This window comes from Roseobacter sp., from assembly GCF_045106495.1.
Lineage (GTDB): Bacteria > Pseudomonadota > Alphaproteobacteria > Rhodobacterales > Rhodobacteraceae > Roseobacter.
In genome coordinates this window covers 1-53,905 of the sequence record NZ_JBGCEQ010000018.1, presented here as the reverse complement: position 1 = coordinate 53,905, position 53,905 = coordinate 1, and the positions used below count along the sequence as shown (strand labels likewise).

54 protein-coding genes are annotated in these 53,905 nt (G+C 53.7%); 26 read left to right on the top strand and 28 right to left on the bottom strand.

The genetic code is table 11. The features are described 5' to 3' along the window. A partial coding sequence (locus AB8B75_RS12955; protein WP_405362815.1) for a hypothetical protein occupies window positions 1–516 on the top strand: 516 nt, incomplete at its 5' end. Between the two features lie 311 nt (window positions 517–827). Here the strand turns inward: AB8B75_RS12955 and AB8B75_RS12950 are convergent. The 3 genes from AB8B75_RS12950 to AB8B75_RS12940 all read right to left on the bottom strand — a co-directional run bounded on the left by AB8B75_RS12950 (window position 828) and on the right by AB8B75_RS12940 (window position 3,697). Further along, window positions 828–2,273, bottom strand: coding sequence for an IS1182 family transposase (locus tag AB8B75_RS12950; RefSeq protein WP_405362813.1), 1,446 nt, complete (start codon window positions 2,271–2,273; stop codon window positions 828–830). 338 nt (window positions 2,274–2,611) lie between these two features. Continuing rightward, window positions 2,612–3,259 (bottom strand): SH3 domain-containing protein, encoded by a 648-nt coding sequence (locus tag AB8B75_RS12945; RefSeq protein WP_405362819.1) that lies wholly within the window; start codon window positions 3,257–3,259, stop codon window positions 2,612–2,614. A gap of 114 nt (window positions 3,260–3,373) precedes the next feature. Beyond that, window positions 3,374–3,697: a thermonuclease family protein gene (locus tag AB8B75_RS12940; protein WP_405362812.1), complete on the bottom strand. Its 324-nt coding sequence runs from the start codon at window positions 3,695–3,697 to the stop codon at window positions 3,374–3,376. Between the two features lie 637 nt (window positions 3,698–4,334). On the opposite strand from AB8B75_RS12940, the gene AB8B75_RS12935 reads away from it, so the two are divergent. Next, on the top strand, window positions 4,335–5,408 hold the full coding sequence (locus AB8B75_RS12935; protein ID WP_405362811.1) for a methyltransferase domain-containing protein: 1,074 nt from the start codon (window positions 4,335–4,337) through the stop codon (window positions 5,406–5,408). A 229-nt stretch (window positions 5,409–5,637) separates the two neighbouring features. Here the strand turns inward: AB8B75_RS12935 and AB8B75_RS12930 are convergent, their stop codons facing one another. Further along, window positions 5,638–6,645 carry a helix-turn-helix domain-containing protein gene (locus tag AB8B75_RS12930; protein WP_405362809.1) on the bottom strand — a complete coding sequence of 336 codons (1,008 nt, stop codon included), beginning with the start codon at window positions 6,643–6,645 and terminating at the stop codon, window positions 5,638–5,640. A gap of 187 nt (window positions 6,646–6,832) precedes the next feature. On the opposite strand from AB8B75_RS12930, the gene AB8B75_RS12925 reads away from it, so the two are divergent. The 6 genes from AB8B75_RS12925 to AB8B75_RS12900 all read left to right on the top strand — a co-directional run bounded on the left by AB8B75_RS12925 (window position 6,833) and on the right by AB8B75_RS12900 (window position 13,393). Beyond that, window positions 6,833–8,227: an amidohydrolase family protein gene (locus AB8B75_RS12925; protein ID WP_405362807.1), complete on the top strand. Its 1,395-nt coding sequence runs from the start codon at window positions 6,833–6,835 to the stop codon at window positions 8,225–8,227. Between the two features lie 82 nt (window positions 8,228–8,309). Further along, the gene (locus AB8B75_RS12920; protein ID WP_405362805.1) at window positions 8,310–9,077 is read left to right on the top strand and encodes a DUF3299 domain-containing protein; all 768 of its coding nucleotides are present in this window, start codon (window positions 8,310–8,312) and stop codon (window positions 9,075–9,077) included. A gap of 89 nt (window positions 9,078–9,166) precedes the next feature. Continuing rightward, on the top strand, window positions 9,167–9,967 hold the full coding sequence (locus tag AB8B75_RS12915; protein WP_405362803.1) for a hypothetical protein: 801 nt from the start codon (window positions 9,167–9,169) through the stop codon (window positions 9,965–9,967). A gap of 6 nt (window positions 9,968–9,973) precedes the next feature. Beyond that, window positions 9,974–11,158: a carbohydrate porin gene (locus AB8B75_RS12910; protein ID WP_405362802.1), complete on the top strand. Its 1,185-nt coding sequence runs from the start codon at window positions 9,974–9,976 to the stop codon at window positions 11,156–11,158. 127 nt (window positions 11,159–11,285) lie between these two features. Continuing rightward, the gene (locus AB8B75_RS12905) at window positions 11,286–11,648 is read left to right on the top strand and encodes a hypothetical protein (RefSeq protein ID WP_405362801.1); all 363 of its coding nucleotides are present in this window, start codon (window positions 11,286–11,288) and stop codon (window positions 11,646–11,648) included. A 422-nt stretch (window positions 11,649–12,070) separates the two neighbouring features. Beyond that, entirely contained in the window at window positions 12,071–13,393 is a 1,323-nt protein-coding gene (locus AB8B75_RS12900) for a mechanosensitive ion channel family protein (protein ID WP_405362800.1), read from the top strand. Window positions 13,394–13,519: 126 nt separating this feature from the next. On the opposite strand, the gene AB8B75_RS12895 is transcribed toward AB8B75_RS12900, so the two are convergent. From AB8B75_RS12895 to AB8B75_RS12885, 3 genes are read right to left on the bottom strand one after another with little or no spacing between them, the layout of a single operon-like run. After that, window positions 13,520–14,533, bottom strand: a complete 1,014-nt coding sequence (locus AB8B75_RS12895; protein WP_405362798.1) for a cytochrome d ubiquinol oxidase subunit II — start codon at window positions 14,531–14,533, stop codon at window positions 13,520–13,522. Between the two features lie 6 nt (window positions 14,534–14,539). Next, window positions 14,540–15,976, bottom strand: a complete 1,437-nt coding sequence (locus AB8B75_RS12890) for a cytochrome ubiquinol oxidase subunit I (protein WP_405362796.1) — start codon at window positions 15,974–15,976, stop codon at window positions 14,540–14,542. 14 nt (window positions 15,977–15,990) lie between these two features. Further along, window positions 15,991–16,542 carry a GbsR/MarR family transcriptional regulator gene (locus AB8B75_RS12885; RefSeq protein ID WP_405362794.1) on the bottom strand — a complete coding sequence of 184 codons (552 nt, stop codon included), beginning with the start codon at window positions 16,540–16,542 and terminating at the stop codon, window positions 15,991–15,993. Window positions 16,543–16,994: 452 nt separating this feature from the next. Between AB8B75_RS12885 and AB8B75_RS12880 the strand changes: the two genes are divergently transcribed. After that, window positions 16,995–17,489, top strand: a complete 495-nt coding sequence (locus AB8B75_RS12880; RefSeq protein ID WP_405362792.1) for a DUF4262 domain-containing protein — start codon at window positions 16,995–16,997, stop codon at window positions 17,487–17,489. 436 nt (window positions 17,490–17,925) lie between these two features. Next, window positions 17,926–18,882 (top strand): LLM class oxidoreductase, encoded by a 957-nt coding sequence (locus AB8B75_RS12875; protein WP_405362790.1) that lies wholly within the window; start codon window positions 17,926–17,928, stop codon window positions 18,880–18,882. Window positions 18,883–19,496: 614 nt separating this feature from the next. On the opposite strand, the gene AB8B75_RS12870 is transcribed toward AB8B75_RS12875, so the two are convergent. Next, on the bottom strand, window positions 19,497–20,984 hold the full coding sequence (locus AB8B75_RS12870) for a flavin-containing monooxygenase (RefSeq protein WP_405362788.1): 1,488 nt from the start codon (window positions 20,982–20,984) through the stop codon (window positions 19,497–19,499). Continuing rightward, complete coding sequence (locus AB8B75_RS12865; RefSeq protein WP_405362786.1) at window positions 20,977–21,426, bottom strand: cupin domain-containing protein; 450 nt, start codon at window positions 21,424–21,426, stop codon at window positions 20,977–20,979. Before AB8B75_RS12865 ends, AB8B75_RS12870 begins: the two co-directional genes overlap by 8 nt. Before the next feature lie 272 nt (window positions 21,427–21,698). On the opposite strand from AB8B75_RS12865, the gene AB8B75_RS12860 reads away from it, so the two are divergent. Together AB8B75_RS12860 and AB8B75_RS12855 are read left to right on the top strand one after the other, a co-directional pair. After that, window positions 21,699–22,118 (top strand): hypothetical protein, encoded by a 420-nt coding sequence (locus AB8B75_RS12860; RefSeq protein WP_405362785.1) that lies wholly within the window; start codon window positions 21,699–21,701, stop codon window positions 22,116–22,118. A 32-nt stretch (window positions 22,119–22,150) separates the two neighbouring features. Further along, entirely contained in the window at window positions 22,151–22,543 is a 393-nt protein-coding gene (locus AB8B75_RS12855; protein ID WP_405362783.1) for a helix-turn-helix transcriptional regulator, read from the top strand. An 864-nt stretch (window positions 22,544–23,407) separates the two neighbouring features. Here the strand turns inward: AB8B75_RS12855 and AB8B75_RS12850 are convergent. From AB8B75_RS12850 to ugpB, 6 genes are all read right to left on the bottom strand, one after another. Beyond that, window positions 23,408–24,010, bottom strand: coding sequence for a pyridoxamine 5'-phosphate oxidase family protein (locus AB8B75_RS12850; RefSeq protein WP_405362782.1), 603 nt, complete (start codon window positions 24,008–24,010; stop codon window positions 23,408–23,410). A gap of 649 nt (window positions 24,011–24,659) precedes the next feature. Beyond that, window positions 24,660–25,121, bottom strand: coding sequence for a preQ(1) synthase (gene queF, locus AB8B75_RS12845; RefSeq protein WP_405362780.1), 462 nt, complete (start codon window positions 25,119–25,121; stop codon window positions 24,660–24,662). A 210-nt stretch (window positions 25,122–25,331) separates the two neighbouring features. Next, window positions 25,332–26,342 carry a sn-glycerol-3-phosphate ABC transporter ATP-binding protein UgpC gene (gene ugpC, locus AB8B75_RS12840; protein WP_405362778.1) on the bottom strand — a complete coding sequence of 337 codons (1,011 nt, stop codon included), beginning with the start codon at window positions 26,340–26,342 and terminating at the stop codon, window positions 25,332–25,334. A gap of 2 nt (window positions 26,343–26,344) precedes the next feature. Next, window positions 26,345–27,181, bottom strand: coding sequence for a sn-glycerol-3-phosphate ABC transporter permease UgpE (gene ugpE, locus AB8B75_RS12835; protein ID WP_405362818.1), 837 nt, complete (start codon window positions 27,179–27,181; stop codon window positions 26,345–26,347). Between the two features lie 29 nt (window positions 27,182–27,210). Then, on the bottom strand, window positions 27,211–28,092 hold the full coding sequence (gene ugpA, locus AB8B75_RS12830) for a sn-glycerol-3-phosphate ABC transporter permease UgpA (RefSeq protein ID WP_405362777.1): 882 nt from the start codon (window positions 28,090–28,092) through the stop codon (window positions 27,211–27,213). Window positions 28,093–28,140: 48 nt separating this feature from the next. Next, window positions 28,141–29,445, bottom strand: coding sequence for a sn-glycerol-3-phosphate ABC transporter substrate-binding protein UgpB (gene ugpB, locus AB8B75_RS12825; RefSeq protein WP_405362776.1), 1,305 nt, complete (start codon window positions 29,443–29,445; stop codon window positions 28,141–28,143). A 707-nt stretch (window positions 29,446–30,152) separates the two neighbouring features. Between ugpB and AB8B75_RS12820 the strand changes: the two genes are divergently transcribed. Then, window positions 30,153–31,154 carry a D-cysteine desulfhydrase family protein gene (locus AB8B75_RS12820; RefSeq protein ID WP_405362774.1) on the top strand — a complete coding sequence of 334 codons (1,002 nt, stop codon included), beginning with the start codon at window positions 30,153–30,155 and terminating at the stop codon, window positions 31,152–31,154. A 5-nt stretch (window positions 31,155–31,159) separates the two neighbouring features. Here the strand turns inward: AB8B75_RS12820 and AB8B75_RS12815 are convergent, their stop codons facing one another. Continuing rightward, a complete protein-coding gene (locus AB8B75_RS12815) occupies window positions 31,160–31,660 on the bottom strand; it encodes a DUF1772 domain-containing protein (protein ID WP_405362772.1) in 501 nt (166 codons plus the stop codon). Window positions 31,661–31,676: 16 nt separating this feature from the next. Then, a complete protein-coding gene (locus tag AB8B75_RS12810) occupies window positions 31,677–32,306 on the bottom strand; it encodes an NAD(P)-dependent oxidoreductase (RefSeq protein ID WP_405362770.1) in 630 nt (209 codons plus the stop codon). Between the two features lie 224 nt (window positions 32,307–32,530). Between AB8B75_RS12810 and AB8B75_RS12805 the strand changes: the two genes are divergently transcribed. Further along, window positions 32,531–32,917, top strand: coding sequence for a nuclear transport factor 2 family protein (locus AB8B75_RS12805; RefSeq protein ID WP_405362769.1), 387 nt, complete (start codon window positions 32,531–32,533; stop codon window positions 32,915–32,917). Between the two features lie 31 nt (window positions 32,918–32,948). On the opposite strand, the gene AB8B75_RS12800 is transcribed toward AB8B75_RS12805, so the two are convergent. Continuing rightward, complete coding sequence (locus AB8B75_RS12800; RefSeq protein ID WP_405362767.1) at window positions 32,949–33,233, bottom strand: DUF2312 domain-containing protein; 285 nt, start codon at window positions 33,231–33,233, stop codon at window positions 32,949–32,951. 293 nt (window positions 33,234–33,526) lie between these two features. On the opposite strand from AB8B75_RS12800, the gene AB8B75_RS12795 reads away from it, so the two are divergent. The 3 genes from AB8B75_RS12795 (at window position 33,527) to AB8B75_RS12785 (ending at window position 35,398) form a co-directional block, all read left to right on the top strand. Continuing rightward, window positions 33,527–33,769, top strand: coding sequence for a hypothetical protein (locus tag AB8B75_RS12795; RefSeq protein ID WP_405362765.1), 243 nt, complete (start codon window positions 33,527–33,529; stop codon window positions 33,767–33,769). Window positions 33,770–33,832: 63 nt separating this feature from the next. After that, window positions 33,833–34,696, top strand: a complete 864-nt coding sequence (locus tag AB8B75_RS12790; RefSeq protein ID WP_405362763.1) for an MBL fold metallo-hydrolase — start codon at window positions 33,833–33,835, stop codon at window positions 34,694–34,696. 270 nt (window positions 34,697–34,966) lie between these two features. Further along, the gene (locus tag AB8B75_RS12785) at window positions 34,967–35,398 is read left to right on the top strand and encodes a TIGR01244 family sulfur transferase (RefSeq protein ID WP_405362762.1); all 432 of its coding nucleotides are present in this window, start codon (window positions 34,967–34,969) and stop codon (window positions 35,396–35,398) included. A gap of 4 nt (window positions 35,399–35,402) precedes the next feature. Here the strand turns inward: AB8B75_RS12785 and AB8B75_RS12780 are convergent, their stop codons facing one another. The 5 genes from AB8B75_RS12780 to AB8B75_RS12760 form a co-directional block, all read right to left on the bottom strand. Next, window positions 35,403–36,602, bottom strand: coding sequence for a FliM/FliN family flagellar motor switch protein (locus AB8B75_RS12780; RefSeq protein ID WP_405362761.1), 1,200 nt, complete (start codon window positions 36,600–36,602; stop codon window positions 35,403–35,405). Window positions 36,603–36,725: 123 nt separating this feature from the next. After that, entirely contained in the window at window positions 36,726–39,419 is a 2,694-nt protein-coding gene (locus tag AB8B75_RS12775) for an ATP-binding protein (protein WP_405362759.1), read from the bottom strand. Then, entirely contained in the window at window positions 39,419–39,697 is a 279-nt protein-coding gene (locus AB8B75_RS12770) for a hypothetical protein (protein WP_405362757.1), read from the bottom strand. Before AB8B75_RS12770 ends, AB8B75_RS12775 begins: the two co-directional genes overlap by 1 nt. 3 nt (window positions 39,698–39,700) lie before the next feature. Continuing rightward, on the bottom strand, window positions 39,701–40,084 hold the full coding sequence (locus tag AB8B75_RS12765; protein ID WP_405362755.1) for a response regulator transcription factor: 384 nt from the start codon (window positions 40,082–40,084) through the stop codon (window positions 39,701–39,703). A 130-nt stretch (window positions 40,085–40,214) separates the two neighbouring features. Beyond that, window positions 40,215–41,504 (bottom strand): short-chain fatty acyl-CoA regulator family protein, encoded by a 1,290-nt coding sequence (locus tag AB8B75_RS12760; protein ID WP_405362753.1) that lies wholly within the window; start codon window positions 41,502–41,504, stop codon window positions 40,215–40,217. A gap of 237 nt (window positions 41,505–41,741) precedes the next feature. On the opposite strand from AB8B75_RS12760, the gene AB8B75_RS12755 reads away from it, so the two are divergent. The 9 genes from AB8B75_RS12755 (at window position 41,742) to aat (ending at window position 50,831) form a co-directional block, all read left to right on the top strand. After that, window positions 41,742–43,091 carry a substrate-binding protein gene (locus tag AB8B75_RS12755; RefSeq protein ID WP_405362751.1) on the top strand — a complete coding sequence of 450 codons (1,350 nt, stop codon included), beginning with the start codon at window positions 41,742–41,744 and terminating at the stop codon, window positions 43,089–43,091. A gap of 82 nt (window positions 43,092–43,173) precedes the next feature. Then, window positions 43,174–44,205 (top strand): branched-chain amino acid ABC transporter permease, encoded by a 1,032-nt coding sequence (locus AB8B75_RS12750; RefSeq protein ID WP_405362749.1) that lies wholly within the window; start codon window positions 43,174–43,176, stop codon window positions 44,203–44,205. Next, complete coding sequence (locus AB8B75_RS12745) at window positions 44,205–45,404, top strand: branched-chain amino acid ABC transporter permease (protein ID WP_405362816.1); 1,200 nt, start codon at window positions 44,205–44,207, stop codon at window positions 45,402–45,404. Before AB8B75_RS12750 ends, AB8B75_RS12745 begins: the two co-directional genes overlap by 1 nt. Window positions 45,405–45,415: 11 nt before the next feature. Beyond that, window positions 45,416–46,180 (top strand): ABC transporter ATP-binding protein, encoded by a 765-nt coding sequence (locus AB8B75_RS12740; RefSeq protein WP_405362747.1) that lies wholly within the window; start codon window positions 45,416–45,418, stop codon window positions 46,178–46,180. A gap of 65 nt (window positions 46,181–46,245) precedes the next feature. Next, window positions 46,246–47,001, top strand: coding sequence for an ABC transporter ATP-binding protein (locus tag AB8B75_RS12735; protein ID WP_405362745.1), 756 nt, complete (start codon window positions 46,246–46,248; stop codon window positions 46,999–47,001). 299 nt (window positions 47,002–47,300) lie between these two features. Next, window positions 47,301–47,876, top strand: coding sequence for a biliverdin-producing heme oxygenase (locus AB8B75_RS12730; protein ID WP_405362743.1), 576 nt, complete (start codon window positions 47,301–47,303; stop codon window positions 47,874–47,876). Window positions 47,877–48,332: 456 nt separating this feature from the next. Next, window positions 48,333–48,821 carry an acetyl-CoA carboxylase biotin carboxyl carrier protein gene (accB, locus tag AB8B75_RS12725; RefSeq protein WP_405362741.1) on the top strand — a complete coding sequence of 163 codons (489 nt, stop codon included), beginning with the start codon at window positions 48,333–48,335 and terminating at the stop codon, window positions 48,819–48,821. Between the two features lie 12 nt (window positions 48,822–48,833). Beyond that, entirely contained in the window at window positions 48,834–50,186 is a 1,353-nt protein-coding gene (gene accC / locus AB8B75_RS12720; RefSeq protein WP_405362739.1) for an acetyl-CoA carboxylase biotin carboxylase subunit, read from the top strand. A 12-nt stretch (window positions 50,187–50,198) separates the two neighbouring features. After that, a complete protein-coding gene (gene aat / locus AB8B75_RS12715) occupies window positions 50,199–50,831 on the top strand; it encodes a leucyl/phenylalanyl-tRNA--protein transferase (RefSeq protein ID WP_405362737.1) in 633 nt (210 codons plus the stop codon). On the opposite strand, the gene AB8B75_RS12710 is transcribed toward aat, so the two are convergent. From AB8B75_RS12710 to clpX, 5 genes are all read right to left on the bottom strand, one after another. Continuing rightward, window positions 50,795–51,151, bottom strand: coding sequence for a DUF2155 domain-containing protein (locus AB8B75_RS12710; RefSeq protein WP_405362735.1), 357 nt, complete (start codon window positions 51,149–51,151; stop codon window positions 50,795–50,797). The two genes, aat and AB8B75_RS12710, sit on opposite strands and share 37 nt — an antisense overlap. Further along, on the bottom strand, window positions 51,148–51,594 hold the full coding sequence (mlaD, locus tag AB8B75_RS12705; protein ID WP_405362734.1) for an outer membrane lipid asymmetry maintenance protein MlaD: 447 nt from the start codon (window positions 51,592–51,594) through the stop codon (window positions 51,148–51,150). Before mlaD ends, AB8B75_RS12710 begins: the two co-directional genes overlap by 4 nt. Window positions 51,595–51,602: 8 nt before the next feature. Then, window positions 51,603–51,986 (bottom strand): NADH:ubiquinone oxidoreductase subunit NDUFA12, encoded by a 384-nt coding sequence (locus tag AB8B75_RS12700; RefSeq protein WP_405362733.1) that lies wholly within the window; start codon window positions 51,984–51,986, stop codon window positions 51,603–51,605. 92 nt (window positions 51,987–52,078) lie between these two features. After that, window positions 52,079–52,441 carry a RidA family protein gene (locus AB8B75_RS12695; RefSeq protein ID WP_405362731.1) on the bottom strand — a complete coding sequence of 121 codons (363 nt, stop codon included), beginning with the start codon at window positions 52,439–52,441 and terminating at the stop codon, window positions 52,079–52,081. Window positions 52,442–52,578: 137 nt separating this feature from the next. Continuing rightward, entirely contained in the window at window positions 52,579–53,844 is a 1,266-nt protein-coding gene (clpX, locus tag AB8B75_RS12690; protein ID WP_405362729.1) for an ATP-dependent Clp protease ATP-binding subunit ClpX, read from the bottom strand. Between the last annotated feature and the right edge of the window lie 61 nt (window positions 53,845–53,905).

Sequence of the window (53,905 nt, the reverse complement as noted above, 5' to 3'; positions counted from 1 at the left end):
CCTGACAGAGTAGTCAGAGAAAAACGCTTAAATGCGTTACCCACTCGGGACTTCTTTGAAAAAAGAGGACTCCTTTCTCCATCGGAAATTGTGGGTGTTTCCTCACTTGCCATGAACGTCAAAGAAGCGGAAGTTTTAGGAATAGTTGAAGGTCAAAATCTCGGTAGGCGCGTCGTTTCATATTGTTTTGTAAAGTTCCGCCACGGTGATATTGAAGAATTCGCGTCGCACATGCGTTACGAGACACTGGAGTTAATGATGATTGATGTTTCAGAAGTTGACCGCCTGCTGCGAAACGACGACGAAGTGCGCAGACTAGTTGATGTTGTTATGGCCGAACTGGCTGATTTGTTCAGCCTAACCTTCAAAACCGGGATTGATGACGAAGATGCATCACAATTATGCCAAGAGCCTGCTGGTCAAAATGTTATAAAATTTCCAGCAAGTTTCGATAGGATTTCGTCAATGATTACGGCTTCTAGAGTATTTTCTTCGCTTATTACTGAAATTGATTGAAGATAGGCTTCCTGACATTCTTTGCGGGGAGCCTACTTCATAAATTCATGACCTTAGGCAACCATCCCGACAGCTCCTGATCCTCAGGATGACGTTGGCGGTCCAAAAGCTGCCGTTAAGCTTCTGGCAGCTTAGTCCGGAGGTTGTGTGGAAACTCGGCTGATTGCGATGCCCGTCTGTCTTTTCCGGCGGTTCTACCCGTTTGGCATTAAATCGTCATGTCGGATAGCTGGATGGAATGTGAGGGCGGAGGTGGCCCTTTGACGCGGATTGGGCAATTTGGGTGCATTTTGCGGGGCAAGCGAGGCCTGTTACGTCTTCATGGCCGCGATCATTGCTGGAATGCCCATGATGTTCATCACGCGGGTCATGTTGTAAGCCAGCACGTGCAGCGACATCTCGGTGGCGACGTTTTTCAGCCGTCTCATCTTGAAGTGAGTAGCCCCCATCCAGGATTTGATCGTGCCGTATGGATGCTCGACGGTCATGCTGCGGACCGCCAATTGGGCTGGATCTTTGTCCAAGCGTTCTTGCACCCGATCGAGGACATCCTCTTTCTCCCACCGACGTACTCGGCGGTCTTTGCTCGTCGTACATTTGACTTTGATCGCGCAACCAGCGCACGCGCCTGACGCATACGATTTGATCTCTTTGCCGTCTTGTTGGCTCGTAAATCTTTTCGTCAGTTTCTCACCTGCTGGGCAAATATAGACATCCTCGACGCTGTCATATGCAAAGTCAGCTTTATCGAACTGACCACGCGCGCCGGCGTTTGATGTCATCGGTTTAGGAACGACGACTGAGACACCAGCCTCTTCGCTAGCGACAATTTCCTCGCCCTTGTAATAGCCCTTATCGGCGATTGCTGTGAGCTGTTCAGTCGTCATGACGTCGTTCGCGGCCGCAGCCATCATCGACAAAGCGTCGCGATCAAAACCAAGCATTGTAACTTCGTGTGCAACGATCAGATGGTTGTTCGCCTCGACAGCCGTTTGGACATTATAGCCAATAATACGCGGCATGCGCGCTGTAGTCGCCATTGATCTGGCGTCGGGATCGCTGAATGAGACTTGTGTTTCTCCAGTCTCATCCATCCGCTTTTCAATTGTTCTGTAACGCATCGCCTCTTTTTGCAGATGCTCCAGCTTTCTCAAAGTGCGTTCCATGCGTGCCTCTGGCAGCACCGTACCGGTCTGCTCAAAGACCTCATCGGCACGATCCAACTCTCCCAAATAGCGCTCGATTGCTTTATCGATCTCGCCCAACTTTTGGCGCAGCTTACCGCGTGTGTAATTCTTGGCTTTGGAGTTCAGCGCCTTAAATCGACTGCCATCAATGGCGACCACATCTGCGTCGAGTAAGCCCATGTTGCGGCATAGCGCCACGAATTGCTGACACACCTTGCGGATCGCCGGACCGTTGTCCTTCCTAAAATCCGCAATTGTCTTGAAGTCAGGCTTCAGCCGACCTGTCAGCCAAATGAGTTCCAGATTACGCCCGCATTCACGTTCCAACCGCCGCGATGACTGGATCTGGTTCAAATATCCGTACAGATAAATCCGCAGCATCAGTCCAGGATGATAACCGGGCCGACCTGTAGACGCAGGTTGCACGTTGAAGCCAAGTGCCGCGAGATCAAGCATGTCGCCAAACGCATCGATGGCACGAACCGGGCTGTTCCCATCAACGTAATCATCCAGATATTCCGGCAGCAACATCGTTTGCTGACGATCCAAACCTTCGATAAATTGCGCCATGAACAACCTCCGTACCGAATACAGAAATCATACCATCATCTGGGCAAAGCGGGGGAGTTTTCACACAGCCTCTCCGCATTGCAGTAATTCCTAAGTGCTAAAAATTCTATTCTTTTGGCCTAGTCGGCAAGTGCGCCGGTGCTTCCACGTCATGCTGCTGAAGCCAATCTCGCATGGCACTCCATAGGTCGGAGTTTGCTGGCGTCGCTCGCCACCGATCAAGCTCATCGAGTGCTTTGTCCAAGTCGTACGGGATAGCGTGAGGCCATTTGTTCATGATATGTTCTCGCTCAGCAAGGGAAAATCAGCAAGCCTGAATTTGCAAAGTTGACGAGAATTCAATTCCCAACCCCACGTCTGCGAGCAAAGTAGGTGTTTAACCGCGCCTCGCTAACGTCGCTATCATAGCAAATCGGGCTGTATCCACCCGGCCTTGACCAAGCGCTTCTACCGCCGCACTGCCTGCCCGCTCTGTCCCTATTGTATGGACAAGGGCAGGAGCCAGAGTAAGCCCTGATGCTTTGCTGAATAATTTCATTGCGGGCAGCTTGGATCTCGCGGCTTGTCGGTACCGCGACTTGTCGTTTGCGCGGTTCCGGCGGCTCAATCGTTTTCGGTTTTGGCATAGAGGTCGCCAAATAGTTAGATGACATCCAACCTATGCCGAAGCGGGTTTCGATTTGCTTCCATCCACCCGAGACGGAGACTTGCATGACTTTGTCACCAAGGTTTAATTGCCCCATCACACCATGGCTGACGCCAGGGCCGCTTCGGACATTGACCCGCGAACCGGAAACAAACAGAGCGGCTTTCTCATTCGTTGAATCGCTTGGCAAAACAGCCGGGTTTTGTGCTGCTGGTTTGTCAAATGCATGATTGTTCTTACTTGCCTCGCTGGTCAGCGCTTGCCTTGTGGCGGGGTCAGCGTCAGGCAGTTCTTGCCCAACAAGCCAGACAAACAGGCCTATCCCGCCGAAAATCCACATCCAACGCATTATGAAATCACCCAAATGTAATTTGGCGAGCCTACTCGAAGTATTGTGGAAAAGCTATTTTGTTAACGAACAGGTTCCGCAAGAAATCAGTTCGCAGTACATTTATCAGCAATAGGGTGGCAGTGAATAGTCGATTGAAAGGTTATGGCCGTTTTTCTTGGCTTGATCCTCTGCGGCGGAGTATCTGCCCAGTGAGTACGCAGGACAATCTCTAGCGGCCCCTATTTCGACCATCACGCGGCCAAGGTCTTGCCCGTCCAGCACACAGACGCCGACCGGACGTCGGTTTGCCCGTGTCCCGTCAAGATAGCAGATAATCTCTCTGCCTAGCGCAAGGTCCTCCAGCGCTTTGGTTGAAGCTTTCCCATGTGGATCAACTCGCCCCCGCACGTTTTCGGGTGCCGCAGGACGCCCCCAGATAAAAAACACTTTCCGAGCATGTATTACCAACCCTGAAGGTGCGTGCGCAATATTAGCTGCCGGAGGCAGGGGTGTGTTGGAATCAATCCCCCTCTAAACGACCGGCCAATAGCCGTGCTAGTCGAGACGGCAGCGAACAGAGCGCAACGCAGTGTGAATTCCATAACTTTAACGAGCGATGGAAACGGCTTATGCGCTGCGAATAACCAGTTTGGTATTGCCACACGTTGAACACACGTCCTTGCAGCGTTTGAATCCTTTCATGGCAGACAGTTCGCGCGTTTTGTGGTTGGCATGTTGCCTTGCCACATGGCGATTCACCCGCCGCCGATCAAGTTGACAAAATCCATTGAAGATATGTTAGCTGCGCATAAAGAAACGAAGAGTTGAGTTGGCCATCAAAAAACGCTGATCACTAGAAGAATTTTAGACGACAGGGACTTTGTGCAATACTACAGGATGTCGGTTTCCCAAACTTAACTGCGGAACGGACGTCGCAACGCGTGTGACTACGATGGTCAACTATCCACCTGTAGGAGACAAGCCACTGGTTTGTAGCCGGTTCTCTTCAGTGTGAACCCTGATGTGATATCCACCTGATTTTGGTTCGCCCAGAGACAAGGTCAAAAATTGGAAGGTTTGAAGATTGTTCAAAGGACTAAATCGAAAGCTCATCAAACTGGGAAAATTAGGAAGCCCACGTACGACAGATGTTGAAACAAAAATCTCCAACCAACTCGGAGAAGATGAATTTTATAATAAATTCAACGCATTGATTTCGAAAGGCAATACCGAGAAAACTCTAACCTATCTGATTGAAGCGCTACCAGTAATACTTAGTGGTCCTACCAATCGCAAGGAAAAGCTAAAGCATCTGACTTTTGCTGGGCGACGTTTGCAAAATGCTAATCTTGGCAAGTACGGCGTTGAAAAACTAAGGCGAAAGTCAAAAAAACTCCGAACCATTGCTGAGCAGTACGGTCTTCCGAGCAGAAATTTATACTTGGATTTCGGTTGCGGCGCACATGAACCTCTCGCGCTCTCAACTTATTGGTTTGCCAATGGTTTTTCTCGCTTCATTTCATACGATTTTCTGCCAATTAGATCACCCGAATATGCGGCTTTGTCGATGTATGACATAATTACGTATCTCAATAGCTTTCCAGGAGATTTTTTAGCTTTGGACCAAGACGTTGAAGCTTTTCGTGACCGAATTTCCCGGTTTGATCTAATCGCTCTGCTAGCAGGTGATTTTGAAAAAGGAACTAGTGGGTTAGCCGGAAAAGTCGACTTTGTATCTTCAGATATCTTGCACGCAGGAATTGAGAGTGAAAGTGTCTCTTATTTGACCTCCTTCGCTGTATTTGAACACGTGACAGAAATTGAAAGAGTGTGGCAACATCTGTTTGATATAACTGAACCAGGAGGCCTCCATTTTCACTTTGTCGATTTAGCCGATCACCGCGCTTACCGGCTCGACGGCAAGTTTAATCAGTTTTCTTTTTTGACCGAGGAACAGGCTCCGCCGGGCATAAACAGATTGAGAGCCTCTGAGCAAATTGGGGCGATTAAGTTAGCAGGCTTTCAAATCCTCGATGTGAAGCAGACTAGAGTAAAAATACCTGAAAAAACACGTGACGGAATGTTGCCGAAATGGAGAGCCATGTCTGAAGAGGATCAAGAAACCACCAAACTACGCGTTGTGCTACGCAAACCATAGACGGCGGCATCATTTGAGCCAACGATACGCGGCATGTTTGCTGTCATTGCATGGTTATCCGGCCTCTCGGTGCAGCGTGCGTTGATGAGCCCATTTTAGATTTTGCTTTTCGCTACTCCAGAGCCAAACGTCAAATTTCTCGTCAAGAGCCGACTGATAAGCCGCCAAAGCTATCGCCTTTCAAGGCCAAACCCAAACCTTCTTCCCGAGCGATCACGCCCCGTGCCCATCAGTACTCATCCGGTTTCTTCCGTCGTTGCGTTCGAAATTCTGACGGCGTCGCATTGACTAGCTTGGCAAATGCGCGGGTGAAATTCGAAGGGTCGGAATAACCTAGCGAAGTGGCAACGTCTTCTATTGAACGATCAGACCTAAGAAGCGTTTCTTTTGCATGCTCCATCTTTGCGTTTAACAACTCCTTAGAGATACTGGTTCCCAATTTAGACAATTGCCTTGCGAGCTTGCGTGGACTCAGATGCAGCAATTCTGCGGCCTTATTGGCGCTTAACCCTCCGTTTCCGATCTGCTGTTTCAACTGCTGCCTGATACTGGTCAAAAACGCGTCTTGATGTGTGTGCCTCTCGGTTCCCAAAAAGGCTGTTTCAACGCGATTTTCCGAAGCGGGCAATGACAACCATTCAGAGGGGAACTGAATGCGACAACCCATATTGTTGCCTCGCAACGCCTGAAACCGAGTCAGCGATTTGGGCAGGACTGTTGGATCAGATAAGACCAGTAGCACGCGCTCTGGTTCCTTGATCTCACCCAGCACTCTTTCGAGGATGGCCATCTTCAGCCCGATCATAAAGCCGTCGTTTTGTGCCGGTTCGATCAGCGGCTCGAATCTGCGTGTTTCTCCGAACCTTGCCAGTCCTCCACGTACTTCGACATACGATGTCGTGGAGGATGCGTATTTATAAGCTTGTGCCACGTAGATGTTCAGGAAATCACCAAGGGTTGTGGCTCGTTCAAAAGCGTCTCGCACCATAGGCCATCCGGTAGGGTCCAGCTGGGAACCTATCGTCGCACAAAAAGTCGGATCGTTGGCAGCATCCGCACAGTTTTGGAGGAAGTGGTGCATTACCATAACATGGACGGATGAACCCTCCTGATCAACGGCGCTCTGGGTTAAGCCAACACTCTCCAAAACCGGTTCGGGATCCACACCACTTGCTCTCAGTCCTGCAATAAGCGGGCGGAGAAGTTGCAGATGAACTAAAGGCAAAGGCTTCGACATACGGATCCAAAAACAGTCATTCAGAAACCGCATTCAGACTGAATTGGATCAATCGGTCAATTAGATCTGTCATTATTTGCCAAAATACGACCCGGCAAGGTGTAGAATGACCAGTGCTCTGGTTGAGTTAATCAGCGCTACCGGGATAAGTTAATCACAGGAAATTGATACAACTTGAAGGTCTACCATGAAAATCGCCAATTTATTGACTGCAACTGCAATGAGCGGGATGCTTGCCTTTGGAGCCGGTCCGGGTTTGGCTCAAGACGACACGCCAGCAATGACGCTGTTCACAAACGTCCATGTCTTCGATGGAACTAGCGATGCACTGCTCGAGAACGCGAGCGTTTTGGTCGAGGGCAACCTAATTAAAACGGTTTCGACAGAGGCGATAGAGGTGGATGATGCTACCGTGATCGACGGCGGTGGGCGGACGTTGACACCCGGCTTCATAGACAACCACGTCCATCTGCAATTGCCCGGACCGACGATTCCATTGATGGAGACGAACAGCACCTGGGAAGACCTAGCGATTTCGGGTGTCGTTCAAGCGGAAATGTACTTGATGCAGGGGTTTACGACGGTCCGGGATGCCGGCGGAGCGAACGCCGGTCTTCAGCGCGCCATCAACTCCGGAACGATCATTGGGCCGCGTGTCTACCCATCAGCGGCCTTTCTCGGTAGCCGGGGTGGGCATGCTGACTTTGCAACCTTCACTGCACCAGTTGGTGCAACCTCCAATTTCAACCGTTTAAACATGGCCCAAGAAGTCGACAATGTTGGTGATGTTCAAAAGTTCGGACGCAACAACTTCCGTATGGGGGCGAGCCAGCTGAAATTCATGCAATCGGGTGGCGCCGTTTCAGCTTTTGATCCGTGGCAATTGGTTGCTGGGTCTAAGGCGGAAATTGAGGCGGCTGTTCAGGTCGCCAACGAATATGGCAGCTATGTGATGTCACACTCCTATCGCAAAGAGGCAATCATGAACGCCTTGAACGCCGGTGTCCGTTCAATCGAGCATGGATTTATGTATGATTGTGAAGTCGGTGAACTCATGAAAGAAAAAGAGGCGTACATCACGACGAACCTGACGGCTTTTGATCCAGGTCTTCTCGACATCCCGGCGGTCAAAGACGTTCCGGCCAGCCTGGCCAAAGCAACGTCAGCAAGTGCTGCATTCGTTGATTATATCGACAACATGCTCGAATGCCCCGTCAAGCGTGGCCATCACACCGATTGTGTCGGAACAGCCGATGCCTGCAACATACAGATCGCCTATGAGAAGAAACTGGCAAATGATTTCTTCGGGGCGCACACGTCACTCGTTGCGATGACTTCGGTTGGTGGCGAAATCGCGGCTTTGACCGGGGACTTCATGAACCCTTATCCTGACGGCAAGCTCGGTGTCATCGAAGAAGGCGCCTACGCTGATATCCTAATCCTCGACGGCAACCCGCTGGAAGATTTTTCAGTTGTTGGCACGGGTGACCAATGGTTTGGAGCAGACCCACGCCCTGATAGCCCCGAAACCATCCGTATCATCATGAAAGATGGCGTAATCTACAAGAATACACTGAACTGAGTAGATTTGCAGGGCGGTTCCTACCTCGGCCGTCCTGCATAGTTATCTGTATCGTCGCAATCCCTAGAGAAGTTTAACTCCAATGAAGCATTTGATCGTAATTGCCGTTTTGGCAGCACTCGGAAGTGCAGCTCATTCATCCGAAACAGTCGAGTGGTCAGATCTCATAGATCCTTCGGCGCAAGAGTTCGACGATCCGTATCGGGATTTGTCTCTTTCGGAAATCGAGGCGTTGAGGACAATTGCATTGGCGCGGCAGTCGCTTGTATCGGGTGATTTGTCAGAAGGTCAACAAACAGAACTTGAAGAGAAAATCCATCAAGCAAACCAACAGTTGTTGGAAAATGACATAGATGCCGATTGGCTGATCGAACAGAGATGGGTCGTTGCGGACCGGCGGGAAAAAGCTGCAACAGCCGGCAATCCGGCGGTTGATGGTCAAGTGATAACTGTCGGCGGTTTTGCGATCCCTGCCCCACCGGACCCGGACGGAACGCCGGTGGCATACCTTGTTCCCGAACGCGGGATGTGCAGCCACATGCCTCCGCCGAATGCCAATCAGATGATAAGAGTTCGATTGACCGATGCGTGGCAACCAAGCATTGCACACGAGCCCGTGCGCCTGACCGGCAAAATTTCTATCGCTCCGACAAAAGAGGTTTTTCGCATTGTAGATGGCCCGGTTAAAATGAACGCTACTTTTCAAATGGAAGTTGAGCAGGCCGAGACGGTTGCTGATATTAAGGCTCAGCTGGACACCCCGATCGCCAACGACTGGGCCAATGAAATTACACAGAAATTGCGCGCTTCTGGAGCGTTGCCTTCAACGCTGCAAAGTGTAAAGCAATGAATCCGCGTCGTATTTTCCGGAGTGCATTTGTCTTTGGGTTATTGTCCCACACTGCGTTGGCTCAAGGTGTCGGGCCCAGCGTTGACGAATTGGCCAAGGAGTTGGCGAACCCGGGCGCCGCAAATGCAACGCTGAACTTCAAGTTCGAGTATCGGACATTTGATGGTGATTTGCCAAACGCCGGTGATCAGGACAGTTTTACTTCAACCTTTCAGCCCGTATTTCCGTTTGTGTTATCCAATGGGAAAAACCTGATCTTCAGACCGGCTTTCGCGTACACATTCGGCCAACCTTCTTTTGACGCTGGGCGCGGAGATTTCGGCACTGAGGACGCTCTAGGAGATATCGCCTTTGACCTGCTGTATGCCGGCTCGAATAACGGCTGGACACTCGGTGGCGGCGTCGTTGGCGCAGTACCTTCTGGGAGCGATATTTCATCAGAAAATTGGCTGCTGGGTCCAAGCGCATTGGCAGTCAAAACTGAGGACTGGGGTGTTTGGGGGGTCTTTCCGTTTCACAATGAAAAAGTTGGCGGCAGCGGGCCGGACGTTTCCATCACTTCGCTACAGTACTTTTTGTTCTACAGTTTGGGAAAGGGCTGGCAGGTCGGCACCGGGCCGACAATCACGTATGATTGGGAAGCAGACAGCGATAACGCCTGGACAGTTCCCTTTGGGGTTCAAGTTGCCAAAACAACTGCCTTTGGTAAGCAACTTGTAAAGCTGAACGCCGGAATTGAGAAAAATGCCATTGCGCCGGATGCTTTTGCTTCAGACTGGAAGTTCACTTTCACATTTAGCCCAGTTATTAAAAATCCTTTCCAGGCCAATCCGCCGACGCCCTTGGTGGACGAAGCCACTCGTGCGGCAGTTCTTGCGCCCTTAAGGTAATTGCCCATGATAAAACGAGCACTTTTCATAGCGCTGCTAACCGCCCTTCTATCCGGACCCGCGACGGCCCAAGGGCTTGGTGGACCTTCTTCCGTTGAAGCTGACCTGACGCCTGGTGACGGATTAACAGACCCTCAGTTTCGATTTGATTTCCCACAAAACATTGCACCGGGATGGTTCGCAAGCAAAGCAAGATTGGCAGAGCGTGGATTCGCGTTCAATTTCGACTACCTGTCGCTGGCGCAAAGTTCCAACTCGGATATCGGCACAGGCAAAGCGAGCAGCGGCATCGCGCGTTTTTATGGCTCCTGGCAAGCGACAGCGCAAGGGTCGCTGACATTCAAGATCGAAAACAGGCACGCATATGGCGCGGTGGCGCCGCAATTTCTGGGTCTGGATGGCGGCGCAGTTTCGATCACGGGGACGGCTTTCAATGACAACGGGACCCTGCTGACGAACCTTTACTGGACGCAACGCGCAACGGATGGATCGTGGAGCATTCAGGCCGGCCAAATCGATGTGACAGATTTCCTGGATATTTACGGTTTGGTCAGTCCCTATACTGCCTTCCAAAACCTGGCGTTCAACACCAACCCTACCATTAATGCACCAAACCCGGGACTTGGTGTCGCTGGCAGCACGAAGTTGGGGTCAAACCTCTATGTCATTGGCAGTATCGCTGACGCAAATGCAGACCCGTCGTCACCCGATTTGGACGTTTTCAGTGATGGCGATCTCTTCAAGAGCGTTGAGATTGGATACACAAGTGGCTTTGATCGCGTTTATTTTGATAACGTTCATGTGACCCTCTGGCACGCAGATGCCGCTGACGATGGCAGTAGAGCAGAGGATTACGGAGCCACGTTTTCCGCCGCTTGGTTCGTCGACAATAAATGGATGCCTTTCGTTCGGGCTGGAACGTCAAAGGGTACGGCGGCGCTCTATGAAAACTCCGTGTCTGCCGGGATTGGTTACTTCGCGCGCAATACCGACTTGGCAGGCTTGGGGGTAAACTGGGCCGAGGCCAACGGCGTTCCGGGCAACCAAACAACGTTGGAAGCCTTTTATCGTTTCTCAGTATCGCCGGGACTGCAGATCACGCCCTCTATTCAATACATTAACAATCCGCTTCTCAACTTGGGACAATCCAGCACAACTGTTTTGGGCCTCCGGGCACGCGTTGTGTTTTGACGCTTTAAAAACAAAAGCCTAGAAAGGACTTCAAAACATCAAACGGCGCATACCAAAACCGGGCAATTAGACTTTCGATATCGGGGGCTGCTTCGAAGTGTCGGCGGCATGTAACTTCGTTGACCAAATGACCATTTTCTCCAACAAGAAATACACTTTTGACGACCAGATCTTTGTTGTTCCAAAATCCAATATCTCGGGCAATGTCATCACCAACATCAGTGCGTCACTTGAACGTCGTGAGGATCTTTTTGTTCGCATTGCGGGTTTTGACAAGACCAGTCACGCGATCGGCGTTTTGAACGAACTGGGAGACAGTTCAGTGAATTATTTCTGTCGCCCTCGGTGCAGATCAGAAAACTGCTGGACTTTCTATCGGGATCTTACCAGCCAAGCGAAAGAGCGTTTGGATGCAAAAGGAATTTCTATTCGGTCTCCTAAACGCGATGTCCACTTTATTCCTGCGTTGGCCATGAGCGTTCCCCAATGACAACTGTTGCGCGATTATTCCAAGCTCTGCCCGGTGCAACCACTGAAAACAATTTAGGAAATACTATGACGAAACAATTCGCAGATAGACTTCCCAGGTCGTCGCTTTCGGTTGTGTTTATCTTGTTGACAGGGCTGTCGGTGCTTTTTTTTGCCGCTGACCGATCTTCGGCGCAGGATCAAGAAATTGTTTCACCGGATGAGCAGATCGAAGAGTTATCGCAGGGCACCTATTCAGCTCCGGTAATTGTAGACGGAGAGACTTTGTTTGTTGTGCGCGGATCAAGCGCTCTGCCCGCGACAGTCCGTGCGGAGACCATCGCCCAACGCATCCTGGCGCTCGCGGAGCAACCAGATACCAAGCCGATTACTTTCTCCATAGAAACCAATGAGTTTGGGCGCGAGATTCTTGCAAATGGAGCGATGGTCACCATCACAACTTTTGCAGATGCAGAGATGGAGGCCTTCGAAATAGACGTAATGGCAACTTTGCATTCGGAAGCCATTCAAAAAGCCATTGAGAAATACCGCTTTGATCGATCAGATTCCGCCCGTGTCGAAAGTGCGATGGTCGCGGTTGGCTGGACAGTAGGCTTTCTCTTCATCACATTCCTGTTCGTTGGAAAACGAAAAAGAGCCGGTTCGGGACTGGCTGCTATCGCTGAAAGTTATTTTTCCAAGTTTGAGAAAGCGACCGGCTCAGTTGTGCGTAGCAGAGCAATCGCAAAGCTGACAAACTTCTTCGTTCAGGGCGTTTTGTGGATTGGATACTTGTTCCTGCTTTACTACTACCTTTCTTTCGTTTTGCTCTCATTTGCAGAAACGCGCCCAATCGCGCAAATTCTACTAACCTACGTTTCTGAACCACTTATCGAGGTTGTGCTTGGTTTCGTGGCCTACCTTCCGAACTTGGTCACACTTGCTATTATTGCCTTTGTCGCCAGATTTATCATTAACGGCTTCCGGGTATTTATGGAGAATGTTGAAGCCGGAACGATTAAACTTGAGAACTTTGAACGTCACTGGATCACACCGACATTCAATATCGTCAGAGTTGCCATCATCGCCGTCGCGGTGGTTTTTGCTTATCCCCATTTGCCGGGCGCTGAATCGAAGGCGTTTCAGGGGCTAACGATCCTTGCGGGTATCATGGTGTCACTTGGCTCAAATACTGTCGTCAGCAACATGATGGCAGGTCTGTTTGTGCTCTATCGCCGGAGCACCAATATTGGGGATCGGATCAAAGTGGGCGAGCAGATTGGCGACGTCGTAGAAATCAGATTGATGGAGACGCTTATCAAATCGATAAAAAACGAGATGATCAGCATCCCCAATGCCCAGCTGCTAAATTCCGAGGTGGTCAACTACTCCAGGAAAATCGATGGTCGCGGGTTGATACTGCATACAACAGTTGGCATCGGCTACGAAGAACCTCAAGCGAAAATCGAAGCCATGCTCGTTGAAGCTGCCAATCGGACAAGAGACTTAAAAAAATCACCCGAGCCATTTGTTCTGGTGGCTGCGCTCGCTGATTACGCGATCAATTACCAAGTTAATGCCTTCACCACCCGCGGGACCAGTCTGCCCAGGATTCTCTCCGATCTGCACGGCAACATCATTACCGTCTTCAATGAAAACAATGTGCAGATCATGACCCCCTCTTATGAAGCTGACACCGAAGTGCCGAAAATTCCGGCTGAGAATTGGGATGGCAAACTTGCTCATATGGCAGCTGACGTTAACTAGCGCGTTAATGTCACACGAAAAGGCGCAAAAACCACGGAGGGCCAGGGACGGACATTAAACGCGCCAATGCGTTTAGGCACTCTTGGGTCAAAAGCCTTGATGCAAAACTGTCGATGCCTTGTAATTTCAGTCGTAGCGCAACTCAGTCGCCTTACCGCGAAAGATTGTATAGGCTAGAATGGAGTATCCCATGATGACTGGCAATACGAAGAGCGCCCCGATGAGAATGATGAACAAGCTTTCTGGCGCGGCCGCGGCGTCATAGATCGTAAGCTTTTCTGGCACAACATAAGGGTAGAAGCTGTAAGCCATTCCAACATAGGCCAGCGCGAAAAGGCTGGTTGCAGCGGCGAAGGGCAGCCAAGAAAGTTCGTCTTCTGCAAAGGGCATTTGTCGCAGCATCCGCCAGAGCCAAAGGATCAGCAAACCCGAAAGTATTGGCAGCGGTGCAAGATAGAGAAATTCCGGAAAGCTGAGCCACTTTTCGAGAATGCGCGATGAAACCAGCGGTGTGGCCGCAGAGACAAGGCAAATGCCGAGGATCACGCCCCAAAGACTTTCGCGTGCCCAACGGATCGATTTGACCTGCAGAGTGCCCTCAGTTTTATGAATCAACCACGTCGACCCAATGAAGCTGTAGCCCACGGTCAAGAAGACCGCAGTGATCGCGGCAAAAGCATAGGTCACCGAGTTTTTTTCCAAACCCATAACGTAGATGCCAAGCATGAAACCTTGTGCCAGTGCCGTCATGAGCGATCCCGCAAAGAAGGCACGGTTCCATAGTTTTTTGTGATGGTCGCGCGCTTTCGCTCGAAATTCAAATGCCACGCCGCGCAGGATCAGCCCTACCAGCATGACGAACACCGGTAGGTAAAGCGCCGTCAAAATGGTGCCGTGAGCGGTTGGGAAAGCGACCAGCAACAGCCCAACTGCCAACACCAGCCATGTTTCATTTGCGTCCCAAAACGGCCCTATGGATCCGATCATCTTGTCTTGTTCTTGCGGTTCGGCCAGAGGAAACAAGATGCCAACACCAAGATCGAAACCGTCGAGCACAACGTAAATCAAGATCGAAAGCCCCATGAGCGAAGCAAAAGCCCAAGGCAGCCAGTCTGCGGGGTTATTGAAATCAGGTAGCATCGCGCGTCACTCCGCCGGTGAAAGCAGGGCGACTTGCGCCTTGCCGGAATGAGTCATGTCATTGGCGCGCCCGTCGTCTCCCCTCGCGGCTTTGCGCGCGAGGTAGACGATTACGCTGATGTACGCGAGCAGAAGCGCTGCATAGATCGCGAGGTATACAAACAGCGTACCGGCCACCATGGGCGCAGGCACTTCTGCCACGGCCTCATGCGTGGCGACAACACCTTGCACCAGCCATGGCTGGCGACCGATTTCGGTGGTGTACCAGCCCGCGAGTGTCGCGACCCATCCCGAAAACGCCATGGGCACCAAGGCATAGATCATGACTTTGGGTAAACCTTCCACAGCCAGCCAGTGACGGCGTTCAGGGCTGGGGTGCATGCGCCGTCGCGACCACATGAAAAAGATGGCACTCCAACTCATCAGCAGCATTGCCATCCCAGTGCCGACCATCACGCGGAAAGACCAGAAGACAGGCGCAACCGGCGGGTGCAGGGGCGTTCCGTCCTCAGCCACGAATTCGTTCAAACCCTTCACCTCTCCGTCCCAAGCGTGGGTCAAGATCAACGAAGCAAGTCCTGGAATGCGGATTTCTGCATGGTTTTCCCGCGCTTCATCGTCCGGGATCGCAAATAGCAACAACGGCACATTGGTATCGGTTTCCCAGAGTCCTTCCATCGCGGCCACTTTTGCGGGCTGGTATTCCTTGGTGTTCAAGCCGTGCATGTCGCCCATAAAAATTTGCACAGGGATCAGCAAAGCGCCAAGTGTCACGCCGACTTTGAGCGTCGTGCGAACATCGCGAGATCTGTCGCTCAGTAGCCAGCGAAATGCAGACAAACCGGCAAGCAGAAACGCTACCGTCAGGCCTGAGGCAATCCACATGTGGGCGAAGCGGTAGGGCATGGAGGGATTGAAAATGATTGCCCACCAGTCGGTTGCATGGGCCACGCCATCAATCATCTCAAAACCTTGCGGCGTGTGCATCCAGCTGTTCAAAACAATGATCCAGAATGCTGACACCGTTGTGCCAAACGCCACCAGCCCTGTGGCCAGCAAATGCAACCATCCGGGCACACGAGAGAAGCCAAATAGCATAATACCAATAAATACGGCCTCAAGGAAGAACGCCGTCAGCACTTCATAGGCCAGCAACGGCCCCGCGATGTTACCTACGGTTTCCATGAACCCGGGCCAATTGGTGCCAAACTGAAAAGACATGGTAATGCCCGATACGACGCCCAGGGCGAACGAGAGGGCAAAGACCTTTACCCAGAATCGGTAGGCGTTCATCCACTTTTCGTCGGTCGTCTGTGCAAATCGAACGCGGAAAAAGAACAAGACCCATCCCAGAGCAATCGTAATCGTCGGGAACAGGATGTGGAATGAAATATTCGCCGCGAATTGAATGCGGCTCAGGATGAGGGTGTCGAGAGCTTCCATTTAAACTAACCCTTTTACTTGCGTTTCGTCAGTGCGGGAATGGCTCCCCCCGCCTTGTCAATCAATCCCACGATGCGACTGCCGAACGTCATCAATTTGACCAACCGTTCGGTCTCCAATTTTTCCATTTCATCGTAAAAGCCGGTCATCATTTCAATCAACTCGCGCAGTTCTGCGATCCGCGCCTCGGCATAGTCGTCGCCTGACCGGCCTTGCATCTCCAGCTCCCGCAACTTTGTCAGCGTCGGGTCGATTTCTCGTTTCTTTCGCTCAGCCACCAGGATTCGCACAATCTCCCATAGGTCGTTCGGCGTGGTGAAATAGTCCCGCCGGTCGCCTTGAAAATGCTTCAGATGCACAAGGCTCCAGGACTGCAGCTCCTTCAAACCCATTGAAGTATTCGAGCGACTGATCGAAAGAGCCTCCGTGATCTCATCGGCGTTCAAGGGGCGCTTTGACAGGAACAGTAACGCATAGATCTGCCCTACAGTGCGGTTAATGCCCCACCGACTGCCCATCTCTCCGAAATGCAGGACAAACTCATTCTGAACAGGTGTCATTGTCATGCCTTGGTTCTTTGCTCCAGTCGCTGTTTAGTAATTTCAGTAATTTCTGAAACTCATATAAACTGTCTCATCGCGAAGGAAAGAGCAAAGTGATGCGTCATTTCGACCGACCTGAGTGGTCCGACGGTGTTTCCTGCTACTGCCACCAAAATACCGGAGCGCCATGTCGCTGCAACTTGGCTGCGTGTTCTTTGGGTACCGCTTGGCTCAATTTGCGCGGGATCCCAATTTGAAGCAAGGTCGCCCCATCGAAATCCAATGCTGCTTCTGATTTAATTGGCAATGGAGAAATGCGGCCACGCTTACAAAATACTCCGGCGAATTTTGGTCCGCTTTCACAATTACTGCGCCTAACTGGCGTTTACCATGAGTCCACGGAAGTATTGCCACCGACCCTTCAGCACGAGATGTTAACGATGTGTTAACGAATGCTCCGCCTGAAGGGAGAAGTTGTGCAAATTAAGGCTCACGTTGAAGACGACCTAGAAGTGGAAACATGGGTCGAACAGATGATTGCCGAGAACGGGTATGCTCAGATCTCGATGCATAATCCGTCTTCCGGGCTGCCGGGCTTTGCGTTCACGATCGGCATGGAGCAGTCGCGACAAGTCCCGGAGCTCATTTGTATGGGGGTCGCACCGGATATCGCCGCGCAGCTGTTCGCAATCTGCATCGAGGGCCATGACAGTGGGGTCTACGACCTTGCAGAAGGGAACCAGAGCGTCAAAGGTCTGGTACAAGGCTATGTGTTGCGTTTTCGCCGCGTCGCGCCGGCAATGGTGCTCAAGGCAAATACAGTAAGGCCGTACCGCCGCGAAGACATCTCAAAAATGGTGCAGCTGCTACTGCCAGACAATAGTGGCTTTTTTCCTGGCGATCTTGAATGTGATCCCGGAGTTGCAACTGCGCAAGACCCTGACAGGCTTTTGGCGCCAGCAACGAACTGATTTCAGAAATCTTAGATCCAATGTCTGATACAGAGTTCATTGTCGCGCATCTCAAATTTTCGCCATAGCCCAGGCAGGCCAATCTGATACGTGCAGCGCGGAGACATGCGTTTAAGCCTGCTGTCCCATTGGCAATCGAGCTTAGATGCCACTCTAAAATGCCTTCGGAGAAACCTGTGAGCACACTGGCTTTCGAGGCAATGACCCAGTCAATTTACAAGCGCTCACTGTGACGCCCGAAAGCTGCGCGTTCATTTACTAGCTGTTTCGAGAAAATTGAACTGCGGCGCCGATGAATCTAACGGATTATTGGTTTGCACCGGCAAGCCCAAATTTACAGATGTTGCGATCGCGGAAACCGGGCCTAGCCTTTTGGGTTTTCTCGGCCTGATATTTGTGTCCATCTACATTCGTATCAGGTTTGAAGAGAATTAGTATGCGCGACAATAGCCACATGAAGTCCTTCCCGCAGTTTAATCGGGCTTACGCCGGTGCGTTCCAGCTAGGGCGACTAACCGTAGGACTGGTTTCGCCACTGGAAGCCTACTTGAACGAAGAATTCCCCACTCTTGAGCGGCACTTGGAGCGGGCCAAGATGGCCGAGGAATTGGGGTTTACGGCGCTCTGGCTTCGTGACGTGCCGTTCCATGTGCCGTCTTTCGGCGACGTCGGCCAGATGTTGGATCCGTTTGTCTATCTCGGAACATTGGCGGCTGTGACCAATTCAATCGGGCTGGGTATTGCGAGCGTAATCTTGCCGCTGCGCCACCCGGCGCATGTGGCCAAGGGCGCTGCGTCTGTTGATCAGCTTTCGAATGGTCGCATGCTGTTGGGGGTGGCCTCTGGTGACAGGCCAGAAGAGTATCCCGCTTTGGCCGCGGATTACGATAGCCGCGGTACTCGCTTTCGCGAAAGCGTTAATTATATTCGAGCGACTTTTGACAGATTTCCAAAATTTGAAGGTGCGCAGGGCCGACTTAACGGACACATGGATTTGCTGCCCAAACCAATCTCGGGGCGCATCCCGATGCTCATTACGGGGGGCGCCCAGCAGTCTCCAGAATGGGGTGCCGAGAATGGTGATGGCTGGATCACTTATCCGCGCAGTTTGAAAGTGCAAGAACGCACCGTGGCCGAGTATCGCGGGCGCCTCAAAAATGTAAGCAAGCCCGTGGTTCAGTCGCTCTACGTTGACGTGATGGCGAAATCCACAATGCCTGCACGCCCAATTGCACTTGGGTACGCCGCGGGCACTGACTTTCTATGCAAACACCTGAAAGAACTGGAAGCAATTGGCGTGAACCATGTGGCGTTGAACCTGCGCTACAACAACGCCAATATCGAACAGACATTGGAAGGGATTGCCAAGGATATCCTACCCGAATTTGCGTAGAGTGTTGGACTGACAAAGCAGGTATTTGACTGGCATATATAAAAGCCCGCTTTGCGCATCAGAAAGTGCGGCGCCCGAGTAGGACTGCCTGGTTGGTTAAATTATCGGTGTTTCAACGTCGGCAATGGGTCCGTTCTGCGCATGCCGTACAACGAAAAAATAGGTGCTTCTTTGATCGTCGCTGACACGTTTTTTACCGCGTCGGAAATTCGAGTAATCCGTGGAAGCATTGCCTCAAGTCAAACAGGCTGAACCCGGCATGGTGGCGCTGAAGACGATGACAAAATTGAATGAATCTCTAAGCAAGGCAGTTTCTGAATAGGGCCTCCCATTTGTCGTGGCAACGGCGGGTGACGCAAATGGAGTCTCCTTTACCGGTACCAGCGGTCAGGCTTCCCGTCGGCGAGCTTGATGTTTCCGCGTGTGACCGATCCGGACACGCGATGTGCCATCACAACTCCTAGTTTGCCTAAACCTGTTTCGTTTACGCGCCACCGGCCGACCTGGTCTGGCCGCACCGTGTAGTTCTAGTTTCGGTTCAGCGCAGCTCTATCGTAGAGGACACATTCAGATCACCGAGCAATGAGCGCCAATGCCAGCTCTATGCGCGTCTGTCACTCAGCCCGGTATTGTGGGGTCGAAGCAAGAAAAGACCCATATGATGCCGCGTTTGGGTAGGAAAACCGCTCGGCGAACGGATTGCCGCGTTTCGTCTGCGCTGCGCCCATATCTGCCAGCAACTCGTCAAAATGTTTGAAATGGAACGGTGCGGAACATAGGCCGCCATAGACCTTGGCAGCCGGGCGTTCGTTGCGTTTCCACTTAAGCATCATGTCGATATTCTCGTTCATCTCTGCCGCTGTTGGCTGGTTTTTTAACTGGCCATCAGCATAGCGCACCAACCAGTTGGCAATCATTTCCGCAGACAGCACAGTGCAAAAGCTGGAGTTGAACCCTACAAAGCCCATGTCTGGTAAATCCGGGTTCACGGCCAGACGATAGACCCGGTATTGCCCATCATCGTCGATCAACTTGTCGCGATAATTCTGCGGCAGATAGGGAACGCCCAGTTTCCAGCCAACAGCGAGGATGGCGACCTCACAGGGCACTGTCTCGTCCGTGGACAACTTCAAACCCGCATCCGTAAAGCAGTCAAATGTACCCAACACAGGCTTGATCAGCCCTTTGTCGAGGCATTCGATCAGGCCAGGCGTCACAATAGGTACTGAGCAGGACACCTCTTTTTCAATGGGCGTCTCTGGGACCATGTTGTGCTTTTTCAACTTGAGTTGTGTTTTCAGCATGGTCTCAAGACAACGAAAATTCACCCAAACCAATGGCTTGAAGATGGCCGCAATGACGCGTTGAAAGAGGCTCTTGCCCCATTGATTGAACTGCTGTTCCTGCGCGCGCATGAAGAGCAAACGCTTGAAATTGATCCCACCTACGAAATACGGCACCCGCCAAACATTTTTCAAATAAACAAGCCGCACTGAATTCGCACCATTCTGCACCGAATTAACAGCGATATCCGTGGCAGACTTAGACCCACCCAAAACCACAACGTCTTTGCCCGCACAGACGCCGGGATCGGTAAATTCGGATGAGTGCATCACCTTTCCCCCGTGTTCAACAAAGGCGTCTTGCCCAGGATGCGTGATGACGTTCTTTTCAGAGAACTGACCCGTGCAGATAGACACGAAGTCGAAGTTTTCGGTCCAGGTGTGGTTGCCCGCCTCCAGCGTCAGGGTCCACCCCGGCCGCTCATCTGCGCGGCGCTCCATGAATATGACATTGGTGTTCAAACGAAACAGGCGCGCAGTGTCGTGCTTTGCTGCATAGCTATGCAGATAGGCATGGACCTGCGGGCCCTTTGGCCATTCTGGAAAGTCATCCGGCATAAGATGGTCCGTGTAACAATAGAGGTCTTTTGGCGATTGGGTTTGAACATCCGGGTAAGACCGCGATGGTTCCCACACCCCGCCAAAGTCATGGCTGCGCTCAAAGCCACATACACGGTGCCCTCTCTCGTCAAAGGCTTTGGCTGCCGCCAAGCCGCTGACACCGCCACCGATAATGGCGATTTGCTTTCGATCAACCATGTGAGACTCCGTCAGGCGGTGGCAAGAAATCGACCTCATGTAAGGCAGACAAACGCACCAGCTCTTCGGGGTCCGTCACACCATCAAGTTGTTTGAACAGATCAAACAACTTGCGCGCCGGAGCGACACCAAAGACGCAAGTCGCCTCGGCGCCTGAACGGTTAAAGATCCCATGCGCCTCGCCCATTGGCATCCGCACCACGTCACCCGGACCCGCTTTGTGCACGTCGCCCAAAAACTCAACTTCCAAATTGCCGGATAAAACATTGATCCATTCATCCTGTGTTGGGTGAACATGCGGCGGTACAAATGTGTCCGCGGGAATTGTTGCGTGCCAAATGAAGGTATTGGGACTTAGTAGCTTGGGGACATAAGTTTGTCCCACGACATTCCATGATAAATTCTCGATTCCGCCAGATGCAGGTGTGATCCCCTTATCCATTACGTTTTCTCCCTGTTGTTTGTCCGATATCCTGCAGCAGTCAACGCAGGATCACTATCCAAAAAACGAACCCAATTGGTATCGGCTTGAAAGAAAGCAGCAGATCGACCAGTGTTTCGACAGGAGACACGATATGTACGAGCTGCGCGGCGAATTTTTAACCGCCTACCCGCTGTTGCGGACAGATGATTTGGACGAGGCGCGTTACCGGGTTCACCGAAAAGTTTTGCGACCATAAACTCGACAAGTCATCCCGCTTAGACAATCTGGCCGTGCGCCATAATCACGTCGCCGGTGAACATGTATCGATCAACTACCTGCATTACGGCACCGACGTGGAAATCGACCCAGGGATGTTAGAAGATTTCTATCTTTTGCAAGTTCCTTTAAGCGGTGCCGCCATAGTCCACCATCGCGGTTTCGAGATCTTTGCGGACCAGCAGACCGCAACGTTGCTGAACCCAGACCGCGATACCCGGATGCATTGGAGTGGTGACTGCCGGAAGCTACTGCTGCAGATCGACAAGAGTTTCCTGGATCAGATCGCGCAAGACCTGCTCGGGCACCCTGCTCCGGGTCCCGTTCGGTTTATTCCGGTCGTCGATTTGCAAACCAAGAGCGGTCAACACGTCGTCCGCATTCTGACACAGGCTGCGTATATGGCTGGAGCAGGTTCACTTTCGGACGTGTAGGACGAGCGCAGGATTTATGGGTTGAAACCGAATTGGTCTCGACCCTTCTGAACAATCAAAACAGCAACATCTCGCATGTAATAGATGCCGCAGATCACCACGCTCTGCCCGCCGACATCAAACGGGCAGTGGCTTTCATTCTCGACAACCTGTCGGAGACGATTACGCTGGCCGATATTGCGAAAGCCACAAGACTTAACGCCAGGCCCCTGCAAAAAGGGTTCAAGCGCTCATTTGGGAAATCACCAATGCAGGTGCTACGCGATGTCCGTCTCGATACAGCACGATATTTCTTGTCCGTGAAACGAAGTCCGCCGAGCGTGACCGATGCGGCATATCAGGCAGGATTTTCCCACCTTGGACGGTTTTCGCAGGCCTACAAGATGCGATTTGGCCGCTTTCCCAGTGAAGACGTTCTCAACTAGACAGCGCTGTAGGCTGCAAAAATTGAGACCAGAGTGTTGGCACAGGCAACCACGCCCGTTTACATAAGACATCGTCAAAAACAGCTTCTCCAAATTTTTTTGACAAGGATGGAGTGAACTTGAGTACGAAGGGTTTGCTTTCTTACTTTTTGAAAGCGAACCGGGGTTTCTGGTCAATCGGCGACATTCGCGAAAAACTAAGCATTCACTACGGAAACCTCCGCGCTTCAACGCGCATTTGCAATCCATCCCATCTTCGAGACTTGCCATTTTTTTACGGCGAAAAGTCAACTCGTTTGCAAAATGAGCAATCCACCTGGCCGTTCAAACAAAGGCTACAGGATGATCCCACGGTTGGCGTCCATTTGTTGTGTCGCATTTCCAAATCACATCGGCGTTGGCGAACGTAGGGCTCCAAGCCGGGAAATTTGCATGTACCGAGACAAGTTCTCTTGCAATTTTCCTGAAAATTGGGATACGCGCGACAACGCTTTTAGCACGTTTTGGCTATAGGCAACGAAACCATTCTTCGATAGGAAGCCTCACGCGTCATGAAGCACTTTCGACGTATTCAAAACGCAACTTCCAGCAAAAGCGCTGAAATCTGGTGGTTCTTTGTCGCGCTGAGTCGACCAGTCGCATCAAAACGCGCGTTACATTGCGACAGCTGAACCACATCCTACCGCATTCACCAGATTCCCATTTCCGGAATCGCGTATTTGGAGAGTAATTTACTCGGGTGATTTCCTAAATATTGCAAAGCATTGCACTGCAGGTGCGCGATCAGCTCAGCCTGGGCTCCAGAGTTAGCCAACCTGGCTGGCGTGTACTTGACGCGGATGACGCCAATACCGATACGATCAATCACCACATCCTTGGTTTGGCATATTCGGCGTATCCGACATCGTAGGCATGACCATCGAAATCGGACTTGACCTCACTAACGAAATCACCTGCGGTAGGCACCAAACCACTTTGATCTATGCCACTCCACAATTGGGACCGCATTATCGCTTTTGCACACTGAAAATACATTTCTTGAATGCTCACGATAATTACTGATCTTGGCGTTTTTCCTTTTTTCGAGAAAGAACTGGTGAGTTCCGGATCTATGCTCAGAATTGCCGATCCGTTGATCCGCACAACGTTGTTGCATCCGGGAACCATGAACATCAGGCTTACCCGGCCATCGCGTACGATATTTCGCAAAGAATCCAACCGGTTGTTTCCACGCCAATCCGGCAGGTGAAGAGTAACATCGTCGACGATGCTCAAAACCGGCCCATCATCGCCTCGCGGGCTAGCGTCTGTGCCTTCTGGTCCAACCGTCGAAAGCACAACAAATTTCGACATATCGATCCACTGACGATACATCGGTGTCATCCTCTTGGCGACTTTGGTTAGCGCGGCAGGTACGGCGTCGTCGTAAAGCGCTTCCAATGCGTCAATGGTGGTGATCTGAGCCATGCGTTCTCCTTTTGGGGCACATCTTCGGTTACCAGTCCTTGCAGTCAGAATCTGTTGCCCACGCATTGACCAAATCGTCAGTACGCCAAATCAACATCGTCGCCGACCAACAACTTGCAACTAATGTCCCGCCTCTTGGTAAGCTATCGGAAAAAATTCGACAATAGGTGCGACCGGCGGTGGCGGGTTCTTACAAATCGCCGACTGATTTGGTGACTTTTTGGGCTGACGACGACAAATGGAACCGGGTTCGGTCAGCCGTTCAATCAGGTTTTCAAATTGGTCGTTTTGGCAATTGCAGTATTTCGACCGCGAAGACTGCGAACTTGCAATCCAAACACCGATTTCCCTTTATCCTTTCGCAACTGAGAATACGCACAACGCAAGTCCAGCCTCGGATGAGCCACCAATGCCTATCCAACGGTCTCCAAAACAAATGAAGTGACGCAACGGTTTCGAAGTTCTTCAACGTATGCGCATCTTTTTGAAAATCCGCCATTTCACGCGCCAACTGAGACTAGTAAATTTCGCGTTCACTGATCACACAATGGCGATTGAAGTCGTCAGCGCCTTGCTGAACAAGCGTTAGACCGCGCCCAAAAATGCCATGTGGCCTCACCTCGCAGCCCAATGTCAAATAGAAGTTCCTTCAGCCCCTGCCACGGTATGGCGGGACGCCCTGATCGGGAATCCAGACTTGGTCGGGAATGCCTCCGGTTTGCCAGAAAACATCGATGGGAATACCGCCACGTGGATACCAGTACCCCCCGATACGCAGCCATTTTGGCTCCAGAAAATCGACCAACCGGCGCGCGATGGAAATTGTGCAGTCTTCATGAAATGCACCGTGGTTACGGAACGCACCAAGGAATAACTTAAGCGATTTGGATTCAACCAGATATGCGTCGGGTACATAGTCGATCACCAGATGGGCAAAATCAGGTTGCCCGGTCATGGGGCAAAGAGAGGTGAATTCAGGCGCCGTGAAACGCACACAATAAGCAATACCTTCTTGTGGATTAGACACCCGCTCCAGGGTCGCCTCTTCCGGGGAACCGGGCAATTCAGTCTTGCCGCCCAGCTGTGTTAAGTCGCTATAGATCGTTTTCACTTTGATCTCCTTGAAACAGCTTATGTCTCGCGGGGTTATACCAGTCGCACGCTGCAATAATGAGAAAATGCAGTTGGCCAGCGACAAGAGTTGATGTTGCGAAACACTGTCCAGACTTGCGACGGCTATTTCAGCCCGAACGCCGCCTCGATTTGCCGCACGCCAATCCGGAAATTGCACCAGACGTTACAGTCAAAAACACTGCGTCGATCAGGTGCATCTACGACCCGACGCGTCAAAAATCATTTCGTCCGGATCGGACCAGTTTAAACCCACCGATGCGCCTTCAAGCGGCATTTCTGCTGATGCGGGCTGGCGCACGGTGACCACTGCGCCGTTGGGCAATTTCACATGCACCAGTGTCTCGGCGCCCAAAGCCTCGTTGTATAGCACGACACCAGTCACGCGTGGGTTGATGGTCGCGATATTCATATGCTCTGGGCGTACGCCGAGAGTTGCCGCGTTCGGATTGGCAATCTGCGCCAAATCCGCAGCCATGAAATTCGTCGGCGGCGAGCCAATGAAACCTGCGACAAATTCTGTGGCCGGGTTCGCGTAAACCTCCAATGGCGCGCCGATCTGATCCGCCACGCCGCCATTCATCACGATCATCCGGTCCGCCAACGTCATGGCCTCAACCTGATCGTGTGTCACGTAAAGCGACGTAACCCCCAAGCGGCGCTGCAACTGCTTGATTTCCAACCGCATCTGGACACGAAGCTTGGCATCCAGGTTCGAGAGCGGCTCATCAAAGAGAAATACCGAGGGTTTGCGCACGATAGCTCGCCCCATGGCCACCCGCTGCCGCTGCCCGCCGGATAACTCACGCGGCCGACGATCAAGGTAGGGCTCGAGCTGCAAGAGTGTCGCGGCTGTTTCCACTCTCTGGGCGATTTCGGCCTTGGACGTACCGGCAATTTTGAGACCGTAGGCCATGTTGTCAAAGACTGACATATGCGGGTAAAGCGCGTAATTTTGAAACACCATGGCGATGTCGCGGTCCATGGGTTCCAGATCATTCACCCTGGCGCTATCGATTTGCACCTCGCCCGTGGTGACTGTTTCCAGGCCTGCGACCATGCGCAACAAGGTGGATTTGCCGCATCCCGAAGGACCCACAATAACGATAAATTCCCCATCTTCTATGTCGATGTTGATGCCATGAATAACATCGGTTTTACCGAAGGACTTTTTGACGTCCTTGAGTGCTACAGTTGCCATGATTATTTCTCGCTATCGACAAGGCCACGGACGAAGAGCCGCTGCATGGATATCACGACGATCACCGGTGGTATCATCGCCAGAATCGAGGTCGCCATGATCACCGGCCAATCGGCAATGTCATCACCGGAAGGGAACATCTGTTTGATGCCCATCACGATGGTGTTCATCGACGGATCCGTGGTAATCAGCAAAGGCCAGAGGTATTGGTTCCAGCCGTATATAAAAAGTATCACAAAAAGTGCTGCTATGTTCGTGCGGCTCATCGGCAGCAAGATATCCCAGAAAAACCGCATCGGTTTTGCGCCATCCACACGCGCGGCTTCGGCCAGTTCATCCGGCACGGTCATAAAGAATTGCCGAAAAAGGAACGTCGCAGTGGCCGATGCAATCAGCGGAAAGATCAAGCCCGAGTAGCTATTGAGCATGCCAAATCCAGCCACGACCTCGTAGGTGGGCACGATCCGAACCTCAACTGGAAGCATTAGCGTCAGAAAAATCAGCCAAAAGAACACCTTGCGGCCCGGAAACTTGAAATAGACGATGGCAAATGCAGACAGCAAAGAGATGATGATCTTGCCGAATGCAATGCCCAACGCCATGAAAAGCGAATTGACCATCATCCAAGCCACCGGCGCATTAACCCCTGAGAACAGGGCACGTGTGTAGTTTTCTACAAATTTGTCACCGGGCCAAAGCGGCATAGGCGGGCGCACGATGTCCAATTGATCCACAGTGGACGCGACAAACGCCAACCAAATGGGGAAAAACACGAAGAACAAACCAATGATCAGGCCCAGGTGCGTCAGCCAAAGCCCTGCCCCGCGTTTTTCGACCATCCCTGTGCGTAAATTCTTCTTTTCTGCCATCAGTAGTGCACCCTGCGTTCGATGAATTTGAACTGCACAATGGTCAAAAAGCCCACGATCACGAGCAACACGACCGATTGCGCCGCGGATGAGCCAAGGTCCTGCCCGACAAAGCCGTCTGAGTAGACCTTGTAGACCAGGATTGTGGTCGATTGTTGCGGCCCCCCCGAGGTGATCGTGTGGATCACACCAAAGGTTTCAAAAAAGGCGTAGACGATATTTACGACAAGCAGGAAGAACGTGGTTGGCGACAGCAGTGGAAAGACGATGGTTCGAAACCGCGTCCAGAAACGCGCGCCATCAATGGCTGCCGCCTCGATCACGGACTTAGGGATGGCTTGCAACCCTGCCAGGAAGAACAGGAAATTGTAGCTGATCCGCCCCCAGGCGGAGGCGACCACAACCAGCCCCATGGCTTCTTCGCCGTTCAGAACATGGTTCCAGTCGTAGCCTAAAAGGCCCAGATACCAGGTCACCACGCCGACCCGTGTGTTGAACATGAAAAGCCACAGCACACCGGCGACAGCGGGTGCAACCGCATAGGGCCAAATCAGCAAGGTGCGATAAACACCGGATCCTTTGATCAGACGATCTGCCAATACGGCAAGGTAGAGCGCGATCCCCATGGAAACGACGGTCACCAGGATGGAAAACACGGCAGTTGTAAGAAAGGAGGCGCGATAAAACGGATCCCCGAAGAGATATTCAAAATTGCCCAAACCGACGTATTGCATCGACAGGCCAAATGGGTCCGGTATGAACAGCGACTGCCAGATCGCCTGGCCTGCAGGATAAAAGAAAAAGACGGCCGTAATGACGATCTGCGGCAGCACCAGCAGAAGCGGCAACCATAAGCCTTTGAATGTGACACGCTTTTCCATGAGCTTTACAGCGCACGCCCCATTTTCAACCGGGCGTGCGCCAATGCCTTAGCGGTTGGCTTGCTCAAAGCGGCGCAAAAGTGCGTTGCCGCGCTCGGCAGCACTGTCCAGTGCTGTTTGCGCGTCTTTATCACCGGACCAGACGGCTTCGAGCTCCTCGTCGATGATACCGCGGATCTGATCGAAGGATCCCAGACGCAGGCCCTTGGAATTTTCCGTCGGCGCTTTGGCTGTCATCTGGATCACGGCGACATCAGTGCCCGGATTTGCGTCATAAAAGCCCTGATCGCGCGTCAGTTTGGCCGCGTCATTGGTGATTGGCAAATAACCGGTATCCTGATGCCACTTGGCCTGGATTTCGGACGAGCTCAGGAAAGTCAGGAATTCAGCAACGCCTTTGTATTCCTCATCCGTCTGGCCTTCCATCACCCAGAGCGATGCACCACCGATGATGGTGTTTTGCGGCTCGGCGGCCACAGCAGCCCAATACGGCAAGGGGCGCACTTCGAAGTCAAACGCAGCCTCTGCCTTGATACCGGCATAGCCCGCGGAGCTTTCAGTAAAGAGCGCGCACTCGCCGGCCCGGAAATTTGCACCGCCTTCATTGCGGCGTCCAGCATAGATGAACTTGCCGTCCTGCGCCCATTCACCCATCGCACCAATATGCGCGACCTGCGCGGGACCATTCAGCGCCAATTCCGTATCAACACCACCAAAGCCGTTTGCTTTGGTTGCAAAGGGCGCATCGTGGTAAGCAGAGAAGTTTTCAAGATGAATCCAGCTCTGCCATGCAGTGGTCATGGGGCAAGAGCTGCCTGCGTCTTTGAGCTGGGTCAGAATATCGCCGACCTGCTCCCATGTCGAGAGATCCACATCGGGATCAATGCCTGCGCCAGAAAGCGCGTCTCGGTTGACCCAAAGCACAGGTGTGGAAGAGTTGAAAGGCAGTGACAGCATCTTGCCGTCTGTAGATGTGTAGTAGCCTTTGACTGATCCAATATAAGCGTCGCCGTCAAACGCAGTGCCCGCATCCGCCATCACCTGATAGACCGGTTTCACCGCACCGCCTGCCGCCATCATTGTGGCCGTGCCAACTTCGAATACCATCAAAATATCTGGCTGCTCACCGGCCCGGAAGGCCGCGATCCCAGCATTCAGTGTTTCGGAATAATTACCCTTATGGGTTGCAGTCACAACATAGTCGGACTGTGCGGCGTTGAACGTGCTCACCTGTTCCGCAACCAGTTCGCCCAAACGACCGGTAAAGGCGTGCCAGAACTCTATTTCCGTCTGCGCCATTGCCGGGGCTGCGACCACCATGGCAAGGGTTGAAGCGAGTAATGTTTGTTTCATGTTTTTTTATCCTCCCTGAGTGTCGAACATTGCCTTAGGGCAGCATTCTACAAATTTGTGACACTTCGCCGATCATGACTGAAGATTTCAGTGGAGCCCAGAAAAAAATGAAGTTTATGGAATTTCAAAGACATGTCTCTTACTGACAGCGACCAGGACCAAGGGAAACAGAACAGGGATAGCCACCTGTGCAAAGCCAAGATCGCCTTCAATGCCATCTTGTTTCTGCCTTCGTTGGGTTTGCCGACAACGTTGCACCCGTCATGAAATCTCCGCCCGGCAACTTGGCAAAATCCAACCGATGGCCGCAAGACCATTCCTTCCTTAAGCCGCCAGCGTTCCAAAGCCACCGCTACGTTCCGCGCCGTTGCGAACCCTTTCAAACTGACACCGCCATCAAACTTTGAATTGTTCAAAGCAGCGGTCTCAGGACCTTATGTCTTGCTGGCCATGTCTCAAAGGATCGATATTGACGCTTAAGACCCAATGGCCGCGCCTGCAGTCGCCACTTCCACCACGGCGCGATTTGAGACCGCAAGGTTGTTGCACCTTTTGGCGAACTTTTCCCTAAAGAAGGTGCCAGTAACAAGAATTCTTGTGATCTGCATTCTGCCGGTAGGACAGAGCCCTTTGTCGAAAGATCAACATTGTGCGACAATCTCATTCGAAAGCTGGACGCAGCGCACATAGAAGAGGACATTGCGACCATGAAATTCGCGCGCGCGGAGCTTGTCAGTGCGGTCACCCCGATTGAGTCGTTGCCGAATATATCCAAGGTGTTGGGCGTCGATCTGCATATCAAACGCGATGATCTGGCGGGAACCACCATGGGCGGCAACAAATCACGCCAATTGGAATACTACCTGGGAGCAGCCCAGCAGGCTGCGGCAGACACGGTACTTATCACGGGCGCCGTGCAGTCGAACTTTGTCCGTACGGCCGCGGCGTCGGCTGCAAAACTGGGCATGAAGACCATCGTCCAGTTGGAAGCCCGTGTACCCGATGTCGATGCTCTTTATGGCACCAACGGCAATGTGCTGTTGTCCAGACTTTTGGGCGTTGAAATCATGCACTATCCGGAAGGCGAGGACGAAGCCGGCGCTGATGCCGCCCTTCGTGCGCGTGCCGATCAGGAGCGACAAGCCGGGCGCACGCCTTACGTCATTCCGCTGGCCCTTGCGAATCCGCCGCTGGGTGCTTTGGGATATATGCGTGCGGCTCGGGAAATCCTAAAACAGGACGCCGCATTTGACGTTGTGGTCATCGCTTCGGGCAGCGGCCTGACCCATGCCGGATTGCTGGCAGGTCTCCGCCAAGCAGGTCATACCGCGCAGGTCATCGGCAGTTGCGTGCGGCGAGACATGGTGCAACAACGCAACCGCATCCGAACAGTGCTTGATGCCCTGGTGGCCTTGGATCCGGACACGCCACAGGTGCAAGACGCCGATATCATGATCTGGGATGGTGCGCTGATGCCGGGCTATGGTCAGTTGGGCGCGCCCGCAGCAGAGGCGTTGGCAATGATGGCCCGCACCGAAGGCATTGTGCTTGATCCTGTCTATACCGCAAAGGTTTTTGCCGCTATTCCCGCGCTGATCACCTCGGGCGAAATTGCAGCGGGAAGCCGGGTTCTTTTTGTTCACACAGGCGGATTGGCATCGCTCTTTGCCTACCAATCCGCCTTGGAGAACGCTTTTCCCCATATGTGAGTGAACTAGCCTGTTTGCGCCGCGACGTGGACGGCTGCCACCATGTAACAGGTCGATACGGCAAGGGCCGTCACCCACCGAACGTGGTTCCATCGCACCCAGCCCAGCACGTATTCAGGCCAGTATACGCCCGCTTCTGCGCTGCCATGAGCCAAGGCATCAAGCCGGTGGTTCATAGGAACATTTCTAATGGCGGTAACGCCAAAGACACCCACACAGTAAAGCACGCCAGCGGTTATCAGAATCCACTGAAGATTGCCCGTTAGAAAGACTGCACTGTATACAGAAACAAGCGTCGATACCGGAACCAACCCCATCAACAGAATCATAAAGAGCGACTTGTAAACCTTACGATTGATACTCTGCATCGCCTGCGTGCCGGTAGTGGGTGCACAGGCGATCAGGGACTTCATCACAAAGTCCGAAAAGGTCAGGAAAACACCGGCGACAAGTCCACTGGCCAGGGCCAATGCGATTAAGCCAAAAACGGCAGGTGAAACCGACATGGCGCGTTCCTTTCGATCAGTTGGACAGGCTTACGGCGCGCTGTAGATAGGTCAATCCGCTCAATTGCTCCGCCAGAAACGCGGCCAAATCAGCGCGCGTGATCTTAAGCGACAGATTGCGCTCTTCGGGACCGAACGCTTCTTTGTAGGTACCGGTCGCAGGGCCATCGATGAATGCGCTCGGACGCACGATTGTCCAATCGAGACCACTGGCCTGCACCAGCTTTTCCTGCAACTCGTGATCTTTGAAAACGGGACGAAGCAATACGCCGAACATGATCCGCTTCCATAAGAAATTCAGGTTGCCCCAGCTCTCATGTGCACCCAGCGTCGACTGGCATACCAACCGCCGTACCCCCTGCGTTTGCATCCCGCGAATGACATTCAAAGTGCCTTGCGACCGGATTAAACTGCGGCGCGACTTGCCGGCACCCAACAGGACATAAACTGCGTCGTGCCCGGCAATAGCTTTGCTAACTGTTTCCGCGTCCATTGCATCGCCGGAAACACGAAGCAGGCTGGTAGACTGGTTCTTCAGATTATCCGGGTTGCGCGCAAATGCGGTCACGGTATGGCCGTTGGACAGAAGGTTATCAATCGCGAGACGACCGACGGTTCCTGTTGCTCCAAAAACGATGACTTTCACTAGTTTTCTCCGATATTTCGAATTTTGACATTGCGTAAACTTTACACAGTGTAAATACAAATTACTTTACACTGTGTCAATACAGTGATTTGAGTTTTTTGGGGGTTGAAGTCACATTCGCTTACGTTTTACGGATCTGGGCTTAAAATACTGCACCTACCGGATTATCTTGAAGTCCAAGTCGCGCTAAACACTCTTCCATTAGCATCGGACAGGCCTTTTCCATGCCTTCACAGTTACCGCAAGACACTGCATTGCTCACCGTTTTACTAAGAGCCGAAACCAACGTATGGGAGGCTTTGAAAAAAGGGGATGCGGCGCGTGACGCGGCCGCTTTAGATCACGCGTTTCTCGGTGTTTATCCCGATGGATTTGCCAACAAATCAGACCACGTCGGGCAATTGGCGAACGGCCCCACAATCGCCTCATATTCTCTGCATGACGCGCGGGTTTTACCATTGGGCGACAGGGTCGCGGTATTGTCTTACCGCGCCGTCCTCACACGCGATTCAAATGCCACGAGCGAAGTAATGTACGTGAGTTCTATCTGGGAACAACAGGGCAACAATTGGTTCAACGTCTTTAGCCAGGACACCCCTGCTGCGGTCTGAACGCTCCAGCTAAAAAGAATGCGCAGTGACGTCACATGCCCAATGCTTCTTTGTACATTTCAAGAACAGCTTCTTCTTCTGCGATGTCGTCTGCATCCCGCTTGCGCAACGCAATCACTTTACGCATCACTTTGGTGTCGTAACCTCGCGCCTTTGCTTCAGCCATAACTTCCTTTTGCTGCTCGGCAAGATCTTTCTTTTCTGCATCCAGACGTTCGATCCGCTCCACGAACTGGCGTAACTCGTTCGCCGTTACACGGTAGGTGGCATCGGCTTGCGCTTCGACATCAGATGGATTGGTTGCAGTTTCACTCATCGGAGCTTCCTCTAAAAGGGTGATCGGAATAGGCCCTGCCTAGCTGTCCGTCTCGAGCGCTGCAAGCCGCTTTCATCCCAGCTTGCAAAGACAGGTAAAATAGTCCAACCACCACAGAATAGGCTTACCAATTGCCATCCATGCTCATCCCGGCAAACGCGGGAGGAAACCACCCGGCGATAGATACAAAACGCCGCACCGGTTCTAAAGCCCCGACCCTCAAGCGCTTCAGATTTGACCACGCTAGCGGCGGCATGCTTGCACTCGGACGCCTCATTGTTTAGCTCACGTTTATGGTCAGCGCAGCACCCTCTCCTATTCTTGACTACCTCATTTGGGGGGGCGCTTTTTTGTCTCTGATTGGTCTGTTGGGTTTGATGTGGTGCATCATTTACGTTGCCCGCGCCCGGCGTGCCAAACTTTCAGATGATGCCATGCGCGCTAAACTGCAAAAAGCGCTTCCGATGAACCTTGGCGCACTCTTTCTATCTGTCATTGGATTGATGTTGGTCATTCTGGGGATTTTTCTCTCCTGACGGTTTCCCTTGCCAGCTGGAAACGCCTGCCCCTATACTTCGCGAAAATCAGGGAGGTCCTGCATGTCACCAGATGTCAAAGCATTCTTTGATACGGCAACCAATACCGTCAGCTATGTCCTGCGCGACCCGCAGGGAACGGCATGCGCCATCGTGGATTCCGTGTTGGATTTTGACCAAGCCTCCGGCAGGACCGACACCCGCTCTGCGGATGAGATCATCTCATATATTCAATCCGAAAACCTGACATTGCAGTGGGTTCTGGAAACGCACGTACATGCGGACCATTTATCAGCAGCCCCTTATCTGCAGGAAAAACTGGGTGGTAAAATTGGCATTGGCGCACAGATAACAACCGTTCAGGATACCTTTGGAAAAGTGTTCAATGAAGGAACAGAATTCCAACGTGACGGCAGCCAATTTGATCAATTATTCCGAGACGGCGAGAGTTTTCATATCGGACAAATGCGTGCAGATGTCATGCATACGCCTGGGCATACCCCTGCTTGCATGACCTACGTGGTCGGGGATGCCGCTTTCGTTGGTGACACGCTCTTCATGCCGGACTTTGGGACGGCGCGGTGTGATTTTCCAGGCGGTTCCGCGCACGATCTCTACCAATCCATCCAACGTATACTCAATCTACCGGACGCGACGCGGATTTTCGTAGGTCATGACTACAAAGCGCCGGGGCGCGAGGAGTTCGCCTGGGAAACGACGGTGGGCGCCCAGAAAGCACGCAATGTTCACATTGGCCAGGATTGCGCGGAACAACAGTTTGTGGAAATGCGCGAGGCCCGCGACGCCACGCTCGGTATGCCCAAACTGATTTTGCCGTCTTTGCAGGTAAATATGCGCGCAGGACACATGCCTGAACCCGACGTACACGGCGACATCATGCTCAAGATCCCCATCAATAAGATCTGACCTCGGCGACTTTTGCACAGTCAACTGGTTTCTGGTTTTTTCGATGCCCAACCACAATCCTAAGTGGTTTGGACTGAGAGTAAAAAAACTCATCAAGACGTCTTGGGTCTTGCGCGCGACAAAGCTCAACGGAACGCGGACAGGCCCTTTCGCAGACCAATTCGCTTTCGCTATTTGTTGATTTTGAGATCCAAATCATAATCGGCTTTGTCTGATCGCATTCCGAGACATGGGCTGGACAGTTCGCATGCGCTTTCGTAGCTTTCGCGCATGGATATGCGCCAGATCACCCCCGGCTTTTTCGCCGCACCACAAATTTCTCCTGACGATTTACCCGACATTGCCGCCGCTGGGATCAAACTGGTGTTGTGCAATCGACCTGACACTGAAATCCCGCCCAGTCACCAGAGCGACGCGATCTCACAAGCCGCGGCCGCCGCCGGCTTGGAATTTGCGGTCCGACCTTTGACCCATCAAACTATGACGCCCGACGTTATCGCAGATAACCGGGCTTTGATCGACGGCTGTGACGGGCCGGTATTGGCCTATTGCGCTTCCGGCACGCGATCTACGATTGCATGGGCATTGTCTGCAGCGGGGGATTTGACTGCGGATGAGATTATCGAAGCCGCTCGAAATGGCGGCTATGATCTCGAGAACCTGCGACAAACCTTCAATGCTATTGCATCTGCCAAGGGTTGAGCAGTTAGGCAATTTTGAAATCAGGAACGTCGCCAAGCGAGGGCAATTCGTCTGTGCCGTCCAAGTCAGGTAAATCGGGCAAGTCAGGCAAATCAGGCAGGTCGGGTAGCTCCGGCAAACCATGGCCTTCGGACATTTCCGGCAACTCAGGCAGATCCGGCAGGCCTTCCATGCCGTCAACGGCTGGCAGATCCGGCAGATCAATTGCGCTGTGATCAATTATGTCCAGTCCGATGTCAGGCGCTTCATCCATGGGACCACCAGGAGAGAAACTGCCCAACGCCTCTAGCTGCGGAGCATCGAATGGATCGTCGCCATCGAACAATCGATTACTTGAGCCTTCGTTCGCCGCACCGTTGTTCAACTGAATCGCACGTTGCCCTTCGACTTGACCCATGGCACCCTGGCTGATCACACGGCGATCGCGGGTCACCAGTTCCACTGAATCGAAAGCATCAGGGTTCAGGGAGAGAATATCACCAGGCGCCAGACGACCCAACTCAGACAAAGGAATTGTGACGCGAGTCAGGATTGCAGTCAAATCTGCCGGGATGTTCATGACCGTTTTTTCTAGCGTACGAGGTGCCTTTGGGTTTTCCTCCTCGAAGGCGATGTCATAGTCGCTGCCCTTTTCAATCACTGGCAAGATGAGCGTAAGAATCGATTGGTAAGAACCTGCCGCAACATCGATCGTCAGTTTGACGATATGGTATTCGTTTGCCTCGAGAGCCAGTGCGAAAAGCCGGGCATTTTCTACCCGTGCTCCGAATTTGTATGGAGAAAGAATTTCCCGATCGGCATCGGTTTCCAACAAACCGTAAGCGCGCTGAAACAGGGCATCCAGAAGCGGCGCACAAAGGGCCGCGTCCGTCGAGGTCAACGGACGGTTCGACGTTTCGGTCTTTAAGACTTTTCCAGTCGTCTGCTGCTGAATGAGCGCGGCAACAAGTTCGGGGCCAATGACAGCGCCTCCGGCAAAACTTCGCGGCCCGTCCAGCAATGCAAGCAAGGATACATCGTCCATTTTGTCCGCGAGGTCGTCGCCGCCACACCGCTCCTGGGTGGCACCGATCACGGCCAGCGCCATGTCAAACATTTCATCGGCAATCTTGGCGACACTCACGCGCAGCGCTTTGGGCACGGACATTGCCCGCGCCTGATGCTCCTGCTTTCCTGCCTGCGCTTTGCGCTGCAAAATCGACATCTATGACCCTTGTCAAAACGACACACGCTTCGCCCGTCGCGCGTCTTGTCTTCTGAAGGGATAATCGCCAATGGTTACCATTGCCTTTATCACACTCTTTTTTCGGTTAAAAAGTGAGGAAAATCATTGTGCAGCAAGCGCCTGCGCGTGCGGCAGTGTCACGCGAAAGGCCGTGCCTCCCGTGCCGTCCAAATAGTCAACATGGCCCCCAAGACGGGCCATGATTTCGCGGCAAATCGCCAAGCCAAGACCAGCACCTTTGCCATCTTCTGCGCCGATACGACTGAACTTTTCGAACAGAAGTTCACGCGATGCCGGGCGAACGCCGTCCCCATTGTCGATAAAGTCGACAGTAACATTTTCGGCGCTTTGGTTGACTTCTATGCGTAATTCAGGCTCCGGAGCCGCGCAGTATTTTTGGGCATTTGTAATCAGATTGATGAAAACCTGGCTCAGCCGATCAAGATCTGTATGCAGCCTTACTGTTTCATCCAGATGCCTGCGTTTGATACGGATCGTCCCTTCCGCGCTTGCTTGTGTCATCGCAATCGCCTGATCCAGAACATCCACCAAACTGCCGCTTTGCCTGTTCAACGTGACCTGTCCGTTTTCCAAAACACTCAGGTCGAGCAAATCGTCCAGCAACCTTGTCAGGCGGATGGCTTCCACGTGGATAATATTGGCATATTTGGTCTTTTCCAGCGGTCCCAAACCATCGGTATCTCGCAAAATTTCGGAAAACGCGCGTATGGAGGTCATCGGCGTGCGCAACTCATGGCTGATCTGGCTGAGAAACACATCCTTTTGGTCGCTCAATTGAAGCAGTTTGGCGTTTGCGTCGCGCAACTGCGCCGCTGTTCGACTGAGTTCGCGCGATTTGGCCTCCAGTTGGTTGGAATATTCCAGCAATTGTGCGGATTCGTCCGCTACCGCCAATAAATCCTGAACCGAGACCGCGCTACCACCGACAATCTGGCTAATCATCGCATGCGCCGTGGCACCGCCAACAGATCCGGCCAGTTCGCGTTCCAGATGCTGCAGAAAATCGGCGGTGGGTTCGGGCAGAAAATCGCCTCGACCCTGCGCTTCAGCTTCCGATTGGAACAACCGCTGCGCCTCATCCGCACCCAAAATCCGTTGGGCCATGATCATCAGATCTTCGCTTTCCGCCACGGACGCCTGCCAGCCGCGGGTCTGACCAGAATGGTCAAACACATTTACGAATTGCGCGCCTTGCAACCGTTCCAGAGGGCGCGGAAAACTGACCAGCGATACCAATACGAAGCTCGCAAAATTCAGCAACAAGCTCCAGAAGATCGCGTGCACCGTGGGATCCAAGCCCGAAATCCCGAAAAGCGCTTGCGGCCGCAGCCAGGACATCCCCCAAAGCCCGTTTTCAAAAGTGTTTGTGCTCAGCGCAGCACCGGCCCCGAAACTGGGCAAGAGCATCGTAAAAATCCATAGCGAAAACCCGACGCCGAGCCCTACCAGCGCGCCCGACCGCGTGGCGCCCCGCCAAAAAATCCCACCCAACATTGCGGGTAAAAACTGGGCGACCGCGGCAAAGGATATCAGACCGATCGCGGCCAAGGTACCAGAGCCACCCGAAACGCGAAAATAAACGTAGCCCAACCCGATGATCACAAGGATGGACAGGCGACGAGAGAGAATAACAACGTTTCGGACATCGCCCGACTGGGTGGCACTGCCCTGCCGCGAATACAAAAAGACAGGCATCACCAGATGGTTGGACACCATGGTCGACAAAGCCAAGGTGGCAACAATCACCATGGAGGTCGCAGAGGAAAACCCACCGAGAAAGCTGAGCATGGCCAAACCTTCACGGCCTTGACTGAGAGGCAGGCTCAACACAAAGAAATCCGGGTTGGACGTGGCAGGCAAGAGATCAAGCCCGATCACCGCAATGGGCACCACAAAGAGGCTCATCAACATCAGGTAAAGTGGAAAAGCCCAGCTGGCAATTTGCAGATGCCGTTCATCGTCGTTTTCTACCACCATGACCTGAAACATCCGCGGCAGGCATAGGAATGCGGCAGCAGAGACAAAGGTCAGACTGGCCCAGCGACTGCCGTCCATCTCCCAACGCCCAAGCGATGAGGCATCGATCCGGGCAAGAGTTTCTGACAGTCCACCGGCAATCCCCCAGACCACAAAAATACCCACCGCCAGAAGAGCGATCAGTTTCACAACGGCTTCGACGGCCACGGCGATCACAACACCGTGCTGGCGTTCGTTCACATTCAGGTTCCGGGTGCCGAAAAGTACGGTGAAAAGCGCCAGACCGACAGCGACCCAGAACCCTGTGGCCCGAACCCCGGTGCCGTGGGCATCCACTCCCTCGCCAGCTGCTGCAAAAATCGCAAAAGATGCGGTGACCGATTGCAATTGAAGCGCAATGTAAGGGGTCACACCGACAACCGCCATCACGGTAACAACAATGGCAAGCCCATTTGATTTGCCGTAGCGCGAAGAGATCAGATCCGCGATGGATGTGACCTTGTGACTACGCCCAATGCGCACCAATCGGCGCAGAATCCACCACCACCCTACCATCACCAGACTGGGGCCCAGGTATATGGTCAGGTATTCCAGACCGGAGCGGGCCGCATAGCCGACAGCGCCATAAAACGTCCAGGCCGTGCAGTAGATGGACAAAGACAGCGTGTATACCAGCGGAGAGCGCAAGAGCTTTCCGGCCCGCCCCTTGCTGCCAACGCGCTCGGCGGCGAAAGCCACACAGAATAAGAGACATACATAGGCCAGCGATACAGCGATAAGGACATTCAGAGACGCCATCACATTGCCTCGGTGGCATCCGATTGCTCAGGCATTCGGCGTAGCTGGCGTGCCAGACCATAAGTGGCAAGGATCAATACCCACCACACCCCAAAAATATAAAGTAACGCCCGTGACATCGGCATTGCATCCGTCTCTGTGGTGGCCTCGACGGGCCACAAAAGCGGCACCATCCACAACCCGGCCCCCAAAAACACCAGCAGGCGTACCGCATCCATCATCCGCCGTTGTCGGTAGCTGCCGCGCTCCAAAAACAAGGGTGTGCCGGGCTTGGCCATTCTTCAAGTCCTTTGATCGTGCACGTAAAGCAGATCGCGCACAGCGGTCAGGACCTCCGTATTGGAAAATGGTTTGGTCATGAAGCGGCTCACACCAGCCTTTTCGGCCATTTCGCGATCCCGGCTTTGCCCGCGTGCGGTGAGCATGAGCACTGGCAAATCCGCTGTTTGCTGATGGCCGCGCAGTTCCTCAAGAATATCGAACCCGCTTTTTCCCGGTAACATGACATCCAGAACCACGAGATCCGGATTTCGGTCACGGATCACCTCAGCGGCGTCCGTCCCGTTTGAATGCGTGTCCACCTGCCAGCCTTCGCGGCTGAGCAGAAATTTGATGGCCTCAACGATGTTCAGTTCATCTTCGACCAAAAGCACTTGCTTGCCCATCGTGCTCTCCTCCCAGACTTCCACCCTGCCAGACCTGCGGTCTGTCTCCCTCAGGACGGATACCAAACTATCAACGGTTTTAAACGACCTGTCAAAACCTTAACCCGCAAAACAGCATAGTGACGGCCCGTCACAAGCCGGAACTGAGAATAGACGGCTCCCGCCTTCCCGGGCAGGCGTCGCGGGGGCACAGGCTGCAAGTAGCGCCCACCTCCAGGATCGCCTGATCATTCAAAGCCGTGTTGGGCAAAACCAACATGCTGGCCTCCAGCAGGGGTGCCTGATTATAGACTGGTTGCCCCACAACCTCGGCAAAGGCAAAACACTCAAATCCCGCGCGGCCACGGCCCAGTTGCACCAGCGGGGTCTGCATGATCTGTCCCGGTTGACCAAGTGCTGCATACAGCGGCCAAAGCGGACAAGCAGAACCATATCGCGGGATCACAAAACCGGTGGCTGGCTTGCGAAACAGAAAACTGCCCGCCCTGTCACACACGACAAAACCCGCGTCGAGCTCAGGATGCACGGCAAGGCGGCGCATAACCAAAGACACCGGAGCCGACAAGTGACGTGCCAACTGCACCGGGTCAGGCCCGATTTCGTCATAGGCGGCATCGAAGCGCTGCTTTGTCACACGTTTCGCGTCTGCAACGAGACGCGTCAAAATGCCCTTCGCGATGTGACGGGCCGCGTTGGACTTCAGGCTGGGCGCCGCCCTTACCATGGTATCCGGGGTGATCCGCCCGGCTTCGACTTCTTCAAACGTGTAGTCGTGATCTTGCAGGAATGCTTCCAGCGCTTCCTGAGGACTGGCCGCAGCATCTGCGACGCCCTGATTGGCATCCAGATAGTCGACCAGCGCCTTGGAGCTGTCTGCAAGCCGCTTGCTGTCTTGATTGATATTGGCGTGAAACCTGTTGCGCCAGTCTTCGGTCAGATCATCCTCATCCGCTAGAATGGAGGCCGTCGATCTAATGGCCGCAGCCGTTGACAACAGCTCATGCACCGAGGCTGCCAAATGCGGGTCATGCGTTAAGCGATCCGACAGGGTTTCTACCGTGCGCTCCAACGAGGCAACACGACGATGGCCCGCCGCCAGCACATCTGCCCAGCCCGGAAACCGACCGGCAAATTCATCCACCCGCGCGGCCTCGGATCCCGCAATGTTGGCCTGGGTCGCAGCCTCCCGCAACGTGGCGATCAAAGCCGCTTCTGCGCCCTGCGTCAGCATAGAGGGCTCCACGCCAAGCAACCGCGCGATATCGAGTAGAAGTTTGCCGCCGATTCTGCGCCTGTTGTGCTCGATCAGGTTCAGATAGGAGGCTGATATGCCCAATGCGCGGGCCAGATCCGCCTGCCGCATCCCCGAGACCAAACGGCGCTCGCGGATGCGACTGCCGGTCAACCCTTCTCTCGCCATTTTAACCCCTTTGGTATTATCGCATGTTATCAACAGGTTTCTGCACCGCAATATCAGTTAATTTACAAAAATTGCACCCGTTTTGTGGATTAGTTTACAAAATTAATGAATACTTCAAGGCACTTGTTGCGATATTTTCATTAACTAAGCGATAACTCATTTGCACCATTGTGCCTCGCGCGCCCATGGAAGAGGAAGTTCTAAAGGCGCGTGATCTTAACCACTGGGAGGATTTCAATGTCCAATTCGAAACTAACGCGTCGCGGTCTGATCAAGACCGGTGCCGTCGCTGGCGCTGCCGGCCTGACGTTGCCGACGTACCTGCGCGCCGATGCGCACGCGGGCTATCTGAATGCGCCACAAGGCGACACCGTTACACTTGGCTTTAACGTGCCACAGTCCGGTCCTTACGCCGATGAAGGCGCCGATGAATTGCGCGCCTATGAGCTTGCAGTCGAGCACCTGAATGGTGGCGGCGACGCAGGCATGATGAACACTTTCTCGTCCAAAGCCCTGCAGGGTAACGGCATTCTCGGCAAGAAAGTCGAGTATGTCACGGGCGACACACAGACCAAGTCGGACGCGGCACGCGCCTCGGCCAAATCGATGATCGAAAAAGACGGCGCCATCATGATCACGGGCGGGTCGTCATCCGGTGTGGCTGTTGCGGTCCAAGCACTCTGTCAGGAGGCAGGTGTGATCTTCATGGCGGGCCTGACCCACTCAAACGACACAACAGGAAAAGACAAGCGGGCCAATGGCTTCCGCCACTTCTTTAACTCCTATATGTCCGGCGCAGCCTTGGCGCCGGTGCTGCAAAACGCTTACGGTTCCGACCGTAAAGCCTATCACCTGACAGCCGACTACAACTGGGGTTACACCACAGAAGAAGCGGTGCGGTCCTCCACAGAAGCCATGGGCTGGGAAACCGTGAACGCGGTGAAAACACCTCTGACCCAAACAGACTTCTCCTCCTATATTGCGCCGGTGTTACAGTCGGGTGCGGATGTTCTGGTTCTGAACCACTACGGCGGCAACATGGTGAACTCACTGACCAACGCGGTTCAGTTCGGTCTGCGCGACAAGCAGGTCAACGGCAAGAACTTCGAAATCATCGTGCCGCTCTACTCCCGTCTGATGGCGAAAGGTGCGGGTGCCAACGTTAAAGGCATCTTCGGCTCAACAAACTGGCACTGGTCGCTGACGGATGAAGGCTCCCAAGCTTTCGTGAAGTCTTTCGGCACGAAATACGGCTTCCCACCCAGCCAGGCCGCGCACACCTGCTACGTGCAGGCGCTGCTCTATGCAGATGCTTGTGAGCGTGCTGGCACGTTCAACCCATGTGGTGTTGTCGAAGCCCTCGAAGGCTTTGAGTTCGACGGCATGGGCAACGGCCCGACCCTCTACCGCGCTGAAGACCACCAGTGCTTCAAGGACGTGCTGGTTGTGAAAGGTAAAGAGAACCCCTCTTCCGAATTCGACCTTCTCGAAATTGTCGAAGTGACGCCTGTGGCACAGGTCACTTACGCACCGGATCACCCGCAGGTCGCGGGCGGCTCCCTGGGCAATTGCAACCCAGGCGCCTGATCACTTAAAAAAGCAGGGCGGAGTATTCTTCCGCCCTGCTCTTTCGGCCAACGGGCCACACTCATTTCATGAAGGTGGGGACATGGACGCAATTATCCTGCAAATTCTCAACGGCCTTGATAAAGGTTCCGCCTATGCGCTCATCGCACTCGGGCTGACACTTATCTTTGGCACGCTTGGCGTGGTGAACTTCGCGCATGGGGCGCTTTTCATGATCGGTGCTTTCTGCGCCGTCACGCTCAGCCGCATTCTGACCCTCAGCCACGTTGTGGTCGACGAGTCGCAAAAGGATTTCTTGGGCAATCCACTGAAGGTCGAAGTCCCTTACATTTATGACATCTTCGGTCAAACCACCGGTGACGCGATCATCGACTGGGCTGTACCAATCTCCATCATTTTTGCGATCCCGGTCATGGTAGCCATTGGCTTCATCATGGAACGCGGTTTGATCAAACATTTCTACAAGCGCCCTCATGCGGACCAGATCCTTGTCACCTTCGGACTGGCCATCGTCTTGCAGGAAATCATCAAATATTTCTACGGCGCAAACCCGATCCCAACACCCGCACCGGACGCCTTCCGAGGCTCGTTCGACTTTGGCGCGATGATGGGCTTTGACCCCAACACAATCATCTACCCTTACTGGCGGCTGGTCTATTTCGCCTTCTCGGCGGTGATCATCGGGGCCGTATTCGCCTTCCTGCAATTCACGACCTTCGGCATGGTTGTGCGCGCAGGTATGGCCGACCGCGAAACCGTAGGGCTCTTGGGCATCAACATCGACAAGCGCTTTACCATCATGTTTGGCATCGCCGCCGCCGTCGCAGGGCTTGCGGGTGTCATGTATGCGCCGATCAACTCGCCCAATTATCACATGGGCATGGACTTTCTGGTGCTCAGTTTCGTGGTGGTGGTTGTCGGCGGTATGGGCTCGCTCTCAGGCGCTGTGCTGGCAGGGTTCCTTCTGGGCATTCTCGAAAGCTTCGCCTCCATGTCTATCGTCCTTGAAACCCTGCCGGGCATCAACCAGATCATCATCTATCTGGTCGCCATCATCATCTTGCTGACACGTCCGCGGGGCCTCATGGGCCGCAAGGGCGTGATGGAGGAATAATCATGGGCCTTACCAAAAAAGACTTCACCCTCCTGATCATCGTGGCCTGTCTGGCGCTCTTTGCGCCCTTCATCCTCAACCCCTTCCCCGCAGGCTCGGCGATGGCGCAGTTCAATGCGGGCTACCCCGACCTGATGCAACGTCTCGTGATCTTTGGCATCTTTGCCATCGGGTTCAACATCCTGTTTGGCCTCACAGGGTACCTCAGCTTCGGGCACGCCGCCTTCCTGGGTGTGGGATCCTATGCGGCGATATGGATGATGAAACTGCTGACCATGAATGTGGTCCCCGCAATCATCATCTCCGTACTGGTGGCCGGTCTCTTTTCCCTGCTCGTCGGTTGGATATCTCTGCGGCGGTCGGGCATCTATTTCTCGATCCTGACCCTGGCCTTTGCGCAGATGTCCTATGCGCTGGCCTATTCAGTGCTGACCCCGATCACTGGCGGTGAAACAGGATTGCAACCCAAATACACCGATCCACGCATTCTGGACCGCGCGCTGGAGCCGGGGCAGACACCACGCGCCAACCTCTTTGGCCTCGACATGAAGCAAAGCTTCGAGATTACCGCAGGCGACTGGGTCTTCACCTTCAACGCCGGTTACTATGTGGCAGCCGTGGTCATGGTGCTGGCCTTTTACCTCTCGATCCGCATTTTCCGCTCACCTTTCGGCATGATGCTGCGCGCGGTAAAATCCAACCAGCAACGCCTGAACTACACCGGGCTCAACGCCAAACCCTACACTTTGGCAGCCTTCGTGATCTCAGGCATGTATGCCGGTCTGGCGGGAGGCCTGCTGGTGGCAATGGACACTCAAGTTGGCGCGGAACGCATGTTCTGGACCGCCAGCGGAGAGGTTGTTCTGATGACCATTCTCGGCGGTGCTGGCACTTTGATCGGGCCGGTTCTGGGTGCCGGGTTCATCAAATACTTCGAGAATATCGTCTCGAAGATCAACGAAAGCATTCTGCACCAGTGGTTCGCCTTCATGCCGGATGGACTTGAGGACATCCTTGTTTCGATCGTCTATCCATTCATCGGCAAAGGCTGGCACCTGACGCTGGGGATCGTCTTCATGCTCGTGGTGATTTTCCTGCCCGGTGGGCTGGTCGAGGGCGGCCAACGCGTCATGCGGCTCTTCAAACGCAAGAAACCATCCGACGACACGTCTGATGGCAAAACAACCCCAGCCGAATAAGGAGACATCAGATGGGTATTCTTGAAGTCAAAAACGTCGGCAAACGCTTTGGCGGGTTGCAAGCCCTCGGAGATGTGAACCTGTCGATTGCGGAGAACTCCGTGCATGCGATCATCGGCCCCAACGGGGCGGGAAAATCCACCCTGCTCAACTGTCTTGTGGGCAAGCTGATCCCGGATACCGGTTCGGTGATGTTCGACGGGCAATCCGTCCTGGGTCGCCGACCGTTCGAGATCAACCAGATGGGCATCTCCCGTGTTTTTCAGACCCCTGAGATCTTTGCCGATCTCAGCGTGATGGAGAACATGATGATCCCCTGCTTTGCCAAGCGCGACGGCGCCTTCGAAATGAACGCAATCAGCAGCGTCGCTTCGCAACGTGACGTGATCGAAACAGCGGAACAGATGCTGCTAGACATGAACATGGCCGACAAACGCGAGATGCATGCCGGGTCCTTGTCACGCGGCGACAAACGGCGTCTGGAGATTGGCATGTGTCTCAGTCAGGAACCGCGCCTGCTGCTGCTGGACGAACCCACCGCAGGCATGGCCCGCGCTGACACCAACAATACCATTGATCTGCTGAAACAGATCAGCGACGAGCGCGACATCACGATCGCAATCATCGAGCACGACATGCATGTTGTGTTTTCGCTCGCCGAACGTATCACGGTATTGGCGCAGGGCACGCCACTGGTCGAGGACACGCCCGACAACATCAAGGGCCACCCCAAGGTGCGCGAAGCCTACCTGGGCGAAACCCAAGACGCCGCCTGAAAACACGCCCATAAGGTGGACCTGGATCCACCCTACCTACCCGCCCTCAATGAGGACCTGATAAAATGAACGTCAAACCAGACTTTTCCAAGAACGCCAATCAGGCCGCTACGGCACCTGCTTTCCTGTCCGTCTGGGACATGCATGCCTATTACGGCGAAAGCTATATCGTGCAGGGCATCAGTTTCAACGTGCATGAAGGTGAAATCCTCGCCCTTTTGGGCCGCAACGGCGCGGGCAAGACATCGACGCTGCGCGCCATCGCACGGTTGGCGGATCCGGAAGTAAAACGCGGCGAAATCTGGCTGGATCACCAGCCGCTGCATAATATGTCGAGCTATCAGGCCTCGCAGGCAGGTCTGGGCCTTGTGCCCGAAGACCGCCGCATCATTGCCGGCCTAACGGTCGAGGAAAATCTGAAACTGGCACAGATCGCGCCCCCTATCGGTTGGTCACTGGATCGGGTCTATGACCTTTTCCCGCGGTTGCGCGAGCGCCGCACCCAGGAAGGCGTGACACTGTCAGGCGGTGAGCAGCAGATGCTTGCCATCGCACGCGCACTGTGCCGCGACGTCAAAGTGCTTTTGCTGGATGAACCCTACGAGGGCCTGGCGCCGGTGATTGTCGATGAGATCGAAAAAACCCTTCGGATCATCAAGGAACAGGGCATCACCACCATCCTTGTAGAACAAAATGCCGTGCGCGCCCTGCAACTGGCAGACCGTGCCGTGATCCTCGATACCGGCGGAATTGTGTTTGACGGCACCGCCGTTGAGGTTCTCGAAAACAAAGAACTACGGGAAGAGTACCTCGCAATCTGAGCATTAGACAGCTTCACAACACCTGCAATGTTCCCTTACGCCGCGCGCTGAGGGAACACATTTCGTGTCGAATTGCGGCCAGAGTGTCGTCATTGCGGTCGTCACATGGTTTCCGGAACACTTTCCCTTAGACACCAGCGGCCAGATTCTTCCATGCGCCACACACACCGTTTTCATGGGTTCTCGCGGCATCTTCTTGGTGTTAATTTCCGCCAAGAACAAGCCATTTACAACGGCGGCTTCATTTAAGGATCGCAGATGTTTTATTACGGTTTCCATGCTGCTTGTGGTGCCGCGAAATGATAGAAATCGCACCGGGTGCAACGCGCCGGATCATCGCCAAAGCGACCCATGAAGAACACCTTTTGTTGCATAGCCATCCATGGATTTCCCGGCTGACACAATCGCCCTTGCACCCCAACGACTACACGCTACTGCTCAGTGCGTATTATCAGTTTTTCAAGAGAATCGAGGAATCGCGCTTGCGATGCGGCGCCTTTGAAAGCCTATCAGTCGAGATATCAATTGCGGCCTTGCACAAAGACCTACAGGAGCTGGACGCGCTTCCAGATGGCGAAACGCGTGCCTTCAGCTTCTTGAACACCAAAGAAAAAGTGCTGGGCGCACTATATGTTATGCACGGCTCTGGCTTCGGCGGACGACAAATGAATGCCAATATTCAACAAGAGCTTCCGGACGCGCCGAGACACTACTTTGGGCAAATATCCAATTCCACTCTGTGGCAAGAGTTGGTCCGAAGTTTGGATGAAGTGGCAAAACGCCCTGCCTCGCAGCAAATCTTGATCGCCTCCGTGGCCGAAACCTTTTCCGCTTTTGGAGGCTTCGTCACGACCTGCTGCGAAGAGACAAGGTGACATAGTCACAACTTGAAGCCCGCTCAAAGGCCATCACGGCGCAAGTGTGCCGCAGGTTCGCGCAAACACAAAGCTCCGCGAAGACGGATAGTCTTCCGAAAACGCGTCACGGCAGCATAATTTGATGAACTGCTTGTCCGCGATTTACTTAAATTCTCCGTGCAAACACCAGCAAAAGACGAAGCATCTTTGCCCTGCCTGCGACCATACTAAAATAAATCCTGCGCAACCTGCCAAAGTGGTCTGACGTGATGCAATGCCCCCTAAGCTCTATAATCCGGGCGCAACATCTGATCTGGAAAAGGCACATGTCTAAAGCCCCTTTCAGTAACCGGGCACTGGTCACACCCGGCTTGCACTTGGCGGGTTTTCATGGGCGCACCCTTCCCTTATAACGAAAGCGCAGGAGCAAGGGCCGCAAGCAAAAAGGCTCCCCCGGAACGGTTGAGGACTTACATGACAAAAAAGAACCATGACGCCGATGTGGCCTTCATTCAGGCCCTGGCCGAATTGCTGCGCGAAAACGATCTGACCGAGCTGCAGGTGAAACGTGACTACGGTGCCGATGACAGCTTGAACGTCAGGGTCAGCCGACACACACAACAACAGGTTGTCACTCAGGTCTCTGCGCCAACACCTGCCCTCGCTGCACCTGCCGCCACCCCCGCTGGCCCCGCTCCAACGCCCAAAACCGATGATCCCGCTGAAGATCCCGGCGCCGTGACGTCGCCCATGGTCGGCACGGTCTATATGCAGGCCGAACCCGGCGCAGACCCATTCATCTCCGTCGGCGCAGCAGTATCCGAGGGCGACACCTTGCTGATCGTCGAAGCCATGAAGACCATGAACCACATTCCGGCCCCACGGTCTGGCAAGGTCAAACGTATCATTGTCGAGGATGGCGCCGCTGTTGAATTTGGCACCCCGCTTGTGATCCTCGAATAAAGGACGCGCGCAATGTTCGAAAAAATCCTGATTGCCAACCGCGGCGAGATCGCCCTGCGAGTCGTGCGTGCCGCTCGTGAAATGGGCATTCAATCCGTTGCTGTGCATTCCACTGCCGACAGCGACGCCATGCATGTGCGTATGGCCGATGAAAGCGTCTGCATCGGCCCGCCCGCGGGCACGCAAAGCTACCTGTCTGTCCCCGCGATCATCTCCGCCTGCGAAATCACCGGTGCCGAAGCCATCCATCCAGGTTATGGGTTTCTGAGCGAAAACGCGGGCTTTGTACAGGTAGTCGAAGACCATGACCTGACATTCATCGGCCCCACTGCCGAACACATCCGTGTGATGGGTGACAAGATTACCGCCAAAGACACCATGAAAAAACTCGGCGTGCCCTGTGTGCCCGGCTCAGATGGTGGTGTCGCCACGCTGGAGGATGCGCAACGGCTCGGCGCGGAGATCGGCTATCCGGTCATCATCAAGGCCACAGCAGGCGGTGGCGGGCGCGGAATGAAGGTGGCGCAAACAGCGGCGGACATGGAAAAAGCTTTCATGACCGCGCGCGCCGAAGGCAAATCAAATTTTGGCAACGACGAGGTGTACATCGAGAAATACCTCACAACGCCACGCCACATAGAAATACAGGTCTTTGGCCGCGACAAGGGCCGCGCCGTGCATCTGGGCGAACGCGATTGCTCCTTGCAACGCCGCCACCAGAAAGTCTTCGAAGAGGCTCCCGGCCCCGCGATTTCCGCGGATGAACGGGCGGCCATTGGCAAGGTCTGTGCCGATGCCGTGGCCCGGATCAACTACACCGGTGCGGGCACCATTGAGTTTCTCTATGAGAATGGCGAGTTTTATTTCATCGAAATGAATACCCGTTTGCAGGTGGAGCACCCGGTCACCGAAGCGATTTTCGGTGTCGATTTGGTGCGTGAACAAATCCGCGTCGCCGCCGGGCTCGAGATGTCGTTTCAACAAGACGACCTTACAATCAATGGCCATGCCATCGAGGTGCGGATCAACGCGGAAAAGCTGCCCAATTTCGCACCCTGTCCGGGCCGGATTACACAGTACCATGCGCCGGGCGGTCTTGGTGTGCGGATGGATTCGGCGCTCTATGACGGCTATACGATCCCGCCCTACTACGACAGTCTGATCGGGAAACTCATCGTGCACGGGCGCGACCGCCACGAAGCGCTGGCTCGGCTGCAACGGGCTCTGGGCGAGTTGATCGTGGATGGTGTCGACACAACTGTGCCGCTGTTTCATGCACTCTTGGAAGAACCTGATGTGCTTTCTGGTGGATATAACATTCACTGGCTGGAACACTGGCTCGAAACCCATCTTGGCAACGGCTGAGGCACCGGCCTCATGCGTCTCACCCCGGATGTTCTGATGCAGGGCTACGCCACCGGGATTTTCCCGATGGCGGAACACCGCGATGATCCGGAGGTGTTCTGGGTCGACCCGCAACGACGCGGCATCATGCCGTTGTCGGGCTTCCATGCCTCCCGATCTTTGCGGCGCGCCATGCGCAACACCACCTTTGAGGTCAGTGTGGATCAAGATTTTGTTGGGGTTGTCGATGGCTGCGCCGATCGGGCAGACACTTGGATCAACGCCGAAATCAGAAGCCTTTACATTAAGTTACACGACGCTCACCAGGCCCATTCGCTTGAAATCTGGGAAGGGTCCCGCCTTGTTGGTGGCGTCTACGGGGTGACGCTGGGGGCGGCCTTCTTTGGCGAGAGCATGTTTTCCAAGCGCACCGATGCGTCCAAAATTGCGCTGGCCTGTCTAGTCGAGCGCCTGCGGGAAGGTGGGTTTCATCTCTTTGACACCCAGTTTTTGACGGAACATCTCGCTTCTCTGGGCGGGATCGAGATCAGCCGCGCGAGCTATCACAAAGTTTTGGCGCAGGCGCTTGCGCTGTCGGGTGATTTTTCACGCCCCCCCGTCCGGTCGCCTCAGGACGTCGTACAACGCATCACCCAAAGGTCATAGCGCGCGTGATCCATCGCAGACAAAGCCGGTGCTGACGCGACCATCCAGCCGGAAAACACGATTTCATTCTTGTTGGTATCTACCACTTCCAGCGCCGCAAAGGCATCGCCTGCTGGGTTGCCCACGGGATAGCGACACGACGAAACCGTGATACGCAATTGATCAAAAGCCGTCGTTTGCCCCGAGTTCATCTCGATGTCATAGACTTGGCCGCTGATCTTATCGAGGCCCCGCAGCACAACACCCTGCGCTTCGCTGACTTGCTGCGCCGAAAGCGCTCCGGCCCAACAGATCAGTGCCAAAGCAATCCGCAGGATCATTCAGACGATCCGCTGACGAATTTCAGCAGCAATGACACAAGGCTGACCGCCCCTTGCGTATCCTCAATCCGGTCACCGGGTTCATAGTTGAACGGGGATCCACCCGGCACAATTTCTACGAAATTGCCGCCCAACAACCCCTCGGATGAAATGATAATCGCACTGTCATCTGGGATTGCGATCCCTTCCAAAACAGACACCGTCGTATCGGCCCGATAGGTCTCAGGGTTCAGATCAACCTCCGTGACCGAGCCAACACGCACACCAGCCAGACGCACGTCCGTCCCGACACTGACGCCTTCAAGGCTGCGGAAACTGGCCTCCAGCGGATAGCCCGTTTTGCCGCTTGAGAATTCCGAGACCTGACCGGCATAGACGACAAAGGCGACGGCGGCCGCAAGTACAGCTGCACCCACAATGACTTCGGTTGTGTTTTCAGACATTTGGCTGCTTACTCCGGGGACCAGGCCTCATAGTCACTGCGCGGCTTAGGGTCGGAACGGCGAATGGACCCTTTTGGCGCATAAGATTGCGCCGTGCCCGTCAGATTTTCCTGATGCGGCTTTTCCCAATTTTTATGCTCCAGTGGCGCGTCCGTTGGGGTGGTATCCCAAGTGTGATGCAACCAGCCATGCCATTCGGGATCAACGCGGCTGGCCTCTGCCTCCCCATTGTAGATCACCCAGCGGCGCGACTTGTCATTGTTTTCGTAAAACAAATTACCCTGGCTGTCCTCGCCGACCTTGACACCGTTGCGCCAAGTCCAAAGCTGCGTGTTCAACGTCTGGCCGTCCCACCACGTGACGCCACGCAGGATAGATGTCAGAAGTCGCATTAAATGCCTCCGGTCGGTTTGTTGCACAACATATGCAGGATTGCAGGCCGGACGTCCAGATGGATGCGGGACTTCCGGCCCCTTTCGCGTTCTTATTCCGGCAAGAGTGCCGTGACTTCGATTTCGATGCGGAACTTCGGGTCGATCAACCCGCATTCGATCATGGTTGCGGCGGGCGGCGCATCGCCAAAAGCGTTTTTCAGGATCGGCCAACACTGCTCGAAGTCCGCTGCATCGGGCAGCATATAGGTCACACGCACCACGTCGGCAAAACCGCATTCCGCCTCTTGCAACGCCTGTTCAATGACATCGAGCGCCGATTGGCACTGCTCTTTTACCGTGTCGCCCTGCCCGACAGTGCCCGCCACATGAACCCAGTCACCAGCAACGACAGCCCGGCAATACCCGATTTTTTCCTCATAGGGTCCACCGGAGTGAATGCGTTTGATGGTCATTTCCGGTCTCCTGTATTTTAAAGGTTCTGCACGCGCGTACGTGGTTCTTGACGCTCTTTTCAAACCCCATGCCGCGACAATACTTCACAAAAAAGCAGGCCAGAAGGCCCGCTTGTTTGTGTCATTTTCATTCTGCTTCAGCCGGCGCTGGCAGGCTCTTTTTCGGCATCCGCATGTATCATCAAAGGTGCGGCATCCGATGCCACCGCCTCTTCGTTGACAACCACCTCGGTAACGCTGTCAAGCCCGGGTAGCTCAAACATCGTGTCGAGCAGAATGTCCTCAAGAATGGAACGCAAACCTCGCGCGCCTGTTTTGCGTTCGATGGCGCGTTTGGCAATAGCAGACAGCGCATCATCCGTGAAATTCAATTGCGTGTCTTCAAGCTCAAAGAGCCGCTGATACTGCTTGACCAGCGCGTTCTTGGGCTGCGTCAGAATAGTAACCAGCGCGTCCTCGTCGAGGTCTTCAAGGGTCGCAAGCACCGGCAGGCGGCCAACAAATTCCGGGATCAGCCCGAACTTCAGCAGGTCTTCGGGCTCCAGCTCGGTGAATATCTCGCCGACACCGCGCTCGTCATTGTCCCGCACGTCCGCGCCAAAACCCATCGCCGAGCCCTTGCCACGCGCCGCGATGATCTTGTCGAGGCCCGCGAAAGCGCCGCCACAGATGAAAAGGATGTTCGTGGTATCCACCTGCAGAAATTCCTGCTTCGGATGTTTGCGCCCGCCCTGCGGTGGCACCGAGGCAACGGTGCCTTCCATCAATTTCAGCAAGGCCTGCTGCACGCCCTCGCCTGAGACATCGCGGGTAATTGACGGATTTTCAGATTTACGCGTGATCTTGTCGACCTCGTCGATATAGACGATGCCACGCTGTGCCCGCTCCACATTGTATTCCGAAGACTGCAACAGCTTGGGGATAATGTTCTCCACATCTTCCCCGACGTACCCCGCCTCGGTCAATGTGGTCGCATCGGCCATGGTAAAAGGTACATCCAGGATACGCGCCAACGTCTGCGCCAATAGTGTCTTGCCGCAGCCCGTCGGGCCGATCAGCAGGATATTGGATTTCGCCAGCTCGATGTCACCACCCTTTTGCGCGTGGTTGAGACGTTTGTAGTGATTGTGCACCGCCACGGACAACACGCGCTTGGCCGTTGATTGTCCGATTACGTAATCATCCAGCACTTCACAAATGTCCTTGGGCGTCGGCACACCATCGGTGGCTTTCAGACCTGACGCCTTGGTCTCTTCGCGAATGATGTCCATGCAGAGCTCAACACATTCATCGCAGATAAAGACGGTAGGCCCGGCGATCAGCTTGCGCACCTCATGCTGGCTCTTGCCGCAAAAGCTACAATAAAGAGTATTCTTGCTGTCGCCCGTCGAATTCGTAGCCATATCAACCCTTCCAGGTCTTGCGTGTCACTAAACATGCCCCGCACATCGGGGCCATCGTCAC

What these genes read in the sequence shown, in the direction of transcription:
- AB8B75_RS12950 (WP_405362813.1), bottom strand. Translation starts at nt 2,273, where the DNA reads ATGGCGCAATTTATCGAAGGTTTGGATCGTCAGCAAACGATGTTGCTG.
- AB8B75_RS12945 (WP_405362819.1), bottom strand. Translation starts at nt 3,259, where the DNA reads ATGTGGATTTTCGGCGGGATAGGCCTGTTTGTCTGGCTTGTTGGGCAA.
- AB8B75_RS12930 (WP_405362809.1), bottom strand. Translation starts at nt 6,645, where the DNA reads ATGTCGAAGCCTTTGCCTTTAGTTCATCTGCAACTTCTCCGCCCGCTT.
- AB8B75_RS12925 (WP_405362807.1), top strand. Translation starts at nt 6,833, where the DNA reads ATGAAAATCGCCAATTTATTGACTGCAACTGCAATGAGCGGGATGCTT.
- AB8B75_RS12920 (WP_405362805.1), top strand. Translation starts at nt 8,310, where the DNA reads ATGAAGCATTTGATCGTAATTGCCGTTTTGGCAGCACTCGGAAGTGCA.
- AB8B75_RS12910 (WP_405362802.1), top strand. Translation starts at nt 9,974, where the DNA reads ATGATAAAACGAGCACTTTTCATAGCGCTGCTAACCGCCCTTCTATCC.
- AB8B75_RS12905 (WP_405362801.1), top strand. Translation starts at nt 11,286, where the DNA reads ATGACCATTTTCTCCAACAAGAAATACACTTTTGACGACCAGATCTTT.
- AB8B75_RS12900 (WP_405362800.1), top strand. Translation starts at nt 12,071, where the DNA reads ATGGTCACCATCACAACTTTTGCAGATGCAGAGATGGAGGCCTTCGAA.
- AB8B75_RS12895 (WP_405362798.1), bottom strand. Translation starts at nt 14,533, where the DNA reads ATGCTACCTGATTTCAATAACCCCGCAGACTGGCTGCCTTGGGCTTTT.
- AB8B75_RS12890 (WP_405362796.1), bottom strand. Translation starts at nt 15,976, where the DNA reads ATGGAAGCTCTCGACACCCTCATCCTGAGCCGCATTCAATTCGCGGCG.
- AB8B75_RS12885 (WP_405362794.1), bottom strand. Translation starts at nt 16,542, where the DNA reads ATGACAATGACACCTGTTCAGAATGAGTTTGTCCTGCATTTCGGAGAG.
- AB8B75_RS12875 (WP_405362790.1), top strand. Translation starts at nt 17,926, where the DNA reads ATGCGCGACAATAGCCACATGAAGTCCTTCCCGCAGTTTAATCGGGCT.
- AB8B75_RS12870 (WP_405362788.1), bottom strand. Translation starts at nt 20,984, where the DNA reads ATGGTTGATCGAAAGCAAATCGCCATTATCGGTGGCGGTGTCAGCGGC.
- AB8B75_RS12865 (WP_405362786.1), bottom strand. Translation starts at nt 21,426, where the DNA reads ATGGATAAGGGGATCACACCTGCATCTGGCGGAATCGAGAATTTATCA.
- AB8B75_RS12850 (WP_405362782.1), bottom strand. Translation starts at nt 24,010, where the DNA reads ATGGCTCAGATCACCACCATTGACGCATTGGAAGCGCTTTACGACGAC.
- ugpC (WP_405362778.1), bottom strand. Translation starts at nt 26,342, where the DNA reads ATGGCAACTGTAGCACTCAAGGACGTCAAAAAGTCCTTCGGTAAAACC.
- ugpE (WP_405362818.1), bottom strand. Translation starts at nt 27,181, where the DNA reads ATGGTCGAAAAACGCGGGGCAGGGCTTTGGCTGACGCACCTGGGCCTG.
- ugpA (WP_405362777.1), bottom strand. Translation starts at nt 28,092, where the DNA reads ATGGAAAAGCGTGTCACATTCAAAGGCTTATGGTTGCCGCTTCTGCTG.
- ugpB (WP_405362776.1), bottom strand. Translation starts at nt 29,445, where the DNA reads ATGAAACAAACATTACTCGCTTCAACCCTTGCCATGGTGGTCGCAGCC.
- AB8B75_RS12820 (WP_405362774.1), top strand. Translation starts at nt 30,153, where the DNA reads ATGAAATTCGCGCGCGCGGAGCTTGTCAGTGCGGTCACCCCGATTGAG.
- AB8B75_RS12815 (WP_405362772.1), bottom strand. Translation starts at nt 31,660, where the DNA reads ATGTCGGTTTCACCTGCCGTTTTTGGCTTAATCGCATTGGCCCTGGCC.
- AB8B75_RS12805 (WP_405362769.1), top strand. Translation starts at nt 32,531, where the DNA reads ATGCCTTCACAGTTACCGCAAGACACTGCATTGCTCACCGTTTTACTA.
- AB8B75_RS12800 (WP_405362767.1), bottom strand. Translation starts at nt 33,233, where the DNA reads ATGAGTGAAACTGCAACCAATCCATCTGATGTCGAAGCGCAAGCCGAT.
- AB8B75_RS12795 (WP_405362765.1), top strand. Translation starts at nt 33,527, where the DNA reads ATGGTCAGCGCAGCACCCTCTCCTATTCTTGACTACCTCATTTGGGGG.
- AB8B75_RS12790 (WP_405362763.1), top strand. Translation starts at nt 33,833, where the DNA reads ATGTCACCAGATGTCAAAGCATTCTTTGATACGGCAACCAATACCGTC.
- AB8B75_RS12785 (WP_405362762.1), top strand. Translation starts at nt 34,967, where the DNA reads ATGGATATGCGCCAGATCACCCCCGGCTTTTTCGCCGCACCACAAATT.
- AB8B75_RS12780 (WP_405362761.1), bottom strand. Translation starts at nt 36,602, where the DNA reads ATGTCGATTTTGCAGCGCAAAGCGCAGGCAGGAAAGCAGGAGCATCAG.
- AB8B75_RS12775 (WP_405362759.1), bottom strand. Translation starts at nt 39,419, where the DNA reads ATGGCGTCTCTGAATGTCCTTATCGCTGTATCGCTGGCCTATGTATGT.
- AB8B75_RS12770 (WP_405362757.1), bottom strand. Translation starts at nt 39,697, where the DNA reads ATGGCCAAGCCCGGCACACCCTTGTTTTTGGAGCGCGGCAGCTACCGA.
- AB8B75_RS12765 (WP_405362755.1), bottom strand. Translation starts at nt 40,084, where the DNA reads ATGGGCAAGCAAGTGCTTTTGGTCGAAGATGAACTGAACATCGTTGAG.
- AB8B75_RS12760 (WP_405362753.1), bottom strand. Translation starts at nt 41,504, where the DNA reads ATGGCGAGAGAAGGGTTGACCGGCAGTCGCATCCGCGAGCGCCGTTTG.
- AB8B75_RS12755 (WP_405362751.1), top strand. Translation starts at nt 41,742, where the DNA reads ATGTCCAATTCGAAACTAACGCGTCGCGGTCTGATCAAGACCGGTGCC.
- AB8B75_RS12750 (WP_405362749.1), top strand. Translation starts at nt 43,174, where the DNA reads ATGGACGCAATTATCCTGCAAATTCTCAACGGCCTTGATAAAGGTTCC.
- AB8B75_RS12740 (WP_405362747.1), top strand. Translation starts at nt 45,416, where the DNA reads ATGGGTATTCTTGAAGTCAAAAACGTCGGCAAACGCTTTGGCGGGTTG.
- AB8B75_RS12735 (WP_405362745.1), top strand. Translation starts at nt 46,246, where the DNA reads ATGAACGTCAAACCAGACTTTTCCAAGAACGCCAATCAGGCCGCTACG.
- AB8B75_RS12730 (WP_405362743.1), top strand. Translation starts at nt 47,301, where the DNA reads ATGATAGAAATCGCACCGGGTGCAACGCGCCGGATCATCGCCAAAGCG.
- accB (WP_405362741.1), top strand. Translation starts at nt 48,333, where the DNA reads ATGACAAAAAAGAACCATGACGCCGATGTGGCCTTCATTCAGGCCCTG.
- accC (WP_405362739.1), top strand. Translation starts at nt 48,834, where the DNA reads ATGTTCGAAAAAATCCTGATTGCCAACCGCGGCGAGATCGCCCTGCGA.
- aat (WP_405362737.1), top strand. Translation starts at nt 50,199, where the DNA reads ATGCGTCTCACCCCGGATGTTCTGATGCAGGGCTACGCCACCGGGATT.
- AB8B75_RS12710 (WP_405362735.1), bottom strand. Translation starts at nt 51,151, where the DNA reads ATGATCCTGCGGATTGCTTTGGCACTGATCTGTTGGGCCGGAGCGCTT.
- mlaD (WP_405362734.1), bottom strand. Translation starts at nt 51,594, where the DNA reads ATGTCTGAAAACACAACCGAAGTCATTGTGGGTGCAGCTGTACTTGCG.
- AB8B75_RS12700 (WP_405362733.1), bottom strand. Translation starts at nt 51,986, where the DNA reads ATGCGACTTCTGACATCTATCCTGCGTGGCGTCACGTGGTGGGACGGC.
- AB8B75_RS12695 (WP_405362731.1), bottom strand. Translation starts at nt 52,441, where the DNA reads ATGACCATCAAACGCATTCACTCCGGTGGACCCTATGAGGAAAAAATC.
- clpX (WP_405362729.1), bottom strand. Translation starts at nt 53,844, where the DNA reads ATGGCTACGAATTCGACGGGCGACAGCAAGAATACTCTTTATTGTAGC.